Annotated in this window: 46 protein-coding genes (1 of these 46 cut by a window edge); 17 read left to right on the forward strand and 29 right to left on the reverse strand. The window is 53.4% G+C overall.

Translation table 11 applies throughout. The features are described 5' to 3' along the window. The 10 genes from pcrA to AC0LWT_RS26420 all read right to left on the reverse strand — a co-directional run. A partial coding sequence (gene pcrA, locus AC0LWT_RS26375; RefSeq protein ID WP_474684263.1) for a DNA helicase PcrA occupies window positions 1-2015 on the reverse strand: 2015 nt, incomplete at its 3' end. Window positions 2016-2019: 4 nt separating this feature from the next. After that, entirely contained in the window at window positions 2020-2715 is a 696-nt protein-coding gene (pcrB, locus tag AC0LWT_RS26380; RefSeq protein WP_474684264.1) for a heptaprenylglyceryl phosphate synthase, read from the reverse strand. A 208-nt stretch (window positions 2716-2923) separates the two neighbouring features. Next, window positions 2924-3385, reverse strand: coding sequence for a hypothetical protein (locus tag AC0LWT_RS26385; RefSeq protein WP_474684265.1), 462 nt, complete (start codon window positions 3383-3385; stop codon window positions 2924-2926). Window positions 3386-3592: 207 nt separating this feature from the next. Continuing rightward, complete coding sequence (locus AC0LWT_RS26390; protein ID WP_474684266.1) at window positions 3593-4369, reverse strand: spore coat protein; 777 nt, start codon at window positions 4367-4369, stop codon at window positions 3593-3595. Window positions 4370-4396: 27 nt separating this feature from the next. After that, window positions 4397-4630, reverse strand: coding sequence for a hypothetical protein (locus AC0LWT_RS26395; RefSeq protein ID WP_474684267.1), 234 nt, complete (start codon window positions 4628-4630; stop codon window positions 4397-4399). 165 nt (window positions 4631-4795) lie between these two features. Beyond that, a complete protein-coding gene (locus AC0LWT_RS26400; RefSeq protein WP_474684268.1) occupies window positions 4796-5995 on the reverse strand; it encodes an S-layer homology domain-containing protein in 1200 nt (399 codons plus the stop codon). A 915-nt stretch (window positions 5996-6910) separates the two neighbouring features. After that, window positions 6911-7846 (reverse strand): DUF4340 domain-containing protein, encoded by a 936-nt coding sequence (locus tag AC0LWT_RS26405; protein ID WP_474684269.1) that lies wholly within the window; start codon window positions 7844-7846, stop codon window positions 6911-6913. After that, window positions 7843-9237, reverse strand: a complete 1395-nt coding sequence (locus AC0LWT_RS26410) for a GldG family protein (protein WP_474684270.1) — start codon at window positions 9235-9237, stop codon at window positions 7843-7845. The genes AC0LWT_RS26405 and AC0LWT_RS26410 overlap by 4 nt, the downstream gene beginning before the upstream one ends. A gap of 5 nt (window positions 9238-9242) precedes the next feature. After that, complete coding sequence (locus AC0LWT_RS26415) at window positions 9243-9959, reverse strand: ABC transporter permease subunit (RefSeq protein WP_474684271.1); 717 nt, start codon at window positions 9957-9959, stop codon at window positions 9243-9245. Further along, window positions 9952-10980 carry an ABC transporter ATP-binding protein gene (locus AC0LWT_RS26420; protein WP_474684272.1) on the reverse strand — a complete coding sequence of 343 codons (1029 nt, stop codon included), beginning with the start codon at window positions 10978-10980 and terminating at the stop codon, window positions 9952-9954. Before AC0LWT_RS26420 ends, AC0LWT_RS26415 begins: the two co-directional genes overlap by 8 nt. A 798-nt stretch (window positions 10981-11778) precedes the next feature. Between AC0LWT_RS26420 and AC0LWT_RS26425 the strand changes: the two genes are divergently transcribed. Further along, window positions 11779-11964, forward strand: coding sequence for a hypothetical protein (locus tag AC0LWT_RS26425; RefSeq protein WP_474684273.1), 186 nt, complete (start codon window positions 11779-11781; stop codon window positions 11962-11964). Between the two features lie 254 nt (window positions 11965-12218). Here the strand turns inward: AC0LWT_RS26425 and AC0LWT_RS26430 are convergent, their stop codons facing one another. Together AC0LWT_RS26430 and AC0LWT_RS26435 are read right to left on the reverse strand one after the other, a co-directional pair. After that, window positions 12219-12947, reverse strand: a complete 729-nt coding sequence (locus AC0LWT_RS26430; protein WP_474684274.1) for an AAA family ATPase — start codon at window positions 12945-12947, stop codon at window positions 12219-12221. A 108-nt stretch (window positions 12948-13055) separates the two neighbouring features. Continuing rightward, a complete protein-coding gene (locus tag AC0LWT_RS26435; RefSeq protein ID WP_474684275.1) occupies window positions 13056-15599 on the reverse strand; it encodes a U32 family peptidase in 2544 nt (847 codons plus the stop codon). 244 nt (window positions 15600-15843) lie between these two features. On the opposite strand from AC0LWT_RS26435, the gene AC0LWT_RS26440 reads away from it, so the two are divergent. From AC0LWT_RS26440 to AC0LWT_RS26465, 6 genes are all read left to right on the forward strand, one after another. Further along, window positions 15844-19056: an FG-GAP repeat domain-containing protein gene (locus tag AC0LWT_RS26440; RefSeq protein ID WP_474684276.1), complete on the forward strand. Its 3213-nt coding sequence runs from the start codon at window positions 15844-15846 to the stop codon at window positions 19054-19056. A 55-nt stretch (window positions 19057-19111) separates the two neighbouring features. After that, window positions 19112-19369 carry an acyl carrier protein gene (locus AC0LWT_RS26445; protein ID WP_474684277.1) on the forward strand — a complete coding sequence of 86 codons (258 nt, stop codon included), beginning with the start codon at window positions 19112-19114 and terminating at the stop codon, window positions 19367-19369. A gap of 6 nt (window positions 19370-19375) precedes the next feature. Next, the gene (locus AC0LWT_RS26450; protein ID WP_474684278.1) at window positions 19376-20572 is read left to right on the forward strand and encodes a class-II aminoacyl-tRNA synthetase family protein; all 1197 of its coding nucleotides are present in this window, start codon (window positions 19376-19378) and stop codon (window positions 20570-20572) included. Window positions 20573-20660: 88 nt separating this feature from the next. Continuing rightward, window positions 20661-21563, forward strand: a complete 903-nt coding sequence (locus AC0LWT_RS26455; protein ID WP_474684279.1) for an SGNH/GDSL hydrolase family protein — start codon at window positions 20661-20663, stop codon at window positions 21561-21563. 118 nt (window positions 21564-21681) lie between these two features. Next, on the forward strand, window positions 21682-22836 hold the full coding sequence (locus AC0LWT_RS26460) for an MBOAT family O-acyltransferase (RefSeq protein ID WP_474684280.1): 1155 nt from the start codon (window positions 21682-21684) through the stop codon (window positions 22834-22836). Between the two features lie 54 nt (window positions 22837-22890). After that, entirely contained in the window at window positions 22891-23859 is a 969-nt protein-coding gene (locus tag AC0LWT_RS26465) for a sugar phosphate isomerase/epimerase family protein (protein WP_474684281.1), read from the forward strand. An 81-nt stretch (window positions 23860-23940) separates the two neighbouring features. On the opposite strand, the gene AC0LWT_RS26470 is transcribed toward AC0LWT_RS26465, so the two are convergent. The 4 genes from AC0LWT_RS26470 to uvrB form a co-directional block, all read right to left on the reverse strand. Further along, complete coding sequence (locus AC0LWT_RS26470; RefSeq protein ID WP_474684282.1) at window positions 23941-24147, reverse strand: DUF2759 family protein; 207 nt, start codon at window positions 24145-24147, stop codon at window positions 23941-23943. 373 nt (window positions 24148-24520) lie between these two features. After that, window positions 24521-24679 (reverse strand): hypothetical protein, encoded by a 159-nt coding sequence (locus AC0LWT_RS26475; protein WP_474684283.1) that lies wholly within the window; start codon window positions 24677-24679, stop codon window positions 24521-24523. A gap of 674 nt (window positions 24680-25353) precedes the next feature. After that, window positions 25354-28236 carry an excinuclease ABC subunit UvrA gene (uvrA, locus tag AC0LWT_RS26480; protein ID WP_474684284.1) on the reverse strand — a complete coding sequence of 961 codons (2883 nt, stop codon included), beginning with the start codon at window positions 28234-28236 and terminating at the stop codon, window positions 25354-25356. Between the two features lie 85 nt (window positions 28237-28321). Then, complete coding sequence (uvrB, locus tag AC0LWT_RS26485) at window positions 28322-30319, reverse strand: excinuclease ABC subunit UvrB (protein ID WP_474684385.1); 1998 nt, start codon at window positions 30317-30319, stop codon at window positions 28322-28324. 258 nt (window positions 30320-30577) lie between these two features. Here uvrB and AC0LWT_RS26490 point away from each other — a divergent pair, with 258 nt between their 5' ends. Beyond that, a complete protein-coding gene (locus AC0LWT_RS26490) occupies window positions 30578-31375 on the forward strand; it encodes a flagellar motor protein (protein WP_474684285.1) in 798 nt (265 codons plus the stop codon). Continuing rightward, window positions 31359-32168 (forward strand): flagellar motor protein MotB, encoded by an 810-nt coding sequence (locus AC0LWT_RS26495; RefSeq protein ID WP_474684286.1) that lies wholly within the window; start codon window positions 31359-31361, stop codon window positions 32166-32168. The genes AC0LWT_RS26490 and AC0LWT_RS26495 overlap by 17 nt, the downstream gene beginning before the upstream one ends. Before the next feature lie 24 nt (window positions 32169-32192). On the opposite strand, the gene AC0LWT_RS26500 is transcribed toward AC0LWT_RS26495, so the two are convergent. The 6 genes from AC0LWT_RS26500 to AC0LWT_RS26525 form a co-directional block, all read right to left on the reverse strand. After that, a complete protein-coding gene (locus AC0LWT_RS26500) occupies window positions 32193-33476 on the reverse strand; it encodes a PDZ domain-containing protein (protein ID WP_474684287.1) in 1284 nt (427 codons plus the stop codon). 124 nt (window positions 33477-33600) lie between these two features. Then, a complete protein-coding gene (locus AC0LWT_RS26505) occupies window positions 33601-35064 on the reverse strand; it encodes a S41 family peptidase (RefSeq protein ID WP_474684288.1) in 1464 nt (487 codons plus the stop codon). 220 nt (window positions 35065-35284) lie between these two features. Further along, window positions 35285-36502, reverse strand: a complete 1218-nt coding sequence (locus tag AC0LWT_RS26510) for a murein hydrolase activator EnvC family protein (RefSeq protein ID WP_474684289.1) — start codon at window positions 36500-36502, stop codon at window positions 35285-35287. Window positions 36503-36577: 75 nt separating this feature from the next. Then, complete coding sequence (gene ftsX / locus AC0LWT_RS26515; protein WP_474684290.1) at window positions 36578-37495, reverse strand: permease-like cell division protein FtsX; 918 nt, start codon at window positions 37493-37495, stop codon at window positions 36578-36580. Further along, complete coding sequence (gene ftsE, locus AC0LWT_RS26520; RefSeq protein WP_474684291.1) at window positions 37485-38171, reverse strand: cell division ATP-binding protein FtsE; 687 nt, start codon at window positions 38169-38171, stop codon at window positions 37485-37487. Before ftsE ends, ftsX begins: the two co-directional genes overlap by 11 nt. 431 nt (window positions 38172-38602) lie before the next feature. Continuing rightward, window positions 38603-39622 carry a LacI family DNA-binding transcriptional regulator gene (locus tag AC0LWT_RS26525; RefSeq protein WP_474684292.1) on the reverse strand — a complete coding sequence of 340 codons (1020 nt, stop codon included), beginning with the start codon at window positions 39620-39622 and terminating at the stop codon, window positions 38603-38605. A 376-nt stretch (window positions 39623-39998) separates the two neighbouring features. Between AC0LWT_RS26525 and AC0LWT_RS26530 the strand changes: the two genes are divergently transcribed. The 5 genes from AC0LWT_RS26530 (at window position 39999) to AC0LWT_RS26550 (ending at window position 46733) form a co-directional block, all read left to right on the forward strand. Further along, window positions 39999-42098 (forward strand): amylo-alpha-1,6-glucosidase, encoded by a 2100-nt coding sequence (locus tag AC0LWT_RS26530; RefSeq protein WP_474684293.1) that lies wholly within the window; start codon window positions 39999-40001, stop codon window positions 42096-42098. 169 nt (window positions 42099-42267) lie between these two features. Continuing rightward, the gene (locus tag AC0LWT_RS26535; protein WP_474684294.1) at window positions 42268-43578 is read left to right on the forward strand and encodes an ABC transporter substrate-binding protein; all 1311 of its coding nucleotides are present in this window, start codon (window positions 42268-42270) and stop codon (window positions 43576-43578) included. Window positions 43579-43659: 81 nt separating this feature from the next. Next, on the forward strand, window positions 43660-44556 hold the full coding sequence (locus AC0LWT_RS26540; protein ID WP_474684295.1) for a carbohydrate ABC transporter permease: 897 nt from the start codon (window positions 43660-43662) through the stop codon (window positions 44554-44556). 18 nt (window positions 44557-44574) lie between these two features. Next, complete coding sequence (locus AC0LWT_RS26545; RefSeq protein ID WP_474684296.1) at window positions 44575-45408, forward strand: carbohydrate ABC transporter permease; 834 nt, start codon at window positions 44575-44577, stop codon at window positions 45406-45408. Between the two features lie 194 nt (window positions 45409-45602). Further along, window positions 45603-46733 carry an RCC1 domain-containing protein gene (locus tag AC0LWT_RS26550; protein WP_474684297.1) on the forward strand — a complete coding sequence of 377 codons (1131 nt, stop codon included), beginning with the start codon at window positions 45603-45605 and terminating at the stop codon, window positions 46731-46733. Window positions 46734-46916: 183 nt separating this feature from the next. Here the strand turns inward: AC0LWT_RS26550 and AC0LWT_RS26555 are convergent, their stop codons facing one another. Then, a complete protein-coding gene (locus AC0LWT_RS26555) occupies window positions 46917-47366 on the reverse strand; it encodes a hypothetical protein (protein ID WP_474684298.1) in 450 nt (149 codons plus the stop codon). 173 nt (window positions 47367-47539) lie between these two features. Here AC0LWT_RS26555 and AC0LWT_RS26560 point away from each other — a divergent pair, with 173 nt between their 5' ends. The 3 genes from AC0LWT_RS26560 to AC0LWT_RS26570 all read left to right on the forward strand — a co-directional run bounded on the left by AC0LWT_RS26560 (window position 47540) and on the right by AC0LWT_RS26570 (window position 50734). Then, window positions 47540-49009, forward strand: a complete 1470-nt coding sequence (locus AC0LWT_RS26560; protein ID WP_474684299.1) for a VanW family protein — start codon at window positions 47540-47542, stop codon at window positions 49007-49009. A gap of 130 nt (window positions 49010-49139) precedes the next feature. Continuing rightward, window positions 49140-49850 (forward strand): HAAS signaling domain-containing protein, encoded by a 711-nt coding sequence (locus AC0LWT_RS26565; protein ID WP_474684300.1) that lies wholly within the window; start codon window positions 49140-49142, stop codon window positions 49848-49850. 2 nt (window positions 49851-49852) lie between these two features. Continuing rightward, the gene (locus AC0LWT_RS26570; RefSeq protein WP_474684301.1) at window positions 49853-50734 is read left to right on the forward strand and encodes a DUF4097 family beta strand repeat-containing protein; all 882 of its coding nucleotides are present in this window, start codon (window positions 49853-49855) and stop codon (window positions 50732-50734) included. A gap of 502 nt (window positions 50735-51236) precedes the next feature. Here the strand turns inward: AC0LWT_RS26570 and argH are convergent. The 6 genes from argH to argJ all read right to left on the reverse strand — a co-directional run. Further along, on the reverse strand, window positions 51237-52652 hold the full coding sequence (gene argH, locus AC0LWT_RS26575; RefSeq protein ID WP_474684302.1) for an argininosuccinate lyase: 1416 nt from the start codon (window positions 52650-52652) through the stop codon (window positions 51237-51239). Between the two features lie 133 nt (window positions 52653-52785). Beyond that, window positions 52786-54024, reverse strand: a complete 1239-nt coding sequence (locus AC0LWT_RS26580) for an argininosuccinate synthase (RefSeq protein ID WP_474684303.1) — start codon at window positions 54022-54024, stop codon at window positions 52786-52788. Window positions 54025-54045: 21 nt separating this feature from the next. Continuing rightward, window positions 54046-55002, reverse strand: coding sequence for an ornithine carbamoyltransferase (argF, locus tag AC0LWT_RS26585; protein WP_474684304.1), 957 nt, complete (start codon window positions 55000-55002; stop codon window positions 54046-54048). 26 nt (window positions 55003-55028) lie between these two features. Next, a complete protein-coding gene (gene argD / locus AC0LWT_RS26590) occupies window positions 55029-56222 on the reverse strand; it encodes an acetylornithine transaminase (RefSeq protein WP_474684305.1) in 1194 nt (397 codons plus the stop codon). A 13-nt stretch (window positions 56223-56235) separates the two neighbouring features. Continuing rightward, window positions 56236-57006 (reverse strand): acetylglutamate kinase, encoded by a 771-nt coding sequence (gene argB / locus AC0LWT_RS26595; protein WP_474684386.1) that lies wholly within the window; start codon window positions 57004-57006, stop codon window positions 56236-56238. 87 nt (window positions 57007-57093) lie between these two features. Then, window positions 57094-57671: the end of a bifunctional glutamate N-acetyltransferase/amino-acid acetyltransferase ArgJ gene (gene argJ, locus AC0LWT_RS26600; protein ID WP_474684306.1), read on the reverse strand. Its footprint extends 655 nt past the window's final position; 578 of the gene's 1233 nt are visible here — the last part of the coding sequence; its start codon lies beyond the right edge, outside the window; it ends in the stop codon at window positions 57094-57096.

A 57671-nucleotide genomic window follows, 5' to 3' on the forward strand; every position in this document is an offset into this window, starting at 1 on the left:
CCGCCGCTGCCGCCCCACGAGCTGCTGCGCGCAGCTCGGGAGAAGCCCCCGCCTCCGCCCATCGAGACGTTCTCAACGAGTTCCTGCGGAATCTCGGTGAGGAATCTCGATGGGGCGTTGGAAGCGGTGCGGCCAAAAAGCGTGCGCATGCGGGCGCACGTCAGGTACAGATCTTCCTCGGCGCGCGTAATGCCTACGTAGGCAAGGCGGCGTTCCTCTTCCAGCTCTTCGTCGTCCGTAAACGCACGGTTATGCGGGAAGACGCCTTCCTCCATCCCGATAATGAACACCACGGGGAACTCCAGACCTTTGGCGCTGTGCATCGTCATCAGCACGACAGCATCCTTTTCGTCCGCATCCTTGTCTTTGTCCATCGTATCGATATCGGCGATCAGGGCCAGATCGGTGAGGAAGGAAACAAGCGTTTTGTCGTCGTTGCGCTTCTCGAAGTCCATGGTCACGGACAGGAACTCGTCGATATTTTCGAGGCGGGCTTTGGATTCGATCGTATTTTCCCGCTGCAGCTCCAGCCGGTACTGGGTCATTTCCAGCATTTTCTCGGTCAGCTCGGTCACGGACAAATATTCGACCATCTGGCTCAAATTCCCGATCATTTCGCGGAAGTCGGCCAGCGCGTTTTTCGCTTTCGTATTGATCTCCAGCGCATCGATCTCGTCGATCATCGCGTACAGCGAAATGCCTCTGCGGCCCGCCATTTCGGCCACCTTGTCCATGGTCGTATCGCCGATGCCCCGCTTGGGCACGTTAACGATCCGCGACAGGCTGATGTCGTCGTCCGGATTGGAAATCAGGCGCAAATACGCGAGAATATCCTTGATCTCTTTACGATCATAGAATTTTACGCCGCCTACGATTGTATACGGGATATCGGATTTGATCAAAATTTCCTCGATCACCCGGGACTGGGCGTTCGTGCGGTACAGGATGGCGTGATTGGCAAACTTTTTGCCGCCCGAGCGGTTTTTGTTAATTTCATTCGTGACAAAATAACCCTCTTCATGCTCCGAATCGGCCTGGTACAGCTTGATTGTGCTGCCGCCCTCTTTGTCGGTCCACAAATTTTTCGGTTTGCGGCCGCTGTTGTTGGCGATGACTTTGTTCGCCGCCTGCAGGATGTTCGAGGTCGAGCGGTAATTTTGCTCCAGAAGAATCGTTGTCGCATTCGGGTAATCTTTTTCAAAATTGAGGATGTTCGAAATATCGGCCCCGCGCCACCGGTAAATCGACTGATCGCTGTCTCCTACCACGCAAATGCGCTTATGCTTGTCCGCCATCATCTGGCACAGCAAGTACTGGGCGCGGTTCGTATCCTGATACTCGTCAACGTGTATATATTGGAATTTGTTTTGATAGAAGTCCAACACTTCCGGGACTTCCTTGAACAGTTGGATCGTAGTCATGATCAAATCATCGAAGTCGAGAGAATTGTTGCTTTTGAGTTTTTTCTGATAAAGGGTATAAATTTTAGCGGTGAGACCTTGAAAATAGTCCCCGATCTTGTTCTCATACTGCTGAGGGGTCACCAGTTCGTTCTTGGCGGCGCTGATGGCAGCCTGGAACGCTTTGGGCTCGAACTTTTTCGTATCGATGTTCAGCTCTTTGCAGCAAGTCTTGATGACGGAAAGCTGGTCGCCCGAATCCAAAATCGTAAAATTCGAAGTAAATCCGATTCTTGTAATATCTCTGCGAAGAATGCGCACACACATGGAGTGAAACGTGGACACCCATATATCGCTGCCGGCTCCGCCGACCAGTTTGCCGACCCGCTCCTGCATCTCTCTTGCGGCTTTGTTCGTAAATGTGATCGCCAGAATGCTCCATGGGGCAGCCTTGCGCGTTCCGATCAAGTAAGCGATGCGGTGCGTCAGCACGCGGGTTTTGCCGCTTCCCGCTCCCGCCATGATCAAGAGGGGCCCGTCTATGGACTCTACCGCTTTGCGCTGCTGCGGGTTGAGCCTTTTGATCGCATCCAGAATGTTCACAGTCTCGTTCATAGCTTTACCTTCCTGTTCTATCGAAGTTCACGGTCTGAAGCGCCTGCTCCAGATCGCTGTAGATGATGTTGCCTACGACAATGGTATCCGCCGCTGCCGCCGCCTCGCGCGCTTTCTCCGCGCTGTCGATGCCGCCTCCGTACAATAGCCGTGCATGCTCCAGCACACTCCGGGTGCGGCGCACGAGCTCCATATCGCCGAACTTTCCGCTGTATTCCAAGTAAACGATCGGCATATGAAACAGTTTGTCGGCCATTCTGGCATAGGCGGTAACGTCTTTCTGATCAAGCTCCGTACGTGCGGAGGTGAGCTGCGCCGCGGTTGCCTCGCCGTTTAATATGATGTAGCCTTCCGTGACGATTTCGTCCCAGTTTAGGATCGCTCCGTATTCCTTAAGCGCTTCGTGATGGTGGCCAACGATCCATTGCGGGTCGCCGGCATTCAGCGCCACAGGGATAAGAAACAAATCAAATCCGGGCACGATCGCCTCCCGATTCGATATTTCAAGCACGCACGGAACTTCATACTGGCGGACGCGGGCCAGCAGGTCAACGGTATTGTCAAAAGTAACGCCCGTAGATCCGCCTACCATGATGGCGTCCGTACCGGACAAACAGAGCCTGTCCAGCGCTTCGTCCGAAATTTCCCGATCGGGGTCCAGCTTAAATACATGTCTCCACTTGCCTATATCGACGATCAAAAGTTTCCCTCCGGTTAGCGGCACTTATGCCATAATACCATCAGTCTATGCTACGCGAAAGGGCGTGTCAAATAGCGAAAGACGGGCTAAATGCCCGCCTTTTTAAGGAATCCGGTTCTATGCATGCGTACTGCTTATGAAGTGACTTTATCCGATCGTTTAGGAACATTAGTTCGCTTTGACAGTTTTTTTCTTTTCCGATCCTTCGTTACTTGACTTCAATGTTGAAAATTTTCTCGATGCTCAAATCGCTATGATCGTTTTGCTGCAGCATCAGCTTGATCTCATGCTTGCCTGTGGCCAGATTCGTAAGCTTGACGGGCGCGTCCGTACCCAGCATCGCTTTTTGCTTGCCGTCCACAAACAAGTGGAGGTGGCCCTCTCCTTGTACATTTTGCTTACCCATATGGTCGGTTGACAAGGCTAAGTTGTTGACGGAATAGTTAATTGTAGCGTTGCGGCCGTCTTGAGAAATTTGCGCATCGATGGAAGGAGCGACGCCTGCATGCACGGCCTTTGCGATGCTGCCGCTTGAAGTTTGCGTTTGGCCGGTTGGCGCAGAGATTTTTGAGGTGAGCTCCTCCTCTTCTCCTTTGGAACTGCAAGCTGTCGTTAGCATGCCGAGCAATGCCAAGGAAGCTGCGCCGTAAATCCACGGTTTCTTCATCATCCCAACACCCTTTTCCCTTAAATTGGACATCCTTTGTATCTATATATGTGTGACAAGCAGGTTCCATACCATGATTAATGGAAAAGTTCGGGCCATTGCGGAAAAGCCTGTCCGGCAAACACGCAAAAAACGCCTCAGTGCTTGAAAATCAAGCTCAAAGGCGCTTTTTGACAGTTCTCAGGCAAAAGTACGCTTCACACCCGCCGACTAGGCTCCGCCTGTTTGGCTTCGGGCAGACATACTCGGCTGCTGGCCTTTTCCGGCTGTCCCGCCCGCTCCGGAAGCGGTCGCAGAACCGGCATAGTAGCTGGGCTTGCCGGCTGCGCTGGGGCTGCCGCTCATGCCGTAATCGGATGCGGAATAGCCCTGGGCTTGCGCGAAGCCTTGCTCTTGTTGGCTGCCGTAGCCGCTATGCTGTTGCTGCGCATTTTGCGAAAGATGTTGAGTTTGCACCGCATTCGGGTAGGCGGCCGCATGGATTGTCTGAATGGGCTGAAAAGCTTGCTGCTGCGCGAGCATTTGATTGTGCTGCTGTTGCTGCTGTCCGGCCATGAACTGGTGTTGTTGGTTTTGTTGGTTCTGTTGGTTTTGTTGCTGCTGTTGGGAGCCGGCGTTGTTGAGAGCCTTGCTCAAATTTTGCTGAACGAAAGACTGCAGTTTAGCCGCCGACTGGCTTTGCTTTTGCAGTTCTTGCTGGAGCTGCTGCTGCTGTGCGGGCTGGACTTCGTAACCTCCCAGCTTTTGAATTTCCTGAAACACCTCAGCTTGATCCTGTAAAGTTTTATGCACCAGCGATTGGAAAGTTTGCCGAATTTGCGGATTCGACGCCTCCAGAGCCGCTGTCGTATATTCTCGGGCTGTCCTTTTCAGTTCGGAGAGAACGAATTGGGCCAGATCCTGTTCTTGCAAATACACTTGCTGACCCTGGCTTTGCTGCTGCTGAGCGCCAAAACCTTGCTGTTGATAAGGATTTTGTTGGAACACGTTTTCTGCACCTCCTGATATGCGGGTTTAGTGAGTGATGCCAGCTTGCTGCTGAAGCGTGTTGATCAGCGTGCTGATGTTTTGCAGACGTTCCTGCGACAATTGGGACAGCGTTTGTTTCAAAGACTGGCTTTGGCATTCTACAGCCCCTTGTACGCAAAGCTTGGTAAGTAACTCTTCGTTCTTGAGCGAATCCGTTATGTACGCGAGTTCCTTGCCGGAAATGGCTTGGTTTCCTTGTTGATTTCCTTGATTGTACATAGTGATCGTGGCCCTCCTTTCCGTTGTTAGGTGTAGGATTCCCAATTTATTCCGCTTTATGTACGAACGCAAAAATACGCCGAATGATGAACACCGGCATAAAAAAGCTAAAGGAGCTTCTCCCTCTGTGGGGGAAACTCCCGGTTTATGACTTCTGCGTATGGGTTAGTTCGTCGCGTCGGCATTGCCGAGCAAGCGGTCCAGCAAAGCAGCGACCTCAGCGCGGGTAATCGTTTGCTGCGGCGCGAAGTTTCCTTGGTCGTTGCCCTGAATCCAACCGTTTTGCACAGCGGTGGCTGCGTAAGGACGAAGCTCTGCCGGAATGCTGGCGGCATCTTTAAATCGTTCATTCAACAGCTTGTCCGCCGCGTCGGCATCCAACAGGCTCAAGGAGGTATTTTGCTTTAAAAGCACTTTGACCAGCGTGACGGCAACGTCCTGCCGTTTGGCCCCATCCGCCGGCTTGAAGCTCAGCTTGCCGCTGTCGTCTTTTTGCTCGTCAAAATAATCTTTGGTCGCTTCGATCGTTTTGAACGACCAGCGGCTTTGCGGCACATCGCTGAAATCGGCTGTGCCGGAAGCTGCATCTTGCGAGCTGCTCTCCAGGTTAAAGCTGCGCGCCACCATCGCCGCCAATTCCTCCCGCGTTACGGTAAAATCGGGATTAAAGCGCTTCTGATCATCGCCCTGCAAAATGCCCTTGCTCACCAGATGCTTGATGGATGCAGCCGCCCAATGCGAATCGATATCCGTCAACTGGACATCGGCAGAAGCGCTATTGCCCTGCTGCTTCTCGCCGCCGGCCGGTTTTTCGCCCTGAGAGGCCGGGCGTTCCCCTTGGCCACCCTGGCCGCCTTGCCCGCCCTGACCTTGGGGGCGGTCTCCGAAGCCTTTGCTCTCGATCTGCGTTTTCAAGCGATCGGACAAATCGGCAAGCTGTTTATCGGCTTGCTCTTGGGTTATGGTGCCGGCCGTCACCGCAGCCTGGATGGACGCCGTCATCGCCGTTGCGAGACGGCTCAGCAGTTCGTCCTCCGTCAGGCCGGCAGCGGATGCAGCTTCAACCAGAGTCTGCCCGTTCTTGAGAGACTCCATTAACGTTTGCTGCTCGACGCCAAGGATGGTCGCTGCCTCTTTCAAAAGATCGCCTCCCGGCATCCCCATTTGACCCGAGCCTTGTCCGGGGCCTTGTCCCGGCCCTTCAGGCCGTTTGCCGTCGGCGGACGCCGATGCGTCCGCAGTAACACCGGCAGCCGCCGTGTCCGACGAAGCGGCAAAAGCCGCCTGCTGCAAAATACCCGCAGAGCCGAGCAAGAAGGACGCAAGCAGGGTGCCGGTCAGAATGCGTTTGTTCAAAGATTTCATCACTTTATGCCACCTTTTCATTGGTTAGTTTTTCTTCCTAATGAAAAGAATAGCGGGTTTCGCTGAATTCTCTCTGAATGCCGCCTGAAAGATTGATGAGCATTTTCCTATAATTTCCTGAAGATATAGCGGTGGGCTTCTTTCTGCCGTTCGGACATCGAAGGGACGACATTCTGCCCCGGCGGTCCAACGGGGGGATACCGCGACCGCAGGTCTTGCTAAGATGAGCGCCCACGCTCGGGGAAAGACCCGGAATCGGGCAAACAGCTGCCCTAAAAGCTCGCGTAGGCTTCACTACGGGGCTAGCGCCTGAAAAACCTGCAAAAGTACAGGTTTTTGCACGTTGATTCGCCTGCAGCGAAAAATTCCTGCAAATGTGCAGGCTTTTAAGCTGCTGCGCGGGCTGAAGCCCATTTTTATAGGGAATTCCTGCACAATTGCAGGCATTTCCTCAAAATGAGCTTCATGCACAGAAAAAGCCTGCACTTTCGCAGGCTTTTAAGTTTGCCAAGCCGCTTCACGTACACATATGGCTGCACTCTAAAATCAAGCCCCCTCCGGCAGCCCTGAAAGTGTGTCGCGACTTTCTCGACACTCTGGCTTTTGCAGGTTCTTGCTCCAAGTCGCGCTTGCCACGATAAATTCCTGCAATTGTGCAGCAATGTGGTCGGCCGACCGCCGACATGCAGCGCAGCACCGCACGCTGGGTGCTGCACGCGGTGTTGCGCTGGGGCTCCGCAGGAAATTCCCGCACGATCCGCGCAGGTTTTCCTCCCGGCCTGGCCCGCCAAGCCGCCTCATGACTACTCCCCGTGCAAGCAGCTATCCGGGAAGAGGTCAGCGTCGGGAAGACCGGCTGCGCCGCTCCAGCAAAAAAAACGACTACCCTCCCGTATGGAGGTAGTCGTTTTGGGGTTATGGCGATGCAGTCCCCGCAGGTTTGCCGGCGTAGGCATCGGCCAATTTTTGCACATCTGCGGTGGTCAGCGCGTAGGACCACTCGCCGCCTTGTTTGGCCAGCCAAACTTGATCCTGGCTCAGCTTTCCTTCATAGACTTCCGTGGTGTCCTTGCCATCGGCAGTCAGGCCGAGCTCCACTTTAAGTTCGCCGCCTGCCGTCGGCTGTGACGCCGCAGGCTGCGGAAGCTGCGCCGTATGCAGGAAGGTCAGCTGATTGAGCAGCGGACTGGCGTCCGCCCCTTTCAGCTCCTTGTCTCCCAGCTTCCAGTTCGCCTCCGTAGTAACCTTGTCCTTGTCGGTCTTCGTCAGCGTCCACGTCTGGCCTTTCCACGTCAGCTTGACGCTCTGCACCTTGTCGTTGTCGAACAGAATCGGACTCGTCTCGGCGAAATCCAGAGGAGCCTTGTTGAGCTGCGACAGCGACTGGTCGCTAACCTGATAAACAGCCGGTGAATTCTCCGTTTTCACGTAAGAATACCCTTGGATCGGAAGCGCCGCCCCGACTTGCAGCCCTTTTTTGGAACCGTCCTTCATCGTCACTTCATACACTTGAGACGGCTGATCCAGTCCGTACTTGGACAAATCCGCGGCGTTGTCTTCGACTGCTTTTTCCTGGCTGACCAGCCCGAACGCATCAAGCCAGCTGTTCACCAGGTTCGTGTTCAGCGGCACTGCGGACGGTTTCGACATAGCCCAGCCGCTGTCTTTGCGGCTCAATTCGATCTGCTGCTGCGCCGTATGCAAACTTAAGGATTGCACCTGCTCTTGCTGAATCGAAACGAGGGCTTTCGGTTCTTCTTTCTTCTCTCGAAAGAAGTCTTTGCTCGAAGCGTACCAAAACGCTCCGATGCAAACGACGACTAACAGAATCGTAGGAATAAACCTTTTCATCCCCGTCTCCTCCTCCACCAAATGAGGCCCCCGATGACCAGGAACAGAATCGGCAGGAACACTACCGTCGTCAGGAAAATCGTATTCGCCTGGCTGGCCGTAATGACGGCTTGCTGAATGGCTGCCCCTTCACGCGGGCGGATTGTAACCTGCTCTTTTTGCTCTTGGAGCCAGCCGATGCTGTTCAAAGCAAAGTCTTTGTTGCCCTGATTTTGAATATCCTGGTCAAGCAGGAACGTGGAACCGCCCAGAATGACTGCCTTCGGCTTGTTATCCTTGCTCGCGATCGCGTAACCGAGGTTCAGAGGGCCTTTCACGTCATTCGCATCCTGCTTCGTCTTGGACTGGGTCAGCAGATTAATGTCCGTTTCCCCGTAAGCTTTGTCCGTCGTTTTGAGCAGCAGCGATCTCGTCCAGTTCGTATTGCTTTCATCCGAGTTCAGCGCAATCGCGAGCGACATGATCGTCACCAGATTGTAGCTGGACAATTTGTTCGTAATATCGTGGGAACCGTACTCTGGAATAATGGTAAGCGGATCGAACAAAGAAGTTTGCTTCGTTTCAATCGCCACCGCATGCTGATCCTGAACGCCGAACGTATTCATGATGGAATCGATATTTTTCCATTTCGTCGCCATGTCCTTGTTAAAGCCCAGGGCAATATAAATTTTGCCTTTATCTTTCAAATAGGCGTTAATCAGCTCGGTTTCCTTATCGTTCAAATCCGTTTGAGGCCCGAGCAGCAGCAGCATTTGCGCGTCATCGGGAATTTTGCCCTCGCGGTAGAGGTTAAGGTCCTTCACATCGTAATTTTCACCCTGCAAGCTGCTGCTGAGCACGCTCATGGCGGTAAGAGGGTATTCCTGGTGGCCGGACAGCACGTAGACGGTATGCTTTTCCGTGGAGGTCAGGCTGTTGATGGCCTGCGTAAATTTTTCCTCCCCGCTGAACGTATACGAGCCATCCTGCTGACCGTTGAACATTTCGTAAAAGTTGATATTTTTCTTCTTGTCACCGATCTCGAACACAAGCGTTCCGCTCTGATCGACGCCGTACTGCTTCGCCATGGAAGGCTGCTTCAGCATGTCGTATTGGTCGAAAGTGATTTTGCTCGTCTGTTTTTTGTACTCTTCCGCCAAATCCGTAACCTGCTTCGTGAGAAAATCATCCGCACTTTGCTGGCCGGAATTCGTGAAGGCGATGATGTGTATGTCCTGCTTCAAATTTTTCAGCGTGTTCACAGTCTGGTCGGAGAGCGTGAAGCTTTTATTTTTCGTCAAGTCAATCTGGAAGCCTTTGAGCGAATGAAGAAAAATCGTCAGAATGATGAAAATGCCGATAACGGCGATTGACAAAATAGTCGCATTGGTACCCCGTATCCACTTGTTCACCCTTCTCACCTCCAGCGCTTTCTTTCGAGTACTTGTATGCTAAGCACGATAAACACCGCTGCCAGCGTGATGTAGAACAGAATGTCTCCGCCGTGCAAAACGCCCTTTTGCAAATTCGCCATATGGCTGGTCAGCGAAAATTGACCGACCCACTCCTTCAGCTTGCCGCCAAAGCTGTCGCCCAGCCAATCCAGCAGCCACAGCAGCAGCAAAATGACGAATCCGGCGATGCCGCCCACCATCTGATTGTTCGTCAGACTGGACGCAAACAAGCCGACGGCCATCATCGCGCAGCCAAGCAAAAACATGCTGAGATACGACAGCCATAAAATCGGTTTGTCGAGAGTCCCGAATGCCGACATGATGAGCGGATAAATCAGGCTGATGGCAACCAGACCTAATTGTACGACCAATGCCGACAAATATTTGCCGAAAACAATTTCCCCGATCCCGGCCGGCGAAGTCAATAACAGCTCATCCGTCCCTTGACGGAACTCATCGGCTACGAGCCGCATCGTCAAAAGCGGGATGATGAACAGGTAGATAAAAGTAGTGTTGCCGACCACGTAACGAGCATCGACAATCGGCGGCTGTCCGGCGACAAAATTGACGTAGAAGAAAAAGCTCGACAGCACCACATAAAATGCGAACGCCACGTACGCAACGGGCGAATAAAAATACATTTGCAGCTCCTTGGAGCAAATCGCCCATACTCTACGCATCGGCGGCCACCTCCTCTTCGCCATCGTGAGCCGAATCCTGCGCTGCCGGCTCGTCGGTCGTCAGCTTGAGGAAGATGTCCTCCAGGCTCAAGCTTTCCCGCTTCATTTCCAAAATCGGGTAGCCCGCCTCGGCCAGACGGAAGAACAGCGCTTCCCGAATATCGGACCGGTCTGCGGACGTCACGAGCAGCTTCACGGATTCGGAAGCCTCCATGCCGGATACGGCGGACTCGTCCGACACGTCTTCCGCGCCGCCGAGCTCCTTCACGCCGGCCACGGCTTCCAGGCCGCTCAGCTCGGCAATGATCCGCTCGCGCGGGCCCTTGACCTCGAGCGATACCTCGAACGTCTCGCCCATCGTGCGGCCGAGATTTTCCGGACGCTCGTCGAGCACGACGCGTCCCGCGTTAATGATCAGCACGCGGTTGCACAGCGTGTTGATTTCAGGCAAAATGTGCGTGCTCAGCAGCACCGTATGATTCTCGCCCAGCTCGCGGATGAGCTGGCGGATCTCGATGATCTGCTTCGGATCGAGCCCTGACGTGGGCTCGTCCAGAATAAGCAGATCCGGCTTGTGCAGAATCGCCTGCGCGAGCCCCAGGCGCTGTTTGTAGCCCTTGGACAAGCCGCGGATGACCTGCTTCTCGCGTCCTTGCAATCCGAGCTTCTCTATAGCTTCGCCCACGCGCAGCTTTTGCTCCCGGACAGGCACATCGCGAAGGTTCGCGATAAATTTCAAGTAAGACTGCACCGTCATCTCCGGATACAGCGGCGGGGTCTCCGGCAAATAGCCGATCTTCCGGCGGGCCTTTTTCGGGTGATCCGCCATCGAAAACCCGTCCACAAGTATTTGCCCGCGCGTCGGGTTGACATATCCTGTAATCATTCGCATTGTTGTAGTTTTACCGGCGCCGTTCGGCCCGAGAAAGCCGACGATTTCACCGCGCTGCATCGAAAAATCGATGTTATGCACGCCGCGCTGGTTCTCATAGAGCTTGCTGACCTGTTTGACCTCAAGCATGAATGACCCTCCATTTCATACACTCGTTCATAGAAACCCTCATCACTATACCTTTGCAACAATAAGCCAACCTTAAGCCAATCTGAAAATTAGATTAAAAAATTGTGTCTAAAATGTGAAAAAAGTTAGGAATTTGAGGGATATACTCCCATCATGCCCAATCCATGGCATCTTGAAAAGTGACCGGACATATTTCCGCCTAAATGTATGGAGGATGTCCGATCGCAATATTGGCTTGAATGCAGCAGGTCCATGCAAACGAAAAAAAGAGCTGCCCCAGCAGCTCTCATTGTTAAAGTGGCAGCCCGCAAAATCTGCGATTGTCAGACCGCCCGAGAAAGTCGCGGCACTATCTTGAGAATAATGCGCGTTATGGGTGCAGCCCGGCGGCATGGGTGGGCTTTGTTAAGGCTGCCGGAAGTGGCGCTAATTGGGAGCGCAGCCATTCGCAACGTGGCTTAGCAAGCTGAAAAACCTGCGAAAGTGCAGGCTTTTTCCGCGAAAGCAGCTCGTTTTGACGAAAAGCCTGCAATTGTGCAGGAATTTCCGGTTAAAACGGGTCTAAGGCCGGGTGAGCGATGAAAAGCCTGCACTTTCGCAGGAATTTTTCGTTACCGGCGTATTCACGAGCAAAAAACTGCACTTTTGCAGGTTTTCTCCAAGTTTCGCAAGTCTTCTTCAAGTTGCCGAGCAGATATGTGCTGTCTCCTAACGTAAATGGAAGCTCCCCTCATAAAATGAATCTAAGGGCAAATCCATTGGACTTTCTCTACAGCCTGGATTGGGTAGGAATTTACCGTGAAAGTGGCTAGTTTTGGTGAAAAGTCTGAGATTGGGCAGGAAGTTTCCGTAAAAGTAGCTCGTTTCAGCGAAAAACCTGCGAAAGTGCAGGCTTTTTCCGCGAAAGTAGCTCGTTTTGACGAAAAGCCTGCAATTGTGCAGGAATTTCCGGTTAAAACGGGTCTAAGGCCGGGTGAGCGATGAAAAGCCTGCACTTTCGCAGGAATTTTTCGTTACCGGCGTATTCACGAGCAAAAAACTGCACTTTTGCAGGTTTTCTCCAAGTTTCGCAAGTCTTCTTCAAGTTGCCGAGCAGATATGTGTTGTCTCCTAACGTGCGGGTTTGCAGTAGTCTGACTTTTGCGGGTTTTCTACGCTTTTGCAGGTTTCCTGCCTCCTGCCTCTGCGTGCCGGCGGACGGGTATACCGATCAGGTCTTTCGACAGTCCCCGGGCGTCTTACGTATCCCGTTCGTCGTCCGGATCGTCGAATAAATGGCGCAGCATCGCATGCCTGTTTTCCAGAAAACGCCGGGTAATCTGGTAATGATCGGTATCCTCATAAGCGATTTGCGAAATCGGATCGCCGTCGAAATTTATAATTTGCGCGCCCGGGTATCCCATCAATATGGGCGAATGGGTCGCGATAATAAATTGCGAATCCCCGGATAAATCCTTGATTACTCTGAGCAAAGACAACTGCCTTGCCGGCGATAGCGCCGCCTCGGGCTCGTCTAACAAATAGATCCCTTTGCCTCTAAACCGGTTGTTGAACAAACTGAGAAACGATTCTCCGTGAGACTGGCTGTGGAGGGAGCGGCCTCCGTACGATTCGTACCTCCCGATTTGATCGATGTGGGTAGCAAACTCGTAAAACGACTCCGCCCTCAGGAAAAATCCGTTTGTTACTTTGGGGAACCAGGACAACCTCACGTAATTGCCCAATGCCGCCTCGGAGGATTCCACATGATAGGCGTTGTTCCGTCCCCCGCCGGCAGTATTGAATCCGCATTGATACGCGATTGCCTCAAGCAATGTCGATTTGCCAGAGCCGTTTTCGCCCACAAAAAATGTGACATTGCTTGAAAACTCAATGGATTCCAATCTTTTTATCAATGGCAAAGAGAACGGATACTCCTGGAAATGAACCATTTTTTCCTTTAGAATGGTCAAGCTTTTTAAAGACATTGCATTCTCCTCCATGCGGTCGACCGCACGCCGGGAGATGCATGCGGTGCGAAACGCCAAACCATGCCTTCATTATGATAGAGAGTTCCCCGCAGTCTATACGACTCTTTATTTTACCAGTTGCCCCCGCGTAACTCCCAGTTGGTTGGTAGCTTTCAGCGTTTTCCACACCTGGGTGCCGCTAATTTGCCCGCTGATCGCACGGCGGTACAAGGAAATCACTTCTTTCACCTTGTCCGGCGTCTCCTCCAAAAATTCAACCCGGAAAGTACGCACGCCCAGATCCATAAAATGGCTCAAATACTCCGCCCCGGATTGATCGATCGCATTGTACACGGTGTTGCGGCAGCCTTCGTCCACCCGAACCGGATGAGACATGCCGACGCGGTCCTGCAGCGATACGCTGTGCTCCTCGCATGGACGGCCGCAGTTCGTATAGTTCGTTCCCTCGCTCAGGAACGTGCAGTACACGCAGTGCTCCGTATGGAACATCGGCATATGCTGATGAATGACTACCTCCAGCTTGGACGTATCCGTGCGGCGCAGCAGATCGACCATTTGCTGGATGTTCAAGTCGTAAGAAGGCGTCACCTTGGAAAGCCCCGCTTCCAGGAACAGCGCAGCCGTCTTGTGATTAGCCACATTGAGCGAGAAATCCCCGATCAGCTGCGGATGCGGACCGTTCGCGCGCTCCCGCTGTTGTTTCAGGAAATAATATACAGCGCCGGTATTGCGAACCAGTACGGCATCCGGAGCAAGTTTCAATATATTGTTAAAATATCCCGTCTCCCCGGGCATATGAATACGCGGTGTTACAAGAGCTATTTTGCGCCCCGAAGCATGAACGGCTTCGACCGCAGCCGGAAACTGCTTGATGAACTCAAAATCCGCGTAAATGAAATTCACGTCGGTTTCAAGCACGGCCTTGACCTGCTCCAGATTGCGGCACAGCGCAGTCAGTTCCACTTGCGTGCGGTCCACGGCTTGCCCGGACGCAGCAGGCGCGGCAGGCGCGGCACCTGCTGCCCCCGCGGCGAGCACATCGCTGTAGACGCCGATGTGCCGCTTTTGATACGAACGCGGCTTCTGGCGCTCGTCTTCCAGCAGTTCGACAGCTTGCCTGCGCATGCTGTTGAGCTCCCTCATCGGCACGATCAGCTCGCCGTTCAGCGACAGGTCCAGCTGGGCAAGCTCGTAGATCGTGCCCCCGAGCCGGCCGAACTGCTCCTGAAAGAGCGCTTCGTCCATCGGCCGTTTTTCCGCGCGTACGAGCGGAAGCTCGGATTGGACAAAGACGGTATGGCCGCCGCGGACGTCCGTCCACCAGCTTTTCAGCGGCTCGCCTTCGGCGCCGGTGACGGTGACGCTGACCGGGAACGTCCGGTAAGGCTTGTCGGTCTCGAACGTTTGGCGCAGCCGCTTGTCCAAATGCGGATCGTTCGTCTTCCAGATGCGGTCCCCGACGTGCAGCCTGCCCAAATTCACATCATTCCGCCCCGGAATGATTTCGATCAGGCCGCCCTCGGCCTCGCCTTCGAGCTTCACGCCCTTGCGGCGCAGGTCGTACACGCGGCCGCCTTCCTCCTTCTTCGTCGGGTCCCCCGCGTCGAAGACGATGCCGTCGCCGCGCTTGAGCGGCGCCTCCAGCTCGCAAATCACCCCGTCGCGCAAAATCTGCTTGACGCGGCCCACAAACACACCGCGGCTCTTCGGATACGTCCCCTCGACGAGCTGCTTGTTGTTCGTCCCCTGCAGGAAGCCGAACGTGAACCCGCGCGAGAAGCTTTGCTCCAGCTCGCGCAGCTCTTCCTTCGTCGGGCGAGGGTTCTCGCCGTCGAAATAGCGGTCGATCGCGCGGCGGTACTTGCTCACGACGTTGGCGACATACTCGGGGCTTTTCAACCGGCCCTCGATCTTGAAGGACGTCACGCCGGCCTCAATCAGCTCCGGCACCAGCTCCAGCGCCGCCAAATCTTTGGGCGACAGCAAATAGGCGATGTCACCCATCGGCTTTTGCACGCCGTCGACCATCAAATCGTACGGCAGCCGGCACGCCTGCGCGCACTCTCCGCGGTTCGCCGAGCGGCCGCCCCACATTTCCGAGGTCAGGCATTGCCCCGAATAGGACACGCACAGCGCCCCGTGCACGAACACTTCCATCGGCAGCTTGGCCTGATCTCCGATTTGCTTAATCTGCTTCAGGTTGTTTTCGCGCCCGAGCACCACCCGTTCGATATCGAACGGCTTCGTAAACTCGACCGCCTCCGGCGAGGTGATCGTCATCTGCGTGGAGCCGTGAATCGGGAAATCCGGCGAAATTTCGCGAATCATTTTCACAAGACCGAGATCCTGCACAATGACCGCATCGACGCCCGCATCGACACAAGCGTCGATCAACTGCTTTGCCTCATCCAGCTCCTCCTCGAAAACGAGGATGTTGAACGTGAGGAAACCTTTGACTCCATATAGATGAAGAAACGACATAATCTCCGGCAGTTCGTCCATCGTAAAATTGTGCGCGCGCGCCCGGGCATTAAATTTTTCGACACCGAAAAATACGGCATCGGCTCCGTTAGCCACAGCGGCTCTCAGGCAATCCCAATCTCCGGCCGGAGCCAGCAATTCTATATCTTCTCTGCGTAACGTACGCATGGCAGCAAATCCTTTCGCAAATAACATTTCTATATTTATTCTTTAGTGTAACAGAAAGAGAGGGAGGGAATCCATAGAGGGAGCTTGGAAAGAACCCGCCAGGCGAATTCGGGCACGCGCCCCTTTCCGGACAAGCCGGTCTTCCCTCCCGGGGAGGCTTTGCACAAGTTAACAAACCCCGGAGTAAATGCTATAATGGCAAGGATAGTTACCACTACAGCAATTGAGGGATACCACTTTGGTTTTGTCGAAAATTCGTTTTTTCAAGCTGGTTGCCGGTATCGTCCTTGCTTTTATTCTTATTGTTTCGGTGCTTTTTTTTGTTCCGAAAACCGACGAAGTCAGGCTGCTTTACGCTACGGGCGGGGACACCTACGACTCCGCGGCATACGGAAATTTTCAGCAATCCTTGCAGGCGAACCTGATCGTTGAAAAAGCCGGCCTGCACGGCTTGTCAGCGCGCAATTTGAGCAAATACGACGCGATTTATTTGGACCCTGCGCTGCGGCAGGAAGCCGACTGGCAGGCGGACGCGGCCGTATTAATGAAGTACGTGAACAACGGCGGCCACTTGCTGCTTGAGAACGGTTTTGCCGCCAGCTTCCCGCCCGAATTCCTCGGCGCCGGCAAGGTGGAGAAAATCGGGGCGCCAAGCAGCCAAGGAGCGCAAGGAGCGGCGGCGCCGAGCTTCGGCTATCCTGAAGTCAGCTACAATCTGCAAAGCTTGCAGCAGGTGTTCAGGTTGTTTGCAGACAGTTACTTCAAGCACAATGCCATGACCGATCTGCCCGGGTTTGACTGGGGGTATGGCCTCGTTCCTTCTTCCGCGCAGACGGTCGTTTCGATGAACGGGCTTGCGCTAGTTGCATGGAACCAAGCCGGCAAGGGCACGGTGCTGCTCAGCAGCTCGTTCCTTCCGAACCGTTATTTCCCGACCGGCTACGACATGCAGAGCGGGATGGACCCGGCTCAAGGCTTCGCCCAGCTTGCGGCCAAGTACAAAGCCGAGAGCAAGCCGGCGCCGGGCAGCGCTTATTTCAACAAAAGAGAGCTGCCCCTGCAGCCGTACTTCAACTTCGCCTTCGCGGCCGCCAATATGCAGTTCCGCAGCGAAATGCTGGCGTACGTCTCCAAGGAAACGCTCGGCTACAGCGTCAAAAAAGTGCTCGGCCCGTACGGACGCCCGGCGATGGCGTTTCAGAACCATTTTGAAGCGATGCCGGCGATTCAGCAAAAGGACGGCATCGCCTGGGCCGAGCTGCTCAAAAAGTATAACGAGATCCCCTCGTTTACGCTTGTACGCAGCGCGTTTTATTGGGGCCAGTGGCGCGAAAGCCTGACCGTGCAGTTGAACACCGGGACGAACGCGAAGCCCGCGTTCGCCGGCGAACTGCCGGGCTCGGGCTACGCCAGCGGCCTGCACGTGATGAGCGGTGGCAAGCCTCTGCGGCAAGCCGTGTTCCCGCAGTACCGCGATCTGGCGAGCGCGATCGAGCTGCCTTACCGCGCGTACCCGGCCGCCGCGGATTTGAACGGCGACGGCCGCATCGACCTGCTGGCCGGCAGCGCCGACGGATTCGTGTACGTGTACACGAATCAAGGGCCTGACCCGGCGGCGTACGCGAGCGAGCCGCCGCCGGAGGGCGTGGCGCTGCCGGACACGTTCGCCGCGCCGGTGCTTTTGAGGCTGGAGTCGGGCGAGCCGCTCCGGCTGAAGCCTTCCACCACCGTTCACGCCGCTGACGTGAACGGGGACGGGCACCCGGACCTCCTCGCCTCCGACGAGTCCGGGGCCGTGCAGGTGCTGCCGCAGCTTGCAGGCGGCAGCTTCGGCAAGCCCGCGGCGCTGCGCGCGGGCGGCAAGCCGCTGCAGCTGCCCGGCGGGCCTGCAGCGGTAGCCGTCGCCGACATCACCGGCGACGGCAAGCTCGACCTCGTGGCCGGCGCTGCGGACGGCCGCGTCTATTTGTACAAGGGCAGCAGCGCTAGTGCCCTTGTGCTGGGCGAGGGCCGCGAGCTGTTCCGGCTGCCCGGCGGCAGAACCCATGCCGCGCCTGCGGTGCGCGACATGAACGGCGACGGCCGACCGGACCTGGTGGTCGGCAGCAATGAAGGGGACCTGCTGATCTACCTCCAGGGCGCAGACGGCGCCTGGACGCTCCAGGGTCCCCTTGAGGGTGCAACCCTCAACCAGATGGGCAACCGCGCACTGGTTGCCGGTCATTACTCGGTTCCGCTCTGGCTCGATCTCAACCATGACGGCAAAGACGACCTGATCGTCGGCGGCGTCGAATTCGGTTCTTCGGTTCCGATCGACGATCCGCAGTTCCCTTATCAGGCGCAGCTTAAAGAGTTTATCCAGTATGCCAAAAACAATCATCTGGATCTGAATCCGCACGTGTTCGTGCATAATTTCAAAAGTGCCGAACAGGAACGCCAGGAACTGACCTTGCAAAAGCAAGCTTTTGACAAGCTGGGCATCCCGTGGCTGCATCCGGGTACGAATCAGCACACGTGGCGCATCAACAATCCGGATCGTCAGCAGACGCTGCTCAGCGAACAGGCGCAAGGGATGTGGTACAACTTCGGCTTCCTGCCGTCGGAATCGCCGGTCATTCCCCGGCCTGACTCGATCTGGTCGCTGCCCTTCCTGCTGCAAGACAAGCAGGGTTCCGAAGAGACGATGCTTATTCATGCGCCGACGCCTGTGCTGCGGCAGGGCGATTACGCCACAACCGATATTTTTGAATCCATGGTCAAGCTCGATATGCCGATTGATTATTTCGAGCACATCGAGTACCATTTTCCAATACCTGCAAAAATCGCGGATTTAACCGAATTCGCCGATTATTTCGATAAACTGCGGACGCAGCACGACTACAACTTCATGACCGAGACGCAGATGGCCAAATCGTTTTTAGCCGCAATGAAGAGCGAAGTCCGCGTCAGCCGCCCGTGGGCCGTATATGCGTGGGACAGGCTGAAGGATGTTATCGCGGGGGGCAATCCGCACTGGAATGCGACGCTGACGCCGAACACGGCCAAAGTGCCCGATCTTGCCGGCGAATATGCCGGTACGCTTGGAGTCGTCGTGGAAAAAGGCGCCAGATTCGCCCAATACTCTTTGCAAAGCGACTCCGATATTTACAGCTCTCAGGATACCCGGTTCTATGTCGGCGTATCGAAGGAGACTACGCTTCGCATCAGCCGGAACGACGACCGTTTTCACATGATCCGCTCCAACGTACCGTTCTCCCTTAGCAAGGGGGTTGGAGACGCATACGAGCTGGAACTGAAATCTGCGGGCTTGCAGCAAATCAAGCTTTACAGCCCGGACGAACTGCGCTTCGATGCCGCGGACGCCACAATCGAACATGACGCCCAGGCGCATACGTATACGATTACCCGGTACGGGGATCTCACCCGTCTTACCTTTGCGAAGGCGCAGTCACCTTAAAGGAACGCCGCCTTCCTTTTGCTTTTACTTTACTTGAATCAGGAGGCTTTCCAACATGTCCAACGAAGAACTTGTAGCACAGCTGGAGCAGCACATTCGCGAGCGCTATGAAATCGAGGAGGATGACGACGATTTCGGCGTTGACGTCCATCTGTTCGATTACGGTTTTATTGATTCCATCGGCGCTACCGCGCTCATTGCCCATATCGAAAAAACATACGGCATCCAGGTGACGAATCAGGATCTGATGCTGTATCCGCTGAACACGGTTCGGGAAATCGCCGATTTCATATCCCTTAAGACTGCGAGGTAACTTTGCATGCAATGTGTCATTTCTTTGGAACGGTTGGCTGAAAGCCAGCATGGACAGCTCAAATACGCCTCCGCTTTCGTCGACGAGCATATTCGCGACATTCGCATCGCTGACGGCCACATCCATATTGAACATGAATCGCCGGCAGGCAACGAGGTCATTGCCGAGCGTATCGAGCGTTTGATCGAGCGCTTTTCCAAGGGCGATTTTGGCTTCAAGGAAAACATTTTGTTCGAACACAAAGTCGATACGCCGTACGAAGGCGATATCGTTGCCGAATTGGTTGAGCGCAAAGCCATTAAAGTGCTGGAGCCGGGATTGTTTATTTTCCGCGAGCCGTTTTCCAGCTTGATGCGCTTCCTGGATTACTCCTTTGTGACCAAAATCGCCAACCGCTTTGAAGGCGTTCAGGAGGAATCTTATCCTGCCGTCATTCATGCCGAAACTTTGAACAAAACGAATCATTTCACGTCGTTCCCGGAACATATTCATTTCCTGACGCACCTTCGTGAGGATCTGGACATTATCGAGTCCTTCTCCCAATCGATCCGCGAAGCCGGCGGCTGGAATAAAGATCACGTTCTGGATCTTGACCGCAGCATGCCGAAGCCCAACTTTACGATGAACCCTTCCACCTGCTATCACTGCTACGAGGGCTTGCAGGACGAGACGCTCGAAGGCGAAGGCATCGTTGTTACGGCCATTGCCAAATGCCACCGCTTCGAATCCAAAAACCACAGCGATTTCGGCAGGCTGCTCGACTTCTCGATGCGGGAAATTATTTTTGTCGGCAAGCCTGATTTCGTCAAGGAAAACCGCCTCAAATCGATCGAATATTTGAAAGAGCTGGCTGTGGAATGGAACGTGGACAGCTTGCTGGAAATTGCCAACGATCCGTTCTTTACGAACGATTTCCAGGTAAAAGCTTCTTTCCAACGCAACCAGGAGATGAAATACGAACTGCGCTTGACGATTCCGCATATTAACAAGTCGATCGCCTGCAGCTCCGTGAATTTCCACAGCAATACGTTCGGCAATGCCTTCAATATCAAAATGGGCAAGCGCAACGCCGTGACCGGCTGCGTCGGCTTCGGCATCGAGCGCTGGGCTTTCGCTTTCCTCGCGCAGTACGGCTTGGACGAGCAGCAGTGGCCGGCGGCTTTCCGCGAACAGTACCATGCATGGCAGGAGAAGGCGCTGTAGCTGTAAGTGAAGCGCCCTCGTGCGACGGATGCTCTGAATTGTCGATTTCATCATGCAGTCCAATCCACCTGATAATGAGTGATATCCTGTGAAGTTTGCGGCTTTTCTCAAGAAAAACAGCTTTATTCTCGGCCTGCTGCTGGCTCTCGTGCTTTCCGACCTGCTGGTTTCATGGTGGAACCCGATGGTCAGCTCGCGCCGTTTTTACAAAAACGATTTTACCAAAACGCTTTATCACCATGGCTGGTCCCAATCGGGGCCGGTTTTCTTCGGTAATTCCTCGGTTACGGCTTCCTACATTGAAGAAAAGTCGGACGCTCATCTCGTTGAAATGGGCTTGTCGTACGGGAAAATTACCGATTTGAAGGAAATTTTGGACCGCAAGCTGTACCAGTTCCAAGGCGAGCTTGTGATCGGCATCGACGTACATACGATGATCGACAGCCTGCAAACCGACCCGACTTACCAGTGGTTCAAGCCTTGGTACCAGCCGTACGTATACACGTACCGCGACTATTTCCGGGATTCCGGCGAAGAATTCGCCAAAAATTTATTCAAAGGCAGTCTGGCCTACGAGCCGCGCTGGATCGATAAAGAGCTGTACCCCGGCCGCCAGGACGATGCCGCTCTGAAAGAGAAATGGGCCGATTACGACAAGCGGTTCGGCTGGATGACGCTGAAGGACTTTCAGGCGAATCTCGATGCGATGCAGTGGGTCATTCGCTATGCAGGGGAGCACCGGCTTCCGCTGCGCGTCGTTTGGATGCCTTGGAACAAAGCGTACGCCCAGCCGCCTTATGTCGCATCCCTCAAGCAAGCTGTAAATGCTCAGCTTCAGGCGGCGAATGTGCCGACGCTTGATGTGATGGACCGCTACGAACCCAAATATTTTCACGACCTTGTTCATTTGAACCGCGAAGACGGGGCGCCGCTTTTCACGAAGGAGGTTGACGCATGGCTAAAATCGTTAGAAAAACCTGCGAAATCTTGATCTATCTCGTCATGCTGTACCTGGTATTGATTTATTTCACCGGCAAGGGCTTGTTTATTTACGAGAAATTCTAGATGCTACGGCTATTCCAGCAGCATATACGAGGAGTTCTGCAGCCATGTTTTATATGAACATGAACGCGATTGTCGCCATGGCCGGCATGATCGCCGTTCTGATGCTCACGCGCAAGTGGGCGAATAACAAAAGAATACTCATGATCGTATTCAGCTTGTGCTTCCTGCTGCTGTTCAGCATAAAGCTCTGCCTGTTCTACGCCGTGTATACGCTGATCAATTACGGCGGATTTGTTTACCTTTGCAGAACGAACGTTCGCCGGAAGGCGACGTTTATTTTTGCGATCGCCGCTAATGTTGTCGGCGTTTTTGTTGGGGTCCGGCTTTTCGTCATGGATGTGTTCCACAACCCGCTTTTTGACGCGGTTATTTATTTGGGACTCATTTATAACGTCCTGAAAGTAATCGACGCTTATTATTTCGCGTACTTTTTAGGCAAAGACGGCGAAGTGCCCGCCATTGATTACTGCAATTATATTTTGTTCATCCCGACGTTCACATCCGGTCCGATTTTGAAGTTTCGCGATTTTATGGCGGATACGAAGCAGCCTTATAAGGTCGATTCGGCGCTTTTTGAGGACAGCGTGAAGCGGATTATTCTCGGGTTGTTCAAAAAGCTGGTCGTCGTGACGTGGATGATGGGGATTTTCAACGAAGTGTTGAAGCAGGATCTGCATACGCACCAGTCCTTGTTCCTGATGATCTGGTTTTACGCGCTTATTTATTTTGATTTCTCCGGGTACTCCGATATCGCCATCGGCTTCGGACGGCTTATGGGATATACGATGCCGGAAAACTTCAAAAAACCGTTCCTGTCGCCTTCCATGACCCAGTTTTGGCGGAATTGGCACGCCACTTTGGGCGACTTTTTCCGCGATCATATTTTTATGTTTTTCTCGCGCAAAGCCCCATCCCGCCAGCTCGCATCCGGGCTTTCCATCGTCATTATGGTGTCGATCGGGCTATGGCACGGCTTCACGTGGCTGTACTTCTTTTACGGCCTGTACCACGGCATTATTCTCGCTTTGGAAAACTTGTTCAAGCTGACGACGGTGAACAAAAAGAAAGTGTCCAAAGCTTATTTTTATACGAGGTGCTTGATTACCCAGGCGCTCGTTACGTTCTCGGTCATCATCTACAGCTCCAATTATGAAACCGTGTTTAGAATCTACAAGGGCTTGCTTCATTTTGGCTTGTAGTGGTGGTATAATTTGTAGTGGTTCTTTTTTTACCATTTATGGAGGTGTAACCTAATGAAATTAGGCGTTTTTATGGTTCTGTTCAGCGGCAAGCCTTTTGAGGAAGCTCTGGACTATGTAGCTGCAAAAGGTCTTGATGCCGTTGAAATCGGAACCGGCGGATACCCGGGCAACGCTCACTGCAAACCGGAAGAGCTGCTTGCCGACGAAGGTAAATTGAAAGCGTTCAAAAAAGCGGTGGAATCCCGCGGATTGACGATCAGCTCGCTCAGCTGCCATGGCAACCCTCTGCACCCGCAAAAACAAATCGCTAAAGAGTACCACGATACATTTATTCAAACCGTTGAACTGGCTCAGCGCCTGGAAGTTCCGGTTGTTACAACGTTTTCCGGCTGTCCAGGGGACCACGAGGATGCCAAATATCCAAACTGGCCTGTAGCCCCTTGGCCGAACGATTTCCAGGACGTACTGAAATGGCAATGGGAAAACAAAGTCATTCCTTACTGGACTGAGACCGGTAAATTCGCTTCCGACCGCGGCATCAAAATCGCTCTCGAGCTGCACGGCGGCTTCTCGGTACATACGCCGGCGACGCTGCTTCGTCTGCGCGAAGCGGCAGGCGAAGTGATCGGCGCCAACCTGGATCCAAGCCACATGTGGTGGCAAGGTATCGATCCGGTGCAAGCGGTGCAAATTCTCGGCCGCGCCGGAGCAATCCACCACTTCCACGCTAAAGATACGACGATTGATCCGGTCAACGTCAACCGTTACGGCTTGACCGACATGCAGCCCTACACCAACATGCTGGACCGCGCTTGGCAGTTCCGCTCCGTAGGCTTCGGCCACGACCTGAAAACTTGGGCCGACATCATTAGCGCGCTGCGTCTGGTCGGCTATGATTACGTCGTGAGCATCGAGCATGAAGACGGTCTGATGTCCGTCGATGAAGGCTTCTCCAAAGCCGTGCAAAACCTCCAGCAAGTTCTCATCAAAGAACCTCTCGGCGAGATGTGGTGGGTGTAACACCACAGCCAAAAAGCCCGCAGGCTACCGATTCATCGGTACTGCGGGCTTTATTGATTCGTTTCGTTCATTAACGCTTATTTACCAGCCTTTGATCATAACGACATCCATGATGCCGAATACGATTAATGCGACTGTGGCGAAGCCAAGTGCAAACAAATTTTTCTTCGGTGCAATCAATTGCCTGACGAAAGCGATTGCGATAATGAGCGTGAAGAGCAATACGTAAATATCAAAGGAACTATATGTACTTGTTGTTGCTGCTGCCGCTTCTTCAGCGAATAACATTGCGAAACCCTCCTCTTGATAACTCGGTGCATGGCACAGTTTCAGCTATTTTACTACTATGTTAGCCTGAATGTGAACAAGAATCAAGTGATTCCCCGTATGTGTAACAACTTTGTCAAGATTTGCATGCAAAAACCCCTTGCCATTCATTAACTCAAAGACAAGAGCTGATGGACACGATGGAACTCACGAACCAATTGAACGATTCTTCTTAATGAACTGCGATTTCTCCAATCTGCTGCGTAAGTATAAAATGTCCATTTCCTCAAATATTTATAACTCCGGACATGCTGTCAATATGCATAAAACAAAAAACAAGCGGGCCGCTGCTGCACTTCCCCCTTGCTTTTACTTTTCAACTGCCGTCTTTTGTTCAAATGACCAATTCATATACGGAAGCTCCCTTTTTTTCGGAGGGAACGGTTTTTCTATCGGCGTTATGTACCATTTCTTGTTCTTTCCATGCTTCGAAGCTAGCTGCATCAATGCCGAGTTGCGCCACCAGTTGTTGAATTTCAAAAGTTATTTTCATGAGGAATCCTCCATATCTACTTTAACCGTGTCTGTCTACGATTATTAATCTATAATTCACTTTAATTATACCCCCGTTTACCGTAGTCTTGAAAGAGGTTGAAATTGTCGAAGCTTGTATGATTCAGTTAAATCTTAACAAAAAATGTCTTATATCTCCCAGGCTTACCCGAAAAGCCTGCAAAAGTGCAGGCTTTTTCCATGGAAGTGGCCCGTTTTGGCAAAAAGCCTGCGATAGTGCAGGAATTTTCGCTCAAAATGGGTCTGAGCCCATGTCCCCGCTGAAAAGCCTGCACAATTGCAGGAATTATTCGTGTCCAGCGATCACGGACGCAAATTCATGTATTTTTGCAGGTTTTCTTCGTACAGCTAGGCAGATTGTGGGTATCGCTTCTGACGCGGGGTTTTTCAACAGTATGACTTTTGCAGGAATGTTTCGCTGCCAGCGTATTAACGAGCAAAAAGCTGCACTTTATACGAAAATAACACGGTAGACCTGATTATTTTCTTTATGTGGGGTGACGTCCACGGCGTCATGAGAGTTTTTGCAGCAATTTTTCTTCGCATTGCTAGGAGATTGTCCCAGCTCGGCGAAATGACGTGACAAACGTTTAGGCGGTAAAAAAGCCCGGACCCTACCGACACTTACAAGTGTCGCGGGTCCGGGCTTTGGTGTTATCCGACAGCGTCTTCCAACACCTCAAGACGCTTGGCATAATCCTCCGAACGGGCACGATCGCGTTCGAGGATCGGTTTCAAATACTGGCCGGTGTAGGACCCGGCCACTTTCACTACATCCTCCGGCGTGCCGGTAGCTACGATCTGTCCGCCGCGGCTGCCGCCTTCCGGCCCCAGATCGATGAGATAGTCCGCCGTCTTGATCACATCGAGGTTATGCTCGATGACAAGCACAGTCTCCCCGCTCTCTACGAGGCGGTGGAGCACTTTCAGCAGACGATCGATATCGTCGATGTGGAGCCCCGTCGTGGGCTCATCGAGGATGTAGATCGTCTTGCCTGTGCTGCGGCGGTACAGCTCCGCCGCCAGCTTCACGCGCTGGGCTTCGCCGCCGGACAGCGTCGTCGCCGGCTGGCCGAGCGTCATATAGCCCAGCCCCACGTCCAGCAGCGTCTGCAGCTTGCGGTGGATGCGCGGAAGGTTCTTGAAGAACTCGCAGCCGTCTTCGATGGTGAGCTCCAGCACTTCGGAAATGCTTTTGCCCTTGTACTTCACTTCCAGCGTCTCGCGGTTGTAGCGCTTGCCCTTGCACACTTCGCAAGGCACGTAAACGTCCGGCAGGAAGTGCATCTCGATTTTGATGATGCCGTCGCCGCGGCAGGCTTCGCAGCGCCCGCCCTTCACGTTAAAGCTGAACCGGCCCTTCTTGTAGCCGCGTACCTTCGCCTCCCCTGTATTCGCATAAAGGTCGCGGATATCGTCAAATACGCCTGTGTACGTAGCCGGATTCGAGCGCGGCGTACGGCCGATTGGCGATTGATCGATGTCGATCACTTTGTCAACGTGTTCCAACCCGTTGATTTCCTTGTATGCGCCGGGACGAACCTTCGCGCCGTTCAGATCCCGGGCCAGCGTTTTGTAAAGGATCTCGTTGATCAGCGTACTTTTTCCAGAACCCGAGACACCCGTCACTGCCGAAAATACACCAAGGGGTATTTTGATAGAGACGTTGCGCAAATTGTTCTCTTTGGCGCCTTTCACTTCGATCCACTTGCCGTTCGGCATGCGGCGCTGGGCCGGAATAGGAATAAATTTCTTGCCGCTCAAATATTGGCCTGTCAGCGAATTCGGGTCTTCCATCAGTTCTTGCGGCGTTCCCTTGGCGATAACTTGACCGCCGTGAATGCCCGCTCCCGGTCCGATATCAATAATGTAATCCGCGGCCATCATCGTATCCTCGTCGTGCTCGACGACAATCAGCGTATTGCCGAGATTGCGCATATGTTCAAGCGTAGAGATCAGTCTTGTATTGTCGCGCTGATGAAGACCGATGCTGGGCTCGTCCAAAATGTAGAGAACGCCCATCAGACTGGAACCGATCTGCGTCGCCAGACGAATCCTCTGCGCTTCGCCTCCGGACAACGTACCGGCGGCCCGGTGCATCGTCAAATAATCCAGACCGACGTTGACCAGGAAACCAAGCCGGGCATTGATTTCTTTCAAAATCAAATGAGCGATGGCCCGCTCTTTGTCCGTCAGTTCGAGTCCCTCAAACCACTGCTGCGCCTCTCCGATGGACAGTGCCGTAGCATGGGCGATGTTTTTGCCGTTGACCGTAACGGCAAGCGTCTCGGGTTTCAAGCGCTGACCCTTGCATTTCGGGCAGGGCTTGGTGCTCATGTATGATTCGATATGCTCCCGGATCCCGTCCGAGAACGTATCTCGGTATCTGCGCTCCAAATTGCGGATGATGCCTTCGAAAGGCACGAGAGCTTCCTTCGACGCTCCCATATCGTTCTCATAGCGGAAGCGGATCTTCTCCCCGCCTGTTCCATACAGGAGAACCTTCATCTGCTCGCTGCTCAGCTCGGATACGGGGATGTCGCGGCGTATTTTGTAATGATCGCATACGGCAGCCAAAAATTGCGGGTAGTAGTTCGAAGTGCTTCCCGCCCACGCCTCGAATGCGCCGTCTTCTATGGTCAATTTGTTATCGGGAACGAGCAGATCCGGGTCCACGATCATTTGGCTGCCCAAACCGTCACATTCCGGACAAGCCCCGAAAGGACTGTTGAATGAGAACATTCTTGGAGCAAGCTCCTCAATGCTGAATCCGCACTCCGGACAAGCGAGGTTTTGGCTGAACAGCAGCTCCTCTTTGTCGATAATATCGACGATGACTCTTCCGTTCGCCAGCTTCAGCGCCGTTTCCAGCGAATCCGCCAAACGGGCATGAACGTCGTCTTTCACGACGATCCGGTCGATCACGACTTCGATGCTGTGCTTTTTGTTTTTGTCCAGCTCGATCTTCTCGGAGAGATCCATCGCTTCGCCGTTTACACGGACCCTGACGAAGCCTTGCTTTTGAATGTCAGCCAGCAGTTTCGCATGTTCGCCCTTGCGTCCCGATACCAAGGGAGCAAGTATTTGCAGCTTGGTCCGCTCCGGGTACTCCATGATGCGGTCGACCATTTGCTCCACGGTCTGCGAAGTGATCTCGATGCCGTGCGTAGGGCAATGCGGCCTGCCGATACGGGCGAACAGCAGCCGCAAGTAGTCGTAAATCTCCGTTACCGTTCCGACAGTGGAACGGGGGTTGCGGCTCGTCGTCTTCTGGTCGATGGAAATGGCCGGCGACAAGCCTTCGATCGAATCCACGTCCGGCTTATCCATCTGCCCCAAAAACTGCCGGGCATAAGCGGATAGCGATTCCACATACCTGCGCTGCCCTTCCGCATAGATGGTATCGAAAGCCAGCGACGATTTGCCTGAGCCGCTAAGCCCGGTCAGCACGACAAACCGGTCGCGCGGAATCGTCACATCAATGTTTTTCAGATTGTGAGCTCTCGCTCCCTTAATCACGATATTGTCTCTGGACACAGGTACCCTTCCTCTCAAGTCCTCTTATCGCATCATCCGGTAAATCCGGACGCTCTGCTCTAATCAATAATACCGGCATGGCAGGCTATGCCTCGGCCTTCATCTCCATAATCGCATCGCGAAGCTCGGCGGCACGCTCAAACTGCAAGTTCTTGGCGGCTTCCTTCATCTCCGCTTCCAGGCGTTCGATCAGCGAAGCCCGGTCTTTTTTCGACATTTTCGCGCTCTTCGCTTCCGTGAGGTAGTCCGCCTTCTGCTCGGCTACTTTCGTAGCTTCAATCACGTCGCGGATTTTCTTGGCAATGGTTTGCGGCGTAATGCCCCGCTCCTCATTATGCGCTTCCTGGATACTGCGCCGGCGATTCGTCTCACGGATAGCCTTTTCCATGGAATCCGTAATTTTGTCCCCATACATGATAACCCGGCCCTCGGCGTTGCGCGCCGCCCGGCCGATCGTTTGGATCAGCGAGCGTTCGGCCCGCAGGAACCCTTCCTTATCCGCATCCAGGATGGCGACCAGCGATACTTCCGGCAGGTCAAGCCCTTCTCTCAAAAGGTTGATCCCAACAAGCACATGGAACGTCCCCAGCCGCAAATCCCGCAAAATCTGCATCCGCTCGAACGTTTTAATGTCCGAATGCAAATACCTGACTTTAATTCCGACTTCTTTCAAATAATCCGTCAAATCCTCGGACATCTTCTTGGTCAGCGTCGTGACCAGCACACGCTCGTCCTTGCGGATCCGTTCGTGGATCTCCGCCAGCAAATCATCGATCTGCCCCTTGGTCGGCCTGACTTCAATAATCGGATCCAGCAACCCTGTAGGGCGGATAATCTGCTCGACCATCTCAGGGCACTTCTCAAGCTCATAAGGCCCCGGCGTTGCGGAAACATATACGATTTGGCTGATTTTATCCTCAAATTCCTCGAAACGCAGCGGGCGGTTATCCAAAGCGGAAGGCAGACGGAAGCCATGCTCCACCAGCACTTCCTTCCTCGCTCTGTCGCCATTGTACATCGCGCGGATCTGCGGCAGCGTTACATGGGATTCGTCCACGATGAACAGCATATCCTCCGGGAAATAGTCCATGAGGGTATAAGGCGTCGCTCCCCGCTCCCGGAACGTCAGCGGGCCCGAGTAGTTCTCAATGCCAGAACAGAAACCCATCTCCTGCATCATCTCGATATCATACCGCGTGCGCTGCTCCAGTCTTTGCGCTTCCAGCAGTTTTCCTTGCTCGCGAAGCTCGGCGAGCCGTTCTTCCAGTTCCCGCTCAATGTCCACCAATGCGCGTCTCATCGAATCCTCGTGCGTCACGAAGTGAGAAGCCGGGAAAATCGCGATATGCTCGCGTTCGCCGATAATTTCGCCGGTAAGCACGTTGATTTCCGTAATCCGTTCAATCTCGTCGCCGAACAGTTCCACCCTGACGGCTTGCTCTCCATGCGACGCCGGGAAAATCTCAATGACATCGCCGCGCACCCGGAACGTGCCGCGCACAAAATTCATATCGTTCCGCTGATATTGAATATCCACGAGACGATGCAAAATCTCGTTGCGCGATTTCTCCATCCCCACACGCAAAGAAAGCAGCAGGGAACCGTACTCCGCCGGCGATCCCAAACCGTAAATGCACGATACGCTCGCCACAATAATGACGTCCCGGCGCTCAAACAACGAGCTTGTCGCCGAGTGGCGAAGCTTATCGATTTCTTCATTGATGCTTGAATCTTTCTCGATGTAGGTGTCGGAGGATGCGATGTAGGCTTCCGGCTGGTAGTAGTCGTAGTAGCTGACGAAATAGGAGACTGCATTATTGGGGAAAAATTCTTTGAACTCGCTGCACAGCTGTGCGGCTAATGTCTTGTTGTGCGCGATAATCAGCGTCGGACGATTCAACCTGGCGATGACTTGCGCCGCCGTAAACGTCTTGCCCGTACCGGTCGCGCCAAGCAGCGCCTGGTGCTTATTCCCCGCCTCAATGCTCTTCACAAGCTCATCGATCGCTTTGGGCTGGTCGCCTTGAGGTTCGAATTCCGAAACAAGCTCAAACTTTTTTGAACTGACCGTAATTTCATTCATCATTATCACCCGCACCATCGAAATCAAACTGTCTATAAACTTTCTGTATTCAATTTCCGATATTAAATAAGAACTTCCAAATATTTTAAATTTCCGATAAGAATGTTTGTTCTGCTTTTTCCATTATACTCTTCTTGCTGTCATGTTGCAAACGGCAATATCTGCTGGTTTCGATGCTGCGAATTGTTTGCCGCCATCAGGATACCGGCATTTTACTCTGCCCTATAGTTCTTATGCTGAAATAGGAGTGGTATGATCATGGATTTGACAACTATTCTGGGATTGCTTCTGGGACTTGCCGGCTTGATCGGCGGGTATATGTGGGACGGCGGCCATATCAACTCGCTGCTTATTCCCAGCGCAATGCTGATCGTCTTCGGCGGAACGTTCGGCGCGGTGGCCGTCAGCTTTCCCGGACGCATCTTGAGAAAAATTCCTCAAGCTCTCAAAATCGCTTTTGTACAAACGCCTAAAGACCCGGGGGCTATGATCGCCGAAATCGTCGATATGGCCACAATAGCAAGAAGAGAAGGCGTTCTTGCCTTGGAGCAGCGCGCCCAGGATCACGCCGATCCCTTTTTGAAAGACGGTCTTCAAATGGTCGTGGACGGTACGGATCCCGAGCTGACGCGCCAAATACTGGAGCTAGAAATGGACGCTATCGAACACGAGATGGAGAACATGTCCAAAATATTCGAGGCAGGCGGCGGCTATGCCCCTACAATGGGTATTATCGGCACCGTCATGGGGCTGATTCACGTACTGGGCAACCTCGACGATCCTTCCAGTCTGGGTCCGGCGATTGCCGTCGCTTTTACAGCGACCCTGTACGGCGTCATGAGCGCCAACCTGATCTATCTGCCTATCGCCAACAAAATCAAGCTTCGCGGCAAAGAGCAAATAGCCGACATGGAGCTGATGCTTGAGGGCATACTCGCCCTGCAGGCCGGCGAAAATCCTCAGTTGATCAAGAAAAAACTGAACTCCTTCCTCCACGACAAATCGTCCGCAACCGATCAGCGAGAGGCAGGTGCAGGCAATGCCGAGGAGAGGTAAGAAACAGCCGGAGCACAGCAATCACGAGCGCTGGCTCATTACCTACGCCGATCTTATTACGCTGCTTCTCGTTTTTTTCATCATCATGTACGCCATGAGCAAAGTCGATGTTCAAAAGTATTCCGTTCTTGCCCAGGCCTTAAACCTGCAATTTCAAAAAGCCGACTCCATCTTGGAAAACGGCAAGGGAATCAGCGGCCAAATAACCCCGAAGGAGGGCGACTCGGACAGCAAGGACAAAGATTTCAAGCAGCAGAACGTGGATACCAAACAGAATGACGCCGAGAAGGAAAAGAAGGAAAAAGAGCTTCAGGACCTGCTGAAACAAATCCAAGCCTATATTCAGGAGCAAAATCTTCAGTCCGATGTATCTGCAACGGATACGGACCGCGGAGTTGCGATAACGCTGAACGATCTGTTCCTGTTCGATTTGGGCAAGGCGGATTTGAAGCCGGCTTCATACCCGATTTTGCAAAAGCTGGCCTCCCTGTTCCCGACGCTTCGCTCCAAAGTGAGCATCGAAGGGCATACGGACAACCTTCCTCTCGCGACAGGCTCCCCCTTTAAGGACAATTGGGGGTTGTCGTTCGCCCGCTCGCTGTCCGTGCTGCGCTATTTCAGCGATACCGCAGGCGTGGAGGACGACAAGTTCGTCGCAACCGCCTATGCCGATACGATGCCCAAAGTCAGCAACGACAGCGAAGCGAACCGCGCGAAAAACCGGCGCGTCGAAATCATCGTCCTGCGCAACGATCTGACGCCGACCCAACCCAAAAAACCTGCTTCTCCATAAGGAGAAATGCAGGTTTTTTTCATTCTACATCGGCTTGCCGGAATCGTTCGACAATAAGCCCGTCAATTTGCCGCGCAAATAGGAGAACAGATGCATGGGCCGGTGTTCTACATAATACATGGCTTGCTGATCCGGCGCCAAAATAATGCCCAATTGGTGATGGTCGCCTGCAAAGATCGCCCTCTGCACAAACCTCACTTCGCCTTGCCCGTTCAGCACTTCCAGCTTGCAAAACGCGGGATTCAGCTGCATGGCGGCATGAAGATCGGCTTTGCCCGCTATTTTGCGGCCGTTCACTTTATGAATCGTTTCGCCTGCCAGAATGCCCATCTCGGCCGCCGGACTCTTCGGAATTACGGCCAGCACCTTAAGGCCTTTAGGGGAATGAACGAAGAACGGAACTTGCTTCGCTTCCGACCAACTGTGATACCAGATCAACGCTTCGTGCAGCCCGATCGTCAGTATCGATGCGGGAATCACCAGCGGTGTCCAGTAGGCGGCTGCGACAGCCGCCCCGAGCACGATGATCCCGTACAAATAGAGCATGCTTGCGCTCAGACGCGTTTTTTCGCGCGGCAGCTTGGAAACCGTCAGCTCGGTGAACCCGATCATCACCGGGAAGGCGAGCATGCTCCAGCCCGAGTCCAACTGGGCGCCGAGCAGCGTCTCCCACGGCACAGCCTCCGTACTGCCGCCTGCAAACGGCACAAGCAGAAACAGCGGAACCGGCCAAAATCCTTGCAGTTGGTAGCCGCCGACGATTTTGCCGCGCTTGCCTTCCAGAAACAGCGGGCTGGCCATTCTCGCTCCCTGGAGACCGACCAGCAGCCCTTCGAGCAAGTGCAGCACCGCCGCAATCAGCAGAAGCGACGGAACGTCCGCATTTGCGATCCACTCGAGAACCGGAGCCGTCTTCCGCAGCTCTGCCATTTGGGGCAGCCACACGGCGATCGTATGGGCAATGCCGAGAACTCCCGCGGCGTAAGCGAAGCAAAGAAAACGGACGCGGAACAGCAGCAGCACGATGGAAACCGCCCATAAAAGCATGACCGATTCCGCCTGCACGCTCACTCCGGCAAAAAGGATGAGAACCGAGGCGCCGAGGCCGCCGATCCATCCCCAGAGCACCATCCGCCAAGTTTCGCTCAGCATCGAGTGCAGCTTCGTATGAAACAGCTTGCGCTCCAACTGAACTTGCTTCCGGTATTGAAGGATGATAAACAGAATGCCTATATAGTAAAAAGGATTGATCAACAACTGCAAAATCGCATACAAGAACCTTTCTAGAAGTTGCGCGACAAATTCCATAAGATCGAGGCTCCTTGATAAAAAGAAATAGGAAGGACACCCGGGGGCATCCCTCCTATTTGATTTCGACCAGCAGCGCCGATTTCCTGCCTAAACGGCGAATTTCCAATATCTGCGCGCATATTTATTTCGCAAGCTTTTGCTGCAGCTCTTGCACCGCAGCTTTCAGCTGCAAATCGTTCTTCGGCTCGCGGATTTGCGCCAAGATCGATTTTTCCAGCTTGTTCGCCGTTTCCGTGTCCACTTCGCCTGTCATCGGCAAGTTGTTCACGCGCTGGAACGCCTTCACGGACTGCGCCGTCTTGTCGCTGAAGTAGCCGTCCGTGCGGTCCGGCGCGAAGTTCAGCCCGGTGAGCATCAACTGCAAATTTTTCACATCGTCGCTCGTTGTATCCTGTTTCAAAACCGTTTTCTTCGTGAGCGGAGCTACCTTGAAGTATGCGGGCTGCTCGACGGCGATATCGGGCTGAATTCCCTTTTTGTGAATCCAGTTGCCGTTTGGCGTCAGCCATTTGTATACCGTCATCTTGATGTTGCTGCCGTCGCCCATTTCCTTCTCGAACGTAACCTGCACCGTGCCTTTGCCGTAGGACGTTTCGCCGATAATTTTACTGCCGACAGCTTCCTGGAAAGCTCCCGCCAGTATTTCGGAAGCGCTGGCGCTTCCTTTATTGATAAGCACAGTTACCGGGTAATTTTTGCCCTTGCCCGTGGAAGGGGTCGGTTCGCGCTTGCCGTCGCGATTCTGCACCTGTACAATCGGCTTGCCGTCTTTGACAAACGGATTGACGATATCGACGACGACGTTCAGCAGGCCGCCCGGGTCGTTGCGCACGTCGATGACGAGCCCTTTCATGCCTTTGGCTTCGAGGTTTTTCAGTTCTTCCGCAAATCGGGTCGCCGTATTCGAGGAAAATTGGCGAATCTCGATTTTACCGATCTGATCCTGCAGCATTTCCGCATGTACCGTTTCTACATCAATATCATCGCGTACGACGATCACCTGAATCGGATCGCCTACGCCTTGGCGAATCAATTCCAACTTGGCCTGCGTGCCCTTGGGCCCGCGGATTTTCATGACCGCCTGGTTCAGCGTAAGCCCGTCCAGCTTTTCGCCGTTTACCGATGAAATGACGTCATTCGCCTGAATGCCCGCTTTTTCGGCCGGAGATCCTTTGATCGGAGAAACGATGACGACCTTTCCGTCCTCCGTGGAAACTTCGGCGCCAATCCCTTGAAAAGATGAAGTGATGCTTTCGTCAAACTGCTTGGCTTCCTTCTGATCCATGTACACGGTGAACGGGTCTTCCAGCGATTCCAGCATCCCGTTGATGGCGCCGTTAATGACCTTGTCATGATCCGTCTGATTCAGAAACTTGTTCTCGATCAACTGATAAGTCGTCGCGATTTTGCTCAAATCCTTGTTGGTCATTCCCGAATTAGCAGGGGCTGCCACAGCGGCGCTCCCCGCCGGCTTTCCCTTCCATGCGGCGAGCATCGAGGAATCCACGATCGTCAACGTCACTATACTGCTTGCAAACATCGATAACAAAATAAAGACAAGCACCGTTCGCCCTTTGAATTGCACAGCGTGATTCACCACCTTTTGTCCTTAACCCGTGTCAGCCGGGATTCGGCTGAAGTTGTTGTATCCGGGGCCTGCTTTCCGAACAGCCCGCCTGTTTAGTATATGACAAGCGTTCCCCGTTTTATAACCAAGGAGTCTGACCGATGAAGTATCGCAGCAGTTACTTTTTATGCATAATGACCGCACAAAAGTAACTCCGCCCGCCGGACTCCAGGTTGTCCTATCTCAAGTAAGGTTTGGGATCTACGGGTTTGTCGTTGATTCTGACTTCAAAATGTAGATGGTTCCCGGTCGATTGCCCCGTAGAGCCCACGCCTGCTATTCTTTGGCCGCGTTTGACCGTATCGCCTTTTTTCACATAAATGCCGTCGTTCATAATGTGGCCATACATCGTCCAAACGCCGTTTCCGTGATCGATAATGACGCAGTTGCCATAGCCGGCCATCCATGACGCATAGATGACGGAACCGTTCTCCGCGGCGCGGATTTCCGTTCCTTTGGGCACGGCAAGGTCGATTCCTTTGTGATTCTCCGGCTTTCCGGTTATGGGATTGATCCGACTAACAAAATCGGACGTTAATGTGCCCTGGGTCTCAAGCGGATAGCCGAATTTGCCGCCGCTGTATGTAAAGGGGGACGCCACTTTGGTCTTCGATGCCGCCGCCGCCGCCGCGGCCTCTGCACGCTTCTTCGCCTGGAGCTCGGACTCCTGCTTGGCCATGGCGATTAACTGCTGCTCACTATCCTCCGAGATATCCTCCTGCACTTTCTCCTGCTTGGTTAAAGAAGCCATCTTCACTTCTTTTTCCTTCTCCTTCACCTGCAGCGCGGAACGGGTTGCATCCGCTTCGGCATACAGTCCCTTCACCTGTTCGAGCTGCTGCTCGGTCTCATGCTTTTTTTGCTCAACGGTATCCCGGTCTTTCTTGTTCGCTTCCAGTATTTCCTTGTCCTGGTTGACGATCGATTTGAGCGCCTCCAAACGGCTCAGGAAATCGGAAAAGCTGGTTGCGCTCATCAGCACGTCCATATAAGAGACAAAACCATTCATATACATCAGGCGCACCCGCGATTTCAGCATCTGGTCGCGGCTTTCGACCCGCGCCTCCGCTTCGTCTAGCTGCTTGGCGTTCTCCTCAAGCTGATCGGATACGTCATCGATCTGATTGTTCAGTTCCGTCAGCTTTTTACTCTGCTCGTTCACTTGAGCGATAAGGGTTTTTATGTCCTGATTCGTTTGTTCTTTTTCATTTTGAATTTGCGTGATTTGATTTTTGGCGTCGTTTGCTTTTTGCTGCGCTTCCGCTTTTTTCTTTTTAAGCTGAGACAGCTGTTGATCGATCTTTTCCGTAGCTGAAGCGGCGTAGCCTTCATAAGGAACCGTCAGGGAACCTGCGATTCCGAATGACAACAACAAGGGCAGAATCTTCTTTTTCAAGCACTTAGCCTCCTCATTCTTCCAAACCGAACCTGGAACTTAAATCTAGCAAGTATGAAGCTATGGACTGCTCGCTTATACGCGCAAAAATTTGCGGACGGAAATCAGACTTCCCCATATTCCGATGATGATGCCGATGCCAATAAGCAGCGGGATTAGCGTAATTGCGATCTTGTGGAACGGCGTCAGTTTGATCATGAGCAGGTTCATATCCAGCGATCCTATGTTCATAAGCTTCCAGTACCCGCTTACTATCAATCCGGTCGGAATAATAGAGCCTACGAATCCTATCAAGGCGCCTTCGATAAAAAACGGCCAACGTATGAAAGAGTTGGTTGCGCCGACGAGCTTCATAATGGCGATCTCCTTGCGGCGCGCCAAAATTGTAATTTTGATCGTATTGGCAATGAGAAATACTGCGGTGAACGATAACAGAATAACAATGCCGATGCCAACCCAACGGATGATTTCGGTGACTTTAAACAGCGTTTCGACAGTTCCTTTGCCATAATTCACTTTATAGATCGGCTTAGGGTCCTTGCCCAGATTCAGCGCGGCAATTTTATCGGCTGCCGCCACTACGTTATGCGGATCGCCGACCTCGACGGTAAACGAGTCATTCAGCGGATTGTTGCTGCCGTCAAAACCTTCCAACAGCTCATTGCCGCTCTCGCCAAGCTTGCCCCGCAAATAAACGAGTCCTTCTTCCTTGGAAACGAACTTGACTGTTTTCACTTCCGGGATATCTTTGATCTGGCTTGCCAAAAGTGTGATCTGATCTTGCGGCGTGTTGACCTCCAAATAAACGTTGATCTCAACCTGCTTCTCGATCTGGCCTGTAATATCGTTGATGTTTAAAGTAATCAGTACAAAAATTCCAAGAATGAACAGAGAAATCGCGATCGAACTGATCGAAGCGAACGTCATCCACCCGTTGCGGATAATGTTCTTCGCGCCTTCCCGCAAATGACGAGCGGCCGTACTAATCTTCATAGCCGTATTCCCCCCGCACTTCGTCACGAGCAATAATGCCCTGCTCTATCGCAATGACCCTTTTGCGCATCGTGTTGACGATTTCTTTGTTGTGAGTGGCCATAACAATCGTAGTGCCGCGGAAGTTGATTTCCTCCATAAGCTTCATGATTCCCCATGACGTGTCGGGATCCAAATTTCCTGTCGGTTCGTCGGCAATAATGACGGAAGGATTGTTCACTATTGCCCGGGCAATAGCCACCCTCTGCTGCTCGCCGCCAGACAGCTGGGAAGGCAGGGAATTCGCTTTATCCTTCAGCTTTACAAGCTCCAGCACCTCCATGGTGCGCTTCTTGATCTGCTTCTTGGGGGCTTCGATAACTTCCATGGCGAAAGCGATATTTTCAAACACATTCAGCTTAGGCAAAAGTCGGTAATCCTGGAAAATAACGCCAATATTCCGGCGCACATACGGGATTTTGCGCTGTTTCAGCTTTTCCAAATTAAAGCCGTTCACAAAAATTTGCCCTTTGCTCGGCTTCTCTTCTCTATACATCAATTTCATAAACGTCGATTTACCGGCTCCGGACGGCCCCACAACATACACGAACTCGTTGCGGTCCACCTTTATGTTAATCCCTCGCAATGCATGAGTACCGTTGGAGTATGTTTTCCATACGTCCTGCATTTCGATCACAATATCACATCCCAATCATATAGATAGCCTATATACTTTCGACATAAAAGACGAAAATCCTTTACTTCGCAAGATATTTCGTGAACTTTGCCACTATTATATCATTTTCCGAGAAAATATGATTCTTTCGCCTCTGGCATTTGCAAACGAAAAAGCTTCTCTGGGCAGCCCAAGCGGCGCAGAGAAAACCCGCAATAGTGCAGTTTTTCGCTCTCGGATAAGCCATTGGCCACGCCAACAATTCAGGCTCCCTACCTAAACCGAGTATCGCGCCCCCCAAGCCGGCTCACGAACGAACGATTCTGCCATCTTCGTGCCATACCCTTCCAAACGACCAAGCCCCCCCGATTGCAAAAAATCTCCAAAAGCCGCGCCCGGCCTTTGGAGATTCGTTATTCGTCATATTTAGCGAATTGGGATGCAGCGCCGGATTAATGCGCTCTGGGCGCCGCGACACTGGCTCGGACCAGTACTTCGGTAGGGAGTACCAGTTGTTTGGCAACCTGACGTCCTTCCAGCATGTCGATCATCATTTGCGCGGATTGATAGCCGATTTCGTAGGGGTTTTGACTTACGGTGGTCAATGCCGGGGAGCAGTACGCGGAAATGCTGATGTTGTCGAACCCGGCCACCGACACATCGCCCGGAATGCTCAGTCCAAGGCCGCGAAGCGCCTGCATCGTGCCCAACGCCATCAAGTCGCTGGCGCAAAAAATCGCGGTAACGTCGGGGTGCTGCGACATCAGCCGATAAGTGGCGTCGCGGGCACTGTCATCGGCGAACCCTCCGTCGAGCACCAGCTCTTCCTCGAACGGGATGCCGGCTTGCTGCAGCGCCTGCCGATAGCCGTCCAGACGCTTGATGCTGACGTCGGCCTGGGCATGGCCGTTCACAAGCGCCACCTTGCGGTGACCCTGATCGATCAAATATTTGGTCATCCGGTATGCGCCTTGAACGTTGTCCGATGTCACATAGCCGACATTGCTGTTCTTAAAAGGAATGTCGATAAGCACGCAAGGCAGCTTGGAGCCGACGATTTCTTTTAAATAAGGGTCGTCCAACCGGATGCCCATAATAATGACGCCGTCGACGCCGCGCTCCTGGCACAGCGATTTGTACGATTTTGCGGCCTGCTTCTGCGGCGTCGTGCTGAACAGAATGAGATCGTAATTCAGCTCCCCGGCCCGGTCGTTCATGCCGCATAAAGTTTCAAACGCAATGCTGTCTTTGGAGCTGTTGCGGGTAATGCCGGAAAGCAGCAGCCCGAGCGTTTTCGTTTTTTTGGAAATCAAGCTGCGGGCGGCCATATTCGGACTGTAACCAAGCCCCTCCGCGATAAGCTGAATTTTTTTTCGGGTATCTTCGCTCACATCGTCATATCCGTTAAGCGCGCGGGAAACGGTTGTGACGGACACGCCCGCTTCTCTTGCGATATCTTTAATCGTAATCATATGGTTTGCGTGTTCGCCCCTTTTCCAAAACGTTTTGGCAATATTTCATTCAATTTTCGTATAAATTCTATATTAATATATTACCCTTAGAGTTTCAACGTTAATTATCCACTTTTTGAAAACGCTTAAAAAAGTGTTTTTAGGGGATTGTCAACGAATAGATCGTTATGTATAATCAAAAATAGAGATTACCAAAACGTTTCGGAAATATTTTAGTCGCTACAACGGTTGAATCATTAAGCGGGAAAAAGGAAATGATACGGATTAATTCCACTTCTTTCACTTTTCCCCTTCTTTTCAAATTTATCCGAAACGTTTCGGTAATTAGAATGCACATGGATGCATCAAGAAAACACAGAGAAAAGAGGTGGCCCGAATGGATTACCGCGTCATTAAAGAGAACGATCTCTTTCTGATGACCGATAAAACCGGCGATATTCCCGCTGGCAATGAAGCAGGTCACGGTCTGTATACGAAGGATACCCGCTTCCTGAGCGGCTTCGAAATCCGGATCAACGGCAAAAAGCCGATTCTGCTCAGTTCATCCGCAGGAACGAATTATATCGCTGCCATTCGCTTGACAAACCCTCATATGGAATCGGATGGGCAGTTGATTCTTTGGAGAGAATCCGTAGAACTGGAAAGACAACGATTCATTTATGAAGGAGCGCTTTACGAAACCGTATCATTTACCAACTTTTATCCGAAACCTGTGGCGTTCGACTTTACCGCCCGTTTCGAAAGCGACTTCGCCGACATGTTCGTCGTTCGCGGCTTTCAGAACGGCACGTTCGGGGACACGCTCCCGGATGTTCGCGAGCAAGGGAAGCTGATCAAAGGATACAAAGGCTCCGACGGCGTAACCCGTCAGACGCACATCCTCTGGGATCGCGCGGAAACGTCGATCGGCGAAGACGGCACCATCGCTTACAGCTTTGAGCTGGCTCCCAAAGAGCGCCAGTCCGTCACTTTCTTCATCGCTCCTTTCATTGACGGCGAAGGACCGAAGCAAGTTCCGGCCGGGCAAGCGATCGAGCAGCTGCAAGCTTCCTACAAGGAGTGGGACGACAATACCGCTTCCGTGGAGAGCGATCACCCGCTGTTCAACCGCCTGTACAACCGCGGACTTCAAGACCTGCGGGTGCTGCTCACCGATCTCGGCTATGGGCGATTCCCGGTAGCCGGGCTGCCGTGGTATTCGGTGCCGTTCGGCCGCGACAGTCTGATAGCCGCCCTGCAAATGCTGCCGGCAGAGCCGAACGTGGCCAAAGGCACGCTGCTCACGCTGGCCGCATATCAAGGCACCAAAGAAGACGTATGGCGCGATGAAGAGCCGGGCAAAATCATGCACGAAATTCGTTACGGCGAGTTGGCGCTGACGAATCAGGTTCCTTTTACGCCATATTACGGTACGATTGACGCGACGCCTCTATTCCTTCTACTGGCCGCCGAATACGTCGACTGGACCGGGGATACGGCGCTGATCGAGCAGTTGATGCCGAACATTGAAAACGCGCTCAAGTGGATTGATCTGTTCGGAGATGCGGACGGAGACCGATTTGTGGAATACTATCAAAAATCGTCCAAAGGCATCGCCAACCAGGGCTGGAAAGATTCCGGCGACTCGGTCGTGCACAAGAACGGCGATTATGCCAAAGCGCCAATCGCGCTGGCAGAAGTGCAAGGCTACGTGTATCATGCAAAAACGAAGCTCGCCCCGATCCTCCACAAGCTGGGCAAAGAGCAGTTGGCCGGCGAGCTGGAGCGTTCCGCGGAAGAGCTGAGACAGAAGTTCGAGGACAGCTTCTGGATGGAGGACGAAGGCTTCTACGCGATCGCGCTGGATGCCGACAAGCAGCAGGTGCAGTCCGTGACGACCAACCCGGGCCACGTTCTGATGTCCGGCATGCTGCAGCCTGACCGGGCCAAATCCGTAGTGCGCAGACTCGTTGCCGCGGATATGTTCAGCGGGTACGGAATCCGCACGATGAGCACGGAATCGTCGGGGTACAACCCGATGAGTTACCACGACGGCAGCATTTGGCCGCACGACAACTCGCTCGTGCTGCTAGGCATGAGTCGCTGCGGCTACAAGGAAGAGACGCTGCAGGTCATCGAAGGCTTGATGAAGGCGGCGGAAAGCTTCGAATACGACAGGCTGCCTGAGCTTTTCTGCGGATACGACGAATCCGTCGGGGAACCTGTGCCGTATCCGGTAGCTTGCTCGCCGCAAGCTTGGGCGGCAGGCACGCCGCTGATATTCCTGCAAACGATGCTGGGGATCGAGCCTGACGCGCTGGGCGGCACGATCCGCTTGAATCCGGTGCTTCCGGCGGGAATGACCGAGCTGAAAGTCCACCACATGACGTTAGCGCAGGGCAAATTGAGCCTGCACGTTCAGCTTGACCCGCAATCGCACAAGATTGCAGTCGACGTGCTCCATAATACGACCGGTCTTCAAGTGCTTCATTCATAAACGTATAGACGCTTAGAGATAGGTGAGATAAACCTCTATCGAGGCCTTTTCGAAGATGAGCGACCGCGTTCAGAGGTAGGTTTATTCGCCAATAAGAATGCTGTTCTACGCGCTTTAGCGCTAAAGAACTTAAACATTCTTATGTGGAAAAAAAAGGGAGGCATTATCTATGAAAAAATGGCTTACTGGCATTTCACTCGTTGCGTTATCTTCGATGATCGTCATTTCCGGCTGCGGCAGCAGCCAGAACAGTGCGTCCCCTGCCCCATCCGCTCCTGCGGCTACGGCGGGCGGCCAATCCAAATCTTCGGAACCCGTTACGATTACGTTGAACGGCTGGGGCTCCAGTCCTGAAGAAACAGCTCTGTTCCAGCAGGTGCTGAAAGATTTTCAAACCAAACATCCAAACATCACGGTCAAATTCGACGTCATCGCGGACCAATACATGGACGTAATCAAGACGCGTCTGGTGGGCGGCGAAGGAGCCGACGTGTTCTTCCTTGACGCTTTCGAAGCGCCGGGCCTGATTGCCAAAAACGTGCTCGAACCGCTCGACAGCTACGTGAAGCCTGAATTTGACGTCGCCGATTTCGAAGAACCGCTGGTCAACGCCTTTAAAGGCAAGGACGGCAAAAGCTACGGCTTCCCGAAAGATACGTCCACTCTGGCGTTATTTTATAACAAAAAAGATTTTGCGGACGCCGGCATCACCAAAGTTCCGACTACTTGGGAAGAGCTCCAGGACGCCGCCAAAAAACTGACGCAGGCTGACGGCGGCAAAGTATCCCGTTACGGATTCGGTACGGCTCCCGAGCTGGCCCGTCAAATGTTCATGATTCAAGCGGCCGGCGGCAAAGTGTCCGACGACAACGGCAACGCGGCTTTCTCGTCCCCTGAAGCGTTGAAGGGGCTGCAGCCGGTCGTTGACATGCACCTGAAGGACAAATCCGCAGGCGAGCCGAAAGATCTCGGCGCAGGCTGGGGCGGCGAAATGTTCGGCCAGCACAAAGCTTCGATGGTGATCGAAGGCAACTGGGCGATTCCTTACCTGCAAAACACATTCAAGGATCTTGATTTCGGCACGGCGGAAGTTCCGACCGTCCTTGGCAAAAAATCAACGATGGCCTACACCGTTGCTTACGTCATGAACAAAAATTCCAAGCATAAACAGGAAGCATGGGAGCTGATCTCCTACCTGACCGGCAAAGAAGGCATGAAAACGTGGACCAGCAAAGGTCTGGCGCTGCCATCCCGCAAATCCGTGTCCAAAGAGCTTGGTTTTGACAAAGATCCGCTGCGCGCTGCGCTCGTAGCCGGAAACTCCTACTCGATTCCATGGCAAGCCAAAGAAACGCTGCCGACAATTATGAACAACTTCAACAACCAATTCATCTCCGCCTACCAGGGCAAAGTATCTCTGGAAGAGGCGCTCAAAAAGGCGCAAGAAACAGCCAACAAAGAGATCGCCGCAAGCAAATAACCGGATAGACGTTAGTAACGACCGTAAAAGAGGAGAAGCTTCCTCTTTTACGGCATTTTTGAGGAAAGGGGGAGCAATCCAATGAAAAACCGCTGGAACCGCCGCAAATGGCGGGACGTCATATCCGGATATTTGTTCGTATCGCCTTCGCTTATTGTGCTTGGCGCCTTCTTTTTGCTGCCGATTTTATACGCGGTCTTTCTTTCTCTCCATAAGGTAGAACTGCTCGGCGGCGTCAACTACAAATTTATCGGCCTGCGCAATTTCACCCGCATCGCGGATGACGAACGCGCCTGGATCGGGCTGCGCAATACCGTCGAATACGTGCTGTATGTCGTGCCCGTGCAAACGATTGTCGCCATGCTGATGGCCTCCGTGCTGAATTCCAAAATACGGTTCCGCAATTTTTTCCGGGTCGTCTATTTTATGCCGACCGTTACTTCATCCGCGGTACTGACACTCATCTTCATGTGGATCTACAAATCCGACGGACTGCTCAACGATATCCTCAATATGCTTGGCATGGACAGCTATAACTGGCTGGGGGATCCGAGCGTCGCCCTCAAAGGCATTATGATTATGAATATTTTTTCCACGGCGCCGCAATTTATGGTTATTTACCTGGCAGCGCTGCAGGATATTCCCGATACGCTGTACGAGGCCGCAGGGCTGGACGGCGCCGGAACGTGGCGCAAGTTCATCTCCATTACCGTGCCCATGCTGAAGCCGGTTACCTTTTTCGTCGTGACGATGGGGCTGATCGGCACATTCCAATTGTTCGACCAGGCTTATATTTTATCCAACGGCTCCGGGGGGCCCGACAACTCGACGCTGACCCTCGTACTGCTGATTTACCAATATGCTTTCAAAAACCTGGATATGGGCTACGCCTCCGCTTTGGCTTTTATGCTGGCCTGCGCCATTATGGTCGTTACCTTGATTCAACGCAAACTGTTCGGCGAGGAAAAATTGAACTAGGAAAGGAGAGTCCCGAAAATGGCGGCATCCAAAACCCGCATGATTGTGCGCGCGTTGACTTATCTCATGCTGTTCTTCTATGCGGTCGTTACCGTAGTTCCGTTCTTGTGGGCGCTCTCCGCTTCGTTCAAAACGCTCGCGGAAATTTCCACAACCGGATTGTCGTTTATTCCCAAGCATTTTACGCTCGATAACTACAAATATATATTTACCAACGAGCAAATGTTCCCCCGCTGGTTTATCAATAGCGTATTTGTCGGTTTGTCCGTTACTCTGCTGAACCTGCTGCTAAACTCTATGGCCGGGTACGCCCTGGCAAGATTTGATTTTCCCGGCAGCAAGCTTATTTTCTTCTTCATATTGAGCATTCTGATGGTACCGGATAAGGTTACGCTGATTCCGCAATACCTGATCATTAAAGATATCGGCTGGCTGAACAGCTTCCAGGCGCTGATTATTCCCGCGGCCGTGCAAGCAACCTACATTTTCATGATGCGGCAGTTTTTCATCAGTTTTCCCAAAGAGTTGGAGGAAGCTTCCGAAATGGACGGCATGTCGCGTCTCGGCATGTTTTTCCGGGTAGCGCTCCCGCTCGCCGGACCGCCGCTGGCGGCAATGGCGATCTTCACTTTTATGGGATCGTGGAACGAATTCCTTAAGCCGCTGCTCTTCATGTCCGAACGCGCCATGTTCACGCTTCCTCTGGGCATGAACACGTTCAAAGGCCAGTACATTTCGTACTGGAACTATATTATGGCCGCGTCGATGGTCTTTACCTTGCCGGCTTTGCTCGTGTATGCATTCGGCAACAAATTTTTCATCAAAGGCATTACGTTTACCGGAACCAAATAACAACTGTTGAAACAAGGCCATGTGCTTCTGCAACTGTAGAGCGACATGGTTTTTTCTTTTGGGAAATACATGTACAGGTGAGCTTGATTGCGTATGACCAATTGAAAATTAAGGATAATATGAAACTTTATACAATAAACTTGCGTCTATTCTTAAGGAAAATATTAACATACCCTATTCAAGGAGTGAAATGTATGAAATTCAACTTGCAAACGGCCATCGTGGGCCGCACTTGCCGCACGATGCTGCTCGTCGCCGCTTTGTCGCTAACAGCCGGGGTTCAGGCGCTTGCTGCGCCGAGTTCGGACTCGGACAAAAAGGCTCCGACGATTGCCGTTACGGCATCGGATTACCACAGCGTCGCCTACAGTGACGACGGCAAGGTCTGGTATTGGGGCGGCGTAGCCGACGGCGGCGGCTCGGACCCAGTCAAGTTACGGGACAATAAGCCGGAGCTTATGCAAGGCCTGGACAACGTCCAATCCATAGCTGCCCAATACGGAAACGGCGATTTGATCTTGAAGAAGGACGGGACGGTTTGGGATTGGGGCCGCAAGTACAACGAAGCCAAGAAAATCTCGGAATTCCCTGCTCCTAAACAGATCAAGGAACTATCTCATATTACGAAAATTTCTGCTATGAACGGCCTGGCTGCCGCCCTGGATGAGGACGGCAAAGTTTGGACTCGGCTCCCTGAGCCTTACTCGACCACGCCCGTGAAACTCACCAATATCGAGAAGGCCAAGGAGATTACGACCGGTGGCCACGGCAACGTGATTATTCTGAAAGAAGACGGAACGGTATGGGAATGGTTCGCGTATTCCGAACTCGCAGCAAACACCGACTATAAAGCACATCAAATTGAGGGATTGAGCAACGTTGTAGCCTTATCGCACGGCCAATCGGGACACTACTTTGCGACGAAGAAAGACGGCTCCGTGTGGGGCTGGGGATCGAACAGATTAGGATCGCTCGGAATTCCGAAAGTTGACGAGGTTACCCGCCCCGTCCTCATTGAAAGCTTGAAAGACGCCGCTTCAATTTATACAGGTTTCTATACAACCGTGGTAGTGAAAAAAGACGGAACCGTAGGTATAATAGGCGGTGCCTTGGGAACGGATTCTCCTGTATGGAATGATAAACTGAGAAATATCGAGGACCTAAAGAATGTCACCTCCGTGGCATTGGGCTATGACCATGCGGTAGCCGTGACCAAAGACGGCAAGCTGTGGGCATGGGGACAAAATCAGGCAGGACAACTCGGAGACGCCAGCTTTAAAAACAGCGCCGTTCCAATCCCAGTCAAGCTGCCATCAAGCAAGTGATCTGTGCGAAAATAATGCCAGGCTAATTGGCGGCCAACCCGCTAGATAGAAAGACAAAGCTTTCTTGCACCGCCAGCTCGTTAAGGGCGCCCCTGCGCAGGGGCTTGGCCAATTAGCGGAAATTCTGCAAAATGGGACTATCGCGAAACCCAACCGTTTCAACTCATGCATCTACTTGGCGATTTAGCAAAAAGCCTGCAAAAGTGCAGGCTTTTGCTGTTGATATGCTTGCCTCCGAACAATTCCTGCAAATGTGCAGGTTTTATAGCTAAAACTTGGGTTTTGGCCTCTCACGATCAGAAATTCCTGCACAATCGCAGGCTTTTCCCCTAAACGTGCCGGTTCCAACGAAAATTCCTGCACTTTTGCAGGTTTTGCTAGTTTTGCAGGCTTTGCCGCGAAAGACGGGTAGACTCGGCGGACTTGGTGGACTCGGTGGAACTTGAGCGGAAGACAGGCGGAAATCGGGAGGAAAACAAACGGAACTTGGGTGGAAAACGGGCTGAAAATGGGCGGAAATCGGTAGATACAGGCGAAAGGCACTGTTTTGCGGCACGGCCCAGCTTCTCCAACGCGTTCGAGCTCAAACTTTACTCTAAACCATCCCTCCCGAACCCAGAATGTGTAAAACAAGACCATGCCCTTCTGCAACCGTAGAACGGCATGGTCTTTCTATTGCCAGGCACGCCACCGTCGAAGGCCCGACGACCGGAAGTACTAAAATCCTTTTGCCGACGATACATATGGTAGTACAGGCATTGGTTTGCTTGACTTCTTTTATCCGAGTGCAAAGGAGACGCTGTTCCATGCCATCGAATTTGCTGCGCCCATCGCCTGCCCGCAAATATTGGCTCGCCGCATCGATCATCATCGTCCTATTGGCCGGCGTCGCAGGCGGAGCTCTGTACAAATACGGAACCGGACAGCAGTTGCCCGCTCATTTGCAGGTTGCGGGCTGGAAGGCGGGCGGCATGCGCTATACCGCTTTTCAGCAGCAGTTGAATCAGCAGTTGAAGCTGCTTTCTTCCCTCAAAGTGCATCTGGAATCTGCGCATCCCAATATCGCCGCTAAAGACCTGTCGCTTGAAGATTTGGGACTGGTCGTTCATAGAGAGCAGCTGGATACCGCGATGCAGCGCTTGTTTCAAGGTTCGCTCGCCGACCGCATTGCCGCCAGATGGTCGTTAGCCAAAGCCCAATTACCGCTGCAGGCTTCCATCGACCCGAACAAGCTGAATGCCGCGGTGAAACAAGCCTGGAAAGAGCTGTATGGCCGTAAGCCTGCCGCGGCCCGCCGCATCGTGAATGCCGATGACACGATCCAATATGAAAGTGAACGCGGCGTGCCCCGATTCGATACGATTACGCTGCGGAAAGAGCTTGAAGCGCGGATTCCGCCGATCGGCACGCTGCAAAGCGGAATGCCGCCGCTAAAAGTTGCCATACCGCTCTATACGGAACAATCCTCCGTCACCGTCGATTCCCTGAAAAAACAAGGAATCGAACGCAAAATCAGCGAATTCACTACTTCCTTCCCCTCATCGGGAGAAGGGCGCATTTATAATATCCGCTCGACGGCGGCAACGATCCACGATCTGCTTCTCGCGCCCGGCGATACGTTCGATTACAGTAAAATTATCGCCCAAACCGAAGCCCGCTTCGGCTACAAAGAAGCGCCGGTCATTTTGAACGGCAAGCTGGTTCCCGGCATCGGCGGCGGCATTTGCCAAGTGTCCTCGACTTTGTACAACGCCGTACTGCGGACGGGTCTGGAAATCGTCGAGAGGCGCAACCATTCGCTGCCTGTCAGCTACGTGCCGCTCGGCCAGGATGCCACTTTCGCCAATGGCTATATTAATTTCAAATTCCGCAACAATACCGGCGCTTATTTGCTCATTCGCACCATTGCGTCCGACCGCGACGTGACCGTCAAGCTTTTTGGAAGCATGTCTGCCTCCACCATCTATGACATTGAGTCCCGCATAGTGAAGACGATTTTGCCGCCGGTAAAATATGTGCACAACCCGGCCCTTCTCCGCGGCACAACCCAACCGATCAGCACGGGGAAAGTCGGATATATCGTGGAAACGTACCGCTACAAACGCCAGGACGGCCAGCTTGTCAGCCAAGAGCTGATCTCCAAAGATCAATATTCGCCCGTGCCGACCCTCGTTGCTTCCAACAGCGGCGATTTCAAACCGGACGACGGAAATTACACCGCTCCAGGTCAGCAGCCGATCGTTGAAGACGGCATCAAGGGACCCGCTTTTCGCTAGGTTTTTCCTCCTTTCAGGCTCGCTTACTTTATAGAAGTAGTGACAGGTCATATGACTCTAGATACTAGGTCATTATGACTTTTTTCTTTTATTCTTAGGTACATAGGAGCAATGAAGGAGGCAAGAAGCGATGAGCAAAGCGGATTATTTTAAAGAATTAAACTACAGACTGCGCGGACTTCCTGAAAAGGAACGTAATAATATATTATCGGTATATGAAGAGCTATTTCAAAAAGCTATCGCGAACGGGAAGCACGAGGACGAGGTCGCACAATCCCTGGGATACCCCCGGGTGCCCAACTGGGAAGCGGTGCGTGAAACCCCTCAGGAAAAAACGAAACCGGCGGCTCCGGATGCGAATCGGACGGCTTCTTTTTCCAAGCCTGAACCGCCCCAGCCTCAGCCGCAACCGCGGCACGAGCCGATCCCGGACACAAACTATTACGCCAACCCCCACGCGGCTCATTCCTTTGCGAATATGCCGCCTTATCCTTATCCATACCCGGTCAAACCCGAATCGAGCGTTAAACCCATTATCGTCAGCATTACGCTCGGTTTTTTTAATCTGCTCGTTGTCGTCGGCCCCTGGTTCGGATTATTCGCCGCCCTCATCGCCTTGTTCGTCGGCGGGTTCGCTTTAACTATAGCACCGGTCATAGGCGTTATCGGCAGCATGTGGGAAAATCCCGGGCAGGATCTTAAGCTGATTATATTCGCAATGCTCGCCTGCTTCGGCCTCGGAATCATCCTGACCACCTCTGCCACCTGGCTGTTCAAATGGTTTTTCAAAATTACCTGGAAATACATCCAATTCAACGCGAAGCTGATCAAGGGGGCATAGTCATGAAGCTTGGAATGAAATTTTTTATGCTGCTCGGCTTTGTCTGCCTGGCCGTTGGCTTGACGGGGACGGCGATCGCGTTCAAGGAGACCGATTTCAACTCCGGCATCATAAATGTCGATGTCGATCAGAAAATCAACGCCGCCGGCATCGATGCTCTTAACATCAACACCGTCTATGGGGGCGTCACCTTTATTCCTTCAAATACCGATGAGATTAAAGTACGGTTGGTCGGAACCGCCAGCGAAACTCTTGCCAAAGACTGCGCCATTGACGCGACGGAAGATTCCAGCACCTGGACAGTCAACGTATGCCATAAGAAGAACAAGTTTCACATCGGCATTGATATCGACGAATTAAAAAATTTGATTGCCAATCACGAAAACCGCCTAAAAACGGAAGTCATGATTCCCGACAAAATGTTCAAATCCATTAATGTGAAATCGAATACCGGCGCCATTCAGCTAAAAAATGTCAAAGCCGAACAACTGGTCGTCAAATCCGACACCGGCGCCATAGCTCTCGACCGGTTCGAAGGCAACGATCTCGAACTGAGAAGCGACACGGGCCGGATTACGGTAGGCGACGGTCAAGGGAACGTGCGGTTGCGGACGAACACGGGGAGTATTGAAACAAAGCTGAGGGAAGTCGGGGATAACGTTAATATTAGAACGGATACCGGATCTGTCAAACTTCAATTAGGCTCCGTTCCGCCCTCCGTCAAGTTCGACCTCTCTTCGGATGTCGGCAAAGTCACCTTGGATGTGCCGGGAGTCGACGTATCGGAGAACAATCGCAACGCCATAACGGGCACGATTGGCGACGGCAATAAAAAAGTGCTTGCGCAAACTAGTACCGGATCGATCAAGGTCGAAAAATACTAGACGGAAAAAGGCGCTCACTGGCGGTGCTGCGTACAAAAACCTGCAAAAGTGCAGGTTTTTGCACGTTGTTACACTAGCAGCGAAACATTCCTGCAAAAATGCAGGTTTTTCAGCTCATACACGAGCTCAGAGCCACTTTCAGCCAAAATTCCTGTACAATTGCAGGCTTTTCGCCGGAACGAGCCACTTTTATCGAAAAAACCTGCACTTTCGCAGGTTTTTCGGACCGCCTGCGCTGCCACCTGTCAGCTACCACCTGCCAGCTACCACCTGGCCGGGCCGCTATCGCGCCTTCTTTAGCGGCAAAAACAAAACAGGGCTGTCCCATAAGTGCTCGCAACCACGGGAACAGCCCAAAATCAAGCAAAAGGACCTCAAATCCCACTACCAAGCGGGGAATTGAGGTCCTTTTTTCAAGGCATAGCAGGGCATGAAAAATCATCAATTTAATCATCAATTTATTTTTGGGATGCCCTTTTTTGTGCCGGATCGGATCGGCAGCTTATCTGCTTTTTTCCAAATACATCTGGAACCACTCATTCGACTGCTTCAGCACTTCTTCCGCGCGGCCGATGGCGGCGGATACCTGGTTGCTGGCCGTTCCGCCAAAGACGTTGCGGGCGTTCACAACCTGTTCAGGCTGAAGCACCTTATAAATGTCAGCTTCGAACAGGCTGGAGAAGCTTTTGAATTCTTCGATGCTCATATCCAGCAAATACTTTTTGTTCTGGATGCAGTAGAGCACCGTTTTGCCGATGACTTCATGTGCCTGACGGAACGGAAGCCCTTTGTTCACGAGGTAATCCGCGATATCGGTCGCATTGGAAAAGTCCTGGTTCACCGCTTGCCGCATCCGCTCTTTGTTCACCTTCATCGTGGACACCATCGGTGCGAACAGCTGCAGCGCACCTTGCAGCGTGCGAACCGTATCGAACATGCCCTCTTTGTCTTCCTGCATGTCTTTGTTGTAAGCCAGCGGCAGCGCCTTGAGCACGGTCATCAGACCGAACAGGTTGCCGTAGACGCGGCCGGTTTTGCCGCGGACGAGTTCGGCGACGTCCGGATTTTTTTTCTGCGGCATGATCGAGCTGCCGGTGCAGAAAGCATCGTCGAGTTCGACAAACGCGAACTCGGTGCTGGACCAGAGCACCATTTCCTCGCAGAGGCGTGAAAGGTGCATCATGATCATCGACGCGTGCGAGAGGAATTCCAGGATGAAGTCGCGGTCGCTGACCGCATCCAGGCTGTTCTCGTACACGCGGTCAAACCCGAGCTCGGCCGCTACAAAATGGCGGTCGATCGCGAACGTCGTGCCGGCGAGCGCACCGGCGCCGAGCGGCAGCGTGTTGATGCGCTTGTAGCTGTCCTGCAAGCGCTCAAGGTCGCGCTGGAACATGCTGACGTAAGCCATCATGTGATGCGCAAACAAAATCGGCTGCGCGCGCTGCAGATGTGTATAACCGGGAACAATCGTATCGAGATTGTTCTTCGCCTGACCAAGCAAAGCCTCCTGCAGCTTGATCAGCAGGCCGACGAACTCGACCACGCGCTTGCGCAGGTAGAGATGCATGTCGGTCGCCACCTGGTCGTTGCGGCTGCGGCCGGTGTGCAGCTTACCGCCGACCGGGCCGATCAGGTCGATCAGCGTCTTTTCGATATTCATGTGAATATCTTCGTTCTGAACCGTATATTCCAATTCGCCGCGGCGGATCATGCCCTGTACCGCGTGAAGTCCGTCCTTGATTTTCTCCACATCGTCGGCAGGCAAAATGCCGCACTTGCCCAGCATAGTCACATGCGCAAGGCTGCCTTGAATGTCTTCTTCGGCCAGCTCTTTATCGAATGTAATGGAAGCCGTATATTCTTCGACCAATTGGTCGGTTTGTTTCGTAAAACGTCCACCCCAAAGCTTTGACACAGGGAATACTCTCCTCTCGTATGGCCACCGTACCGCTGCAAGCGCCCCCCGCTAACCGGGGAGCCGCCGCACGCTATAGCCCAAAGGCTTTCCGCCCGCAGACAGGAAAGCCTATATGATGCGCTCTATGATATTATTTTGTCGACTTTTGCTGCACGCCGGAAGACACTTTCAAACGCAGCGCATTCAAGCGGATAAATCCGGCTGCGTCGCCTTGGTCGTAGGCTTTGGAAGGGTCTGCTTCCATCGTGGCGATGTCCGGGTTGTACAAAGATACAGGGCTTTTTACGCCTGCTCCGATGACATTGCCTTTGTACAGCTTCAAGCGCACCGTACCGGTTACGTTTTTCTGACTCTCTTCCACCAGCGCCTGGATCGCCAGACGCTCCGGTGCGAACCAGAAACCGTTGTAGACGAGCGTCGCGTACTTCGAGATCAGCGAATCGCGCAGATGCATCACATCGCGGTCCATCGTCAGCGACTCCATTTTGCGGTGAGCGGTGAACAAGATCGTGCCGCCCGGAGTCTCATACACGCCGCGGCTCTTCATGCCGACGAAGCGGTTCTCTACCATATCGACACGGCCAATGCCATGCTTGCCGCCGATTTCGTTCAAAGCTTGCATCACTTGCAGAGGCGACAATTTCGCGCCGTTCAAGCCTACGCATTCGCCTTTTTCAAAATCAAGCTCCAAATACTCAGCCTGATCCGGAGCATCCTCAGGAGCGACGCTCAGCACGTACATGTCCTTGTTGGAATCCGCAGCCGCATCGAACCAAGGATCTTCCAGCATGCCGCTCTCGAAGGAGATGTGCAGCAGGTTGCGGTCCGTCGAGTACGGCTTTGCCGCCGAAGCGGTAACCGGAATGCCGTGCTTCTCGGCATAAGCGATCATTTCCGCACGGCCCGGGAACTGCTCGCGGAATTCTTCGAGGCGCCAAGGGGCGATCACGGCAAGCTCAGGCGCAAGCGCCGCAGCCGTAAGCTCGAAGCGCACCTGGTCGTTGCCTTTGCCGGTTGCGCCGTGGGCAATCGCCGTAGCGCCTTCCGCGCGGGCGATCTCGACCATGCGCTTGGCGATCAGCGGGCGCGCGATGCTCGTGCCGAGCAGGTACTGCCCTTCATACAGAGCGCCCGCCTGGAACATCGGGAAGATGAAATCTTTGGCGAACTCGTCCTGGAGGTCGTCGATATAGATTTTGGATGCGCCGGTTTTCAGCGCTTTTTCTTCCAGACCGTCCAGCTCTTCCTTTTGCCCGATATCCGCCGTAAAAGCGATGATTTCCGCATCGTAAGTTTCTTTTAGCCATTTCAAAATGACCGAAGTGTCCAGCCCGCCGGAATAGGCAAGCACGATTTTTTCCTTAGCCATGAATAAGATCTCTCCGTTTCGTTACATAATTGCGGCCATGATAGCCTTTTGCGCATGAAGACGGTTCTCCGCCTCGTCAAAAACAACCGAATGCACGCCGTCGATCACGCCTTCGCTGACTTCTTCGCCGCGGTGCGCAGGCAGACAATGCATGAACAAGTAATCCGGCTTGGCATATTGGACGAGCGCTTCGTTCACCTGATAGTTTTTAAAGGCGATTTCCCGCTCTTTTTGCTCCGCTTCAAAGCCCATGCTCGCCCATACGTCCGTATAGACGATATCGGCATTTTCCACCGCTTCGCGGGACTCGCGCGTCACAAGCAGACTGCCTCCCGTTTGCGCTGCGTTCTCTTTGGCCGTTTGAATGACTTCGGCGTCGGGCTCATAGCCTTCCGGCGTCGCCACGGCAAAGTGCATGCCCAGCTTGGACGCCCCGATCATAAGGGAGTGCACCATGTTGTTGCCGTCGCCGATATAAGCGACTTTCAAGCCGCGCAGCTTGCCTTTTTTCTCCAGCGCTGTCTGGTAATCGGCAAGCACCTGGCAAGGGTGTGCGTGATCCGTCAGTCCGTTGATAACCGGCACCGTCGCCCCTCTGGCCAAATCGATCACCTTGCGGTGCTCGTAAGTGCGGATCATGATGCCGTCGAGGTAGCGCGACAACGTTTGCGCCGTATCCCAGACCGTCTCCCCGCGTCCGAGCTGAAGATCGTTCCTGCTCAAAAAGAGCGCCTGCCCCCCCAGCTGGTACATCCCCACCTCAAACGAAACCCGTGTGCGGGTCGAGGATTTTTCAAAAATCATCCCCAGCGTTTTGCCCGCCAGCAGCTTGTGCGGCTCTCCCGCTTTTTGCTTGCGCTTCAGGTCAATCGCCAGGTCGATCAAATATTCGATTTCTTCCGTTGTATAGTCAGTCAGAGCAAGAAAATCCCGGCCCTTCAGTTGGGCCGCCATTTCTTCCTTTACAATACCGCTCATTTCATCCTACCTCTCTGCTGTTAAAATTACTGAATCGCGGCAGTCGCCTTCCCGGCGAGCACGGAGCAGACAATGTCCAGGCCGCGGTCCAGATCCTCCTGCGGAATCGTCAAGCTCGGCACCAGACGAATCACATTCGGCCCCGCCGGAATGACCAGCACGCCCTGCTTGTGAATTTCGCTAATGATTTCGCCTGTAGGCTGCGTGCATTCAATGCCAATCAACAGGCCGATGCCCCGCACCTTCGCCACAAGCGGATTGTCGGCGAGGCTCGTTTGCAGCTTTTTGACCGTGTATTCGCCGAGTTCAGCCGCCCGTTCAGGCAGCTTGCCATCCAGTATCGCCTCTACGGAAGCGATCGCCGCTGCCGTTGCAATCGGCGTTCCGCCGAACGTGGAGCCATGGCTGCCGGGGCCGAACGCCTCAGCAAGCTTCGCCTTGCCCAGCATCGCGCCGATCGGAAAGCCCCCGCCGAGCCCTTTGGCCAACGTGAAAATGTCCGGCTCAATGCCGTAATGCTCGTAAGCGAAAAGCTTGCCCGTCCGCCCGATTCCGGTCTGGATTTCATCCACGATCAGCAGCAGGCCGCGCTGCTCGCACAGCTCCGCGATTTGCTTCACAAAGGTGGGATCGGCAGGCAGCACGCCGCCTTCGCCCTGCACCATCTCCAGCATAATCGCGCACGTATTATCGTTCACAAGGCTGCGGACAGCCTCGATATCGTTGTAAGGGGCGTATACGAAGCCCTGCGGAAGCGGCAAAAAGCCTTCCTTCACTTTATCCTGCCCCGTAGCGGTCAAAGTAGCAAGCGTCCGGCCGTGGAACGACATGTTGAACGTAATGATTTCGTATTTGCCGTTCTGCAGCACCTTCTGCGAATACCGGCGGGCGAGCTTGATCGCCGCTTCATTCGCCTCCGCTCCCGTGGAACAGAAGAACACCGCATCCGCGCAGCTGTTGTCCGTAAGCAGCGTCGCCAGCTTCTCCTGATTCGGGATGTGGAACAAATTGCTGACATGCCACAATTGATCGAGCTGCTCGATCAGTTTTTCCTTGACGGCCTGAGGCGCGTGCCCGAGATTCGTCACCGCGATTCCGCTCATCAAATCGATATATTCTTTGCCCGTATCGTCCCACAGACGGCTTCCTTCGCCTTTGACCAATGTGATCGGATATCTGGCGTATGTCGGAAAGAGCGAGCTTTTTCCTGCTTCACCCATGTTAAACCCTCCTTTATCTTACGATCCGCGTCCCGATGCCGCCGTCTTTGAGCGTCTTACTCAGCACGTTCGGCTCGGAGCCGTTGACGATGACGACTTCCTTCACTTTACCCTGTATGCACTGAATCGCTGCGCGAACCTTCGGAATCATGCCTCCGTAGATTTCGCCGCTGGCGATCATGTCTTCGATCTCCGCAACGGTGACGACAGGCAGCACCTGCTTCTCGCCGTCCACCGTCTTCATGATGCCTGGCACATCCGTCACCACGATCATCCGCTCGACGCCGAGATGCGAAGCGACCGCGCCAGCAGCCGTATCCGCGTTGATGTTGTAGCGCTGCCCGCCGTCCTCTCCAAGCCCTACAGGCGCAATCACCGGAATGTAGCCCATCTGCACGATGTTCTGAATGAGCTCCGCATTCACCTTCGTCACATCGCCGACCAGTCCGACCTCGCCCGCGTTGCTGACCGGCTGCGCCTCAATCAAATGTCCGTCCACGCCTGACAGGCCGAGCGCCGAAGCGCCCGCCAGTTGAATGCGGCGTACGATTTCCTTGTTGATCTGGCCGGAGAGCACCATCTCCACGACATCCAGCACCGCTTCGGTCGTACGGCGAAGGCCGTTCACGAATTCCGTCTCGATGCCCAGCTTCGCCAGCGTATCCGAAATCGCTGGCCCGCCGCCGTGTACGATGACGGTCACGATGCCTTCGTCCTGAAGGTGCCGCATATCCTCAAAAAAGCTCTCAGGCAAAGCAGCCAACGTGCTTCCGCCGCATTTCATCACAAAGCAATTGTTCTTCACCGATTCCGCTTCCCCTTTACCCCTTTAGCTTACAAACTCTTACATCCGATCTCCGCTCCCGGATCGTTACGTCCGGTAGGCCGCATTAATCCGCACGTAATCGTAAGTCAAATCGCAGCCCCAGCCTGTCGCCTTGCCGCTGCCCATATGCAAATTCACATGGATGTGAATCGTGTCCGTTTTCAAATACGCCAGCGCCTGCTCCTCGTCGAACTTCACGGGACGCGACTGCTCCAGCACGACAATGTCGCCCAGGCGAATATCGACGGTATCGACATTTACCGGCTGGCCCGAATAGCCGACAGCCGCGATAATGCGGCCCCAGTTGGCGTCCGCGCCGTAAACCGCCGACTTCACGAGGCTCGAGCCGATGATCGATTTCGCGATCGCGCGCGCCGCGTTGTCGGACGCCGCCCAGATCACGTTCACCTCGATCAGCTTCGTCGCGCCCTCGCCGTCGCGGGCAATCGCCTTGGCGAGATACTCGCCGACGTATTGCAGTCCGGCCGCGAACGCTTCCCAATCGGGATGGCCCGGATGCAGCGCATCCCCGCCGGCCAGCCCGCTCGCCATCACCACGACCATGTCGTTGGTGCTCGTATCGCCGTCCACCGTAATCATGTTGAACGTGTTGTCCGTGATCC

The sequence above is a fragment of the Paenibacillus sp. sgz302164 genome, assembly GCF_056120505.1.

Bases quoted from the DNA above. Each gene is read 5' to 3' on its own strand.
- AC0LWT_RS26385 (WP_474684265.1), bottom strand. From the start codon at position 3,385: ATGATGAAGAAACCGTGGATTTACGGCGCAGCTTCCTTGGCATTGCTC.
- AC0LWT_RS26395 (WP_474684267.1), bottom strand. From the start codon at position 4,630: ATGTACAATCAAGGAAATCAACAAGGAAACCAAGCCATTTCCGGCAAG.
- AC0LWT_RS26400 (WP_474684268.1), bottom strand. From the start codon at position 5,995: ATGAAATCTTTGAACAAACGCATTCTGACCGGCACCCTGCTTGCGTCC.
- AC0LWT_RS26405 (WP_474684269.1), bottom strand. From the start codon at position 7,846: ATGAAAAGGTTTATTCCTACGATTCTGTTAGTCGTCGTTTGCATCGGA.
- AC0LWT_RS26415 (WP_474684271.1), bottom strand. From the start codon at position 9,959: ATGCGTAGAGTATGGGCGATTTGCTCCAAGGAGCTGCAAATGTATTTT.
- AC0LWT_RS26420 (WP_474684272.1), bottom strand. From the start codon at position 10,980: ATGCTTGAGGTCAAACAGGTCAGCAAGCTCTATGAGAACCAGCGCGGC.
- AC0LWT_RS26430 (WP_474684274.1), bottom strand. From the start codon at position 12,947: ATGTCTTTAAAAAGCTTGACCATTCTAAAGGAAAAAATGGTTCATTTC.
- AC0LWT_RS26435 (WP_474684275.1), bottom strand. From the start codon at position 15,599: ATGCGTACGTTACGCAGAGAAGATATAGAATTGCTGGCTCCGGCCGGA.
- AC0LWT_RS26445 (WP_474684277.1), top strand. From the start codon at position 19,112: ATGTCCAACGAAGAACTTGTAGCACAGCTGGAGCAGCACATTCGCGAG.
- AC0LWT_RS26450 (WP_474684278.1), top strand. From the start codon at position 19,376: ATGCAATGTGTCATTTCTTTGGAACGGTTGGCTGAAAGCCAGCATGGA.
- AC0LWT_RS26460 (WP_474684280.1), top strand. From the start codon at position 21,682: ATGTTTTATATGAACATGAACGCGATTGTCGCCATGGCCGGCATGATC.
- AC0LWT_RS26465 (WP_474684281.1), top strand. From the start codon at position 22,891: ATGAAATTAGGCGTTTTTATGGTTCTGTTCAGCGGCAAGCCTTTTGAG.
- AC0LWT_RS26470 (WP_474684282.1), bottom strand. From the start codon at position 24,147: ATGTTATTCGCTGAAGAAGCGGCAGCAGCAACAACAAGTACATATAGT.
- AC0LWT_RS26475 (WP_474684283.1), bottom strand. From the start codon at position 24,679: ATGAAAATAACTTTTGAAATTCAACAACTGGTGGCGCAACTCGGCATT.
- uvrB (WP_474684385.1), bottom strand. From the start codon at position 30,319: ATGAATGAAATTACGGTCAGTTCAAAAAAGTTTGAGCTTGTTTCGGAA.
- AC0LWT_RS26490 (WP_474684285.1), top strand. From the start codon at position 30,578: ATGGATTTGACAACTATTCTGGGATTGCTTCTGGGACTTGCCGGCTTG.
- AC0LWT_RS26495 (WP_474684286.1), top strand. From the start codon at position 31,359: ATGCCGAGGAGAGGTAAGAAACAGCCGGAGCACAGCAATCACGAGCGC.
- AC0LWT_RS26500 (WP_474684287.1), bottom strand. From the start codon at position 33,476: ATGGAATTTGTCGCGCAACTTCTAGAAAGGTTCTTGTATGCGATTTTG.
- ftsX (WP_474684290.1), bottom strand. From the start codon at position 37,495: ATGAAGATTAGTACGGCCGCTCGTCATTTGCGGGAAGGCGCGAAGAAC.
- AC0LWT_RS26525 (WP_474684292.1), bottom strand. From the start codon at position 39,622: ATGATTACGATTAAAGATATCGCAAGAGAAGCGGGCGTGTCCGTCACA.
- AC0LWT_RS26530 (WP_474684293.1), top strand. From the start codon at position 39,999: ATGGATTACCGCGTCATTAAAGAGAACGATCTCTTTCTGATGACCGAT.
- AC0LWT_RS26535 (WP_474684294.1), top strand. From the start codon at position 42,268: ATGAAAAAATGGCTTACTGGCATTTCACTCGTTGCGTTATCTTCGATG.
- AC0LWT_RS26540 (WP_474684295.1), top strand. From the start codon at position 43,660: ATGAAAAACCGCTGGAACCGCCGCAAATGGCGGGACGTCATATCCGGA.
- AC0LWT_RS26545 (WP_474684296.1), top strand. From the start codon at position 44,575: ATGGCGGCATCCAAAACCCGCATGATTGTGCGCGCGTTGACTTATCTC.
- AC0LWT_RS26550 (WP_474684297.1), top strand. From the start codon at position 45,603: ATGAAATTCAACTTGCAAACGGCCATCGTGGGCCGCACTTGCCGCACG.
- AC0LWT_RS26560 (WP_474684299.1), top strand. From the start codon at position 47,540: ATGCCATCGAATTTGCTGCGCCCATCGCCTGCCCGCAAATATTGGCTC.
- AC0LWT_RS26565 (WP_474684300.1), top strand. From the start codon at position 49,140: ATGAGCAAAGCGGATTATTTTAAAGAATTAAACTACAGACTGCGCGGA.
- AC0LWT_RS26570 (WP_474684301.1), top strand. From the start codon at position 49,853: ATGAAGCTTGGAATGAAATTTTTTATGCTGCTCGGCTTTGTCTGCCTG.
- AC0LWT_RS26580 (WP_474684303.1), bottom strand. From the start codon at position 54,024: ATGGCTAAGGAAAAAATCGTGCTTGCCTATTCCGGCGGGCTGGACACT.
- argF (WP_474684304.1), bottom strand. From the start codon at position 55,002: ATGAGCGGTATTGTAAAGGAAGAAATGGCGGCCCAACTGAAGGGCCGG.
- argD (WP_474684305.1), bottom strand. From the start codon at position 56,222: ATGGGTGAAGCAGGAAAAAGCTCGCTCTTTCCGACATACGCCAGATAT.
- argB (WP_474684386.1), bottom strand. From the start codon at position 57,006: ATGAAATGCGGCGGAAGCACGTTGGCTGCTTTGCCTGAGAGCTTTTTT.